Source organism: Actinopolymorpha sp. B11F2, assembly GCF_040195635.1.
Taxonomy (GTDB): domain Bacteria; phylum Actinomycetota; class Actinomycetes; order Propionibacteriales; family Actinopolymorphaceae; genus Thermasporomyces.
This window is the reverse complement of sequence record NZ_JBEFTX010000004.1, coordinates 229529-286155: the sequence shown is the minus strand read 5'-3', so window position 1 is coordinate 286155 and position 56627 is coordinate 229529. Positions and strand designations below refer to the sequence as shown.

55 protein-coding genes, 2 tRNA genes and 2 pseudogenes (2 of these 59 running past the window's edge) are annotated in these 56627 nt (G+C 67.8%); 38 read left to right on the top strand and 21 right to left on the bottom strand.

Features of this window, described 5'->3' with window-relative positions:
- Nucleotides 1-451: the 3' portion of an NUDIX domain-containing protein gene (locus ABN034_RS10215; protein WP_349690749.1), read on the top strand. Its footprint begins 74 nt before the window's first position; only the last 451 of its 525 coding nucleotides appear in the window; its start codon lies beyond the left edge, outside the window; its stop codon occupies nt 449-451.
- Nucleotides 452-483: 32 nt separating this feature from the next.
- Here the strand turns inward: ABN034_RS10215 and ABN034_RS10210 are convergent, their stop codons facing one another.
- Nucleotides 484-900 (bottom strand): NUDIX hydrolase, encoded by a 417-nt coding sequence (locus ABN034_RS10210; RefSeq protein ID WP_349690748.1) that lies wholly within the window; start codon nt 898-900, stop codon nt 484-486.
- Nucleotides 901-1145: 245 nt separating this feature from the next.
- On the opposite strand from ABN034_RS10210, the gene ABN034_RS10205 reads away from it, so the two are divergent.
- The 3 genes from ABN034_RS10205 to ABN034_RS34330 all read left to right on the top strand — a co-directional run bounded on the left by ABN034_RS10205 (nt 1146) and on the right by ABN034_RS34330 (nt 3607).
- Nucleotides 1146-2069, top strand: coding sequence for an aminoglycoside phosphotransferase family protein (locus tag ABN034_RS10205; RefSeq protein ID WP_349690747.1), 924 nt, complete (start codon nt 1146-1148; stop codon nt 2067-2069).
- Between the two features lie 588 nt (nt 2070-2657).
- Nucleotides 2658-3074, top strand: coding sequence for a TIGR03618 family F420-dependent PPOX class oxidoreductase (locus ABN034_RS10200; RefSeq protein ID WP_349690746.1), 417 nt, complete (start codon nt 2658-2660; stop codon nt 3072-3074).
- Nucleotides 3075-3397: 323 nt separating this feature from the next.
- A complete protein-coding gene (locus ABN034_RS34330; RefSeq protein ID WP_502879003.1) occupies nt 3398-3607 on the top strand; it encodes an excisionase family DNA-binding protein in 210 nt (69 codons plus the stop codon).
- A 679-nt stretch (nt 3608-4286) separates the two neighbouring features.
- On the opposite strand, the gene ABN034_RS10195 is transcribed toward ABN034_RS34330, so the two are convergent.
- Together ABN034_RS10195 and ABN034_RS10190 are read right to left on the bottom strand one after the other, a co-directional pair.
- Complete coding sequence (locus tag ABN034_RS10195; RefSeq protein WP_349690745.1) at nt 4287-4505, bottom strand: hypothetical protein; 219 nt, start codon at nt 4503-4505, stop codon at nt 4287-4289.
- 406 nt (nt 4506-4911) lie between these two features.
- The gene (locus ABN034_RS10190; protein WP_349690744.1) at nt 4912-5646 is read right to left on the bottom strand and encodes a helix-turn-helix transcriptional regulator; all 735 of its coding nucleotides are present in this window, start codon (nt 5644-5646) and stop codon (nt 4912-4914) included.
- Between the two features lie 51 nt (nt 5647-5697).
- On the opposite strand from ABN034_RS10190, the gene ABN034_RS10185 reads away from it, so the two are divergent.
- Nucleotides 5698-6144: a VOC family protein gene (locus ABN034_RS10185; protein WP_349690743.1), complete on the top strand. Its 447-nt coding sequence runs from the start codon at nt 5698-5700 to the stop codon at nt 6142-6144.
- A 54-nt stretch (nt 6145-6198) separates the two neighbouring features.
- Nucleotides 6199-6605, top strand: a pseudogene (locus tag ABN034_RS10180) (IS3-like element ISMyma3 family transposase); the annotation flags it as partial.
- On the opposite strand, the gene ABN034_RS10175 reads toward ABN034_RS10180, so the two are convergent.
- The 3 genes from ABN034_RS10175 to ABN034_RS10165 form a co-directional block, all read right to left on the bottom strand.
- On the bottom strand, nt 6589-6753 hold the full coding sequence (locus ABN034_RS10175) for a DUF2750 domain-containing protein (protein ID WP_349690742.1): 165 nt from the start codon (nt 6751-6753) through the stop codon (nt 6589-6591). The pseudogene ABN034_RS10180 and the gene ABN034_RS10175 sit on opposite strands and share 17 nt — an antisense overlap.
- Before the next feature lie 176 nt (nt 6754-6929).
- Nucleotides 6930-7931, bottom strand: a complete 1002-nt coding sequence (locus tag ABN034_RS34325; RefSeq protein WP_502879006.1) for an ISL3 family transposase — start codon at nt 7929-7931, stop codon at nt 6930-6932.
- 18 nt (nt 7932-7949) lie between these two features.
- The gene (locus ABN034_RS10165) at nt 7950-8462 is read right to left on the bottom strand and encodes a transposase family protein (RefSeq protein ID WP_349690881.1); all 513 of its coding nucleotides are present in this window, start codon (nt 8460-8462) and stop codon (nt 7950-7952) included.
- A gap of 541 nt (nt 8463-9003) precedes the next feature.
- Here ABN034_RS10165 and ABN034_RS10160 point away from each other — a divergent pair.
- From ABN034_RS10160 to ABN034_RS10090, 16 genes and pseudogenes are all read left to right on the top strand, one after another.
- Nucleotides 9004-9210 (top strand): hypothetical protein, encoded by a 207-nt coding sequence (locus ABN034_RS10160; RefSeq protein ID WP_349690740.1) that lies wholly within the window; start codon nt 9004-9006, stop codon nt 9208-9210.
- 225 nt (nt 9211-9435) lie between these two features.
- On the top strand, nt 9436-10338 hold the full coding sequence (locus tag ABN034_RS10155; RefSeq protein WP_502879002.1) for an aminoglycoside phosphotransferase family protein: 903 nt from the start codon (nt 9436-9438) through the stop codon (nt 10336-10338).
- A 1613-nt stretch (nt 10339-11951) separates the two neighbouring features.
- A complete protein-coding gene (locus ABN034_RS10150; RefSeq protein WP_349690738.1) occupies nt 11952-12992 on the top strand; it encodes an MASE1 domain-containing protein in 1041 nt (346 codons plus the stop codon).
- A 613-nt stretch (nt 12993-13605) separates the two neighbouring features.
- Nucleotides 13606-14523 carry a helix-turn-helix domain-containing protein gene (locus ABN034_RS10145; protein WP_349690737.1) on the top strand — a complete coding sequence of 306 codons (918 nt, stop codon included), beginning with the start codon at nt 13606-13608 and terminating at the stop codon, nt 14521-14523.
- Entirely contained in the window at nt 14504-14719 is a 216-nt protein-coding gene (locus ABN034_RS10140; RefSeq protein ID WP_349690736.1) for a DUF397 domain-containing protein, read from the top strand. Before ABN034_RS10145 ends, ABN034_RS10140 begins: the two co-directional genes overlap by 20 nt.
- A 40-nt stretch (nt 14720-14759) precedes the next feature.
- Nucleotides 14760-15968, top strand: a complete 1209-nt coding sequence (locus ABN034_RS10135) for an MFS transporter (protein ID WP_349690735.1) — start codon at nt 14760-14762, stop codon at nt 15966-15968.
- Nucleotides 15969-16078: 110 nt separating this feature from the next.
- Entirely contained in the window at nt 16079-16546 is a 468-nt protein-coding gene (locus ABN034_RS10130; RefSeq protein WP_349690734.1) for a hypothetical protein, read from the top strand.
- Nucleotides 16547-16627: 81 nt separating this feature from the next.
- Nucleotides 16628-16867, top strand: a complete 240-nt coding sequence (locus ABN034_RS10125; RefSeq protein WP_349690733.1) for a hypothetical protein — start codon at nt 16628-16630, stop codon at nt 16865-16867.
- A gap of 88 nt (nt 16868-16955) precedes the next feature.
- Nucleotides 16956-17240, top strand: a complete 285-nt coding sequence (locus ABN034_RS10120) for a hypothetical protein (RefSeq protein WP_349690732.1) — start codon at nt 16956-16958, stop codon at nt 17238-17240.
- Nucleotides 17233-18792, top strand: a complete 1560-nt coding sequence (locus tag ABN034_RS10115; RefSeq protein WP_349690731.1) for an FtsK/SpoIIIE domain-containing protein — start codon at nt 17233-17235, stop codon at nt 18790-18792. Before ABN034_RS10120 ends, ABN034_RS10115 begins: the two co-directional genes overlap by 8 nt.
- A complete protein-coding gene (locus ABN034_RS10110; RefSeq protein WP_349690730.1) occupies nt 18792-19367 on the top strand; it encodes a DUF2637 domain-containing protein in 576 nt (191 codons plus the stop codon). The genes ABN034_RS10115 and ABN034_RS10110 overlap by 1 nt, the downstream gene beginning before the upstream one ends.
- Complete coding sequence (locus ABN034_RS10105) at nt 19364-19621, top strand: hypothetical protein (protein WP_349690729.1); 258 nt, start codon at nt 19364-19366, stop codon at nt 19619-19621. Before ABN034_RS10110 ends, ABN034_RS10105 begins: the two co-directional genes overlap by 4 nt.
- Nucleotides 19621-21189, top strand: coding sequence for a replication initiator (locus ABN034_RS10100; protein WP_349690728.1), 1569 nt, complete (start codon nt 19621-19623; stop codon nt 21187-21189). Before ABN034_RS10105 ends, ABN034_RS10100 begins: the two co-directional genes overlap by 1 nt.
- Nucleotides 21190-21191: 2 nt before the next feature.
- The gene (locus tag ABN034_RS10095; RefSeq protein ID WP_349690727.1) at nt 21192-21404 is read left to right on the top strand and encodes an excisionase family DNA-binding protein; all 213 of its coding nucleotides are present in this window, start codon (nt 21192-21194) and stop codon (nt 21402-21404) included.
- Nucleotides 21404-21562 (top strand): annotated as a pseudogene (locus ABN034_RS34320) (hypothetical protein); the annotation flags it as partial. The gene ABN034_RS10095 and the pseudogene ABN034_RS34320, both read left to right, overlap by 1 nt.
- Before the next feature lie 234 nt (nt 21563-21796).
- A complete protein-coding gene (locus ABN034_RS10090; protein WP_349690726.1) occupies nt 21797-22567 on the top strand; it encodes a tyrosine-type recombinase/integrase in 771 nt (256 codons plus the stop codon).
- Between the two features lie 97 nt (nt 22568-22664).
- On the opposite strand, the gene ABN034_RS10085 is transcribed toward ABN034_RS10090, so the two are convergent.
- Nucleotides 22665-22738: transfer RNA gene (locus tag ABN034_RS10085), tRNA-Gly, on the bottom strand.
- A 278-nt stretch (nt 22739-23016) separates the two neighbouring features.
- Between ABN034_RS10085 and ABN034_RS10080 the strand changes: the two genes are divergently transcribed.
- A tRNA-Pro gene (locus ABN034_RS10080) sits at nt 23017-23090 on the top strand.
- 194 nt (nt 23091-23284) lie between these two features.
- Complete coding sequence (gene tig / locus ABN034_RS10075; protein ID WP_349690725.1) at nt 23285-24778, top strand: trigger factor; 1494 nt, start codon at nt 23285-23287, stop codon at nt 24776-24778.
- A gap of 28 nt (nt 24779-24806) precedes the next feature.
- On the opposite strand, the gene ABN034_RS10070 is transcribed toward tig, so the two are convergent.
- Entirely contained in the window at nt 24807-25529 is a 723-nt protein-coding gene (locus ABN034_RS10070; RefSeq protein ID WP_349690724.1) for a helix-turn-helix domain-containing protein, read from the bottom strand.
- Between the two features lie 229 nt (nt 25530-25758).
- Between ABN034_RS10070 and ABN034_RS10065 the strand changes: the two genes are divergently transcribed.
- The 3 genes from ABN034_RS10065 to clpX all read left to right on the top strand — a co-directional run bounded on the left by ABN034_RS10065 (nt 25759) and on the right by clpX (nt 28707).
- Entirely contained in the window at nt 25759-26373 is a 615-nt protein-coding gene (locus ABN034_RS10065; RefSeq protein WP_349326168.1) for an ATP-dependent Clp protease proteolytic subunit, read from the top strand.
- A 40-nt stretch (nt 26374-26413) separates the two neighbouring features.
- Nucleotides 26414-27094, top strand: coding sequence for an ATP-dependent Clp protease proteolytic subunit (locus ABN034_RS10060; protein ID WP_349326169.1), 681 nt, complete (start codon nt 26414-26416; stop codon nt 27092-27094).
- Nucleotides 27095-27405: 311 nt separating this feature from the next.
- Nucleotides 27406-28707 (top strand): ATP-dependent Clp protease ATP-binding subunit ClpX, encoded by a 1302-nt coding sequence (gene clpX, locus ABN034_RS10055; protein WP_349326170.1) that lies wholly within the window; start codon nt 27406-27408, stop codon nt 28705-28707.
- A 156-nt stretch (nt 28708-28863) separates the two neighbouring features.
- Here clpX and ABN034_RS10050 read toward each other — a convergent pair whose 3' ends face one another.
- From ABN034_RS10050 to ABN034_RS10035, 4 genes are all read right to left on the bottom strand, one after another.
- Complete coding sequence (locus ABN034_RS10050; protein WP_349326171.1) at nt 28864-29283, bottom strand: RbsD/FucU family protein; 420 nt, start codon at nt 29281-29283, stop codon at nt 28864-28866.
- 282 nt (nt 29284-29565) lie between these two features.
- Entirely contained in the window at nt 29566-31692 is a 2127-nt protein-coding gene (gene glgX, locus ABN034_RS10045; protein WP_502879001.1) for a glycogen debranching protein GlgX, read from the bottom strand.
- A 147-nt stretch (nt 31693-31839) separates the two neighbouring features.
- Complete coding sequence (locus ABN034_RS10040; RefSeq protein WP_349690722.1) at nt 31840-33948, bottom strand: sensor histidine kinase; 2109 nt, start codon at nt 33946-33948, stop codon at nt 31840-31842.
- Nucleotides 33949-34174: 226 nt separating this feature from the next.
- Nucleotides 34175-35941: a sensor histidine kinase gene (locus ABN034_RS10035; RefSeq protein ID WP_349690721.1), complete on the bottom strand. Its 1767-nt coding sequence runs from the start codon at nt 35939-35941 to the stop codon at nt 34175-34177.
- Nucleotides 35942-36110: 169 nt separating this feature from the next.
- On the opposite strand from ABN034_RS10035, the gene ABN034_RS10030 reads away from it, so the two are divergent.
- The 3 genes from ABN034_RS10030 (at nt 36111) to ABN034_RS10020 (ending at nt 40206) form a co-directional block, all read left to right on the top strand.
- Nucleotides 36111-36950: a universal stress protein gene (locus ABN034_RS10030; RefSeq protein WP_349690720.1), complete on the top strand. Its 840-nt coding sequence runs from the start codon at nt 36111-36113 to the stop codon at nt 36948-36950.
- A gap of 191 nt (nt 36951-37141) precedes the next feature.
- Nucleotides 37142-38773 (top strand): FAD-dependent oxidoreductase, encoded by a 1632-nt coding sequence (locus tag ABN034_RS10025; RefSeq protein WP_349690719.1) that lies wholly within the window; start codon nt 37142-37144, stop codon nt 38771-38773.
- Complete coding sequence (locus tag ABN034_RS10020) at nt 38773-40206, top strand: cytochrome P450 (protein ID WP_349690718.1); 1434 nt, start codon at nt 38773-38775, stop codon at nt 40204-40206. Before ABN034_RS10025 ends, ABN034_RS10020 begins: the two co-directional genes overlap by 1 nt.
- Nucleotides 40207-40317: 111 nt before the next feature.
- On the opposite strand, the gene panB is transcribed toward ABN034_RS10020, so the two are convergent.
- Genes panB through panC form a run of 3 tightly spaced genes read right to left on the bottom strand, consistent with a single transcriptional unit; the run spans nt 40318 to nt 43480 of the window.
- Nucleotides 40318-41208 carry a 3-methyl-2-oxobutanoate hydroxymethyltransferase gene (gene panB, locus ABN034_RS10015; protein ID WP_349690717.1) on the bottom strand — a complete coding sequence of 297 codons (891 nt, stop codon included), beginning with the start codon at nt 41206-41208 and terminating at the stop codon, nt 40318-40320.
- On the bottom strand, nt 41205-41609 hold the full coding sequence (gene panD / locus ABN034_RS10010) for an aspartate 1-decarboxylase (protein ID WP_349690716.1): 405 nt from the start codon (nt 41607-41609) through the stop codon (nt 41205-41207). Before panD ends, panB begins: the two co-directional genes overlap by 4 nt.
- 11 nt (nt 41610-41620) lie before the next feature.
- Entirely contained in the window at nt 41621-43480 is a 1860-nt protein-coding gene (gene panC / locus ABN034_RS10005; RefSeq protein ID WP_349690715.1) for a pantoate--beta-alanine ligase, read from the bottom strand.
- Between the two features lie 366 nt (nt 43481-43846).
- Here panC and ABN034_RS10000 point away from each other — a divergent pair, with 366 nt between their 5' ends.
- Nucleotides 43847-44770, top strand: a complete 924-nt coding sequence (locus ABN034_RS10000) for an SMP-30/gluconolactonase/LRE family protein (protein ID WP_349690714.1) — start codon at nt 43847-43849, stop codon at nt 44768-44770.
- 216 nt (nt 44771-44986) lie between these two features.
- Complete coding sequence (locus ABN034_RS09995) at nt 44987-45883, top strand: slipin family protein (RefSeq protein WP_349690713.1); 897 nt, start codon at nt 44987-44989, stop codon at nt 45881-45883.
- 91 nt (nt 45884-45974) lie between these two features.
- On the opposite strand, the gene ABN034_RS09990 is transcribed toward ABN034_RS09995, so the two are convergent.
- The 4 genes from ABN034_RS09990 to ABN034_RS09975 all read right to left on the bottom strand — a co-directional run bounded on the left by ABN034_RS09990 (nt 45975) and on the right by ABN034_RS09975 (nt 50695).
- On the bottom strand, nt 45975-46826 hold the full coding sequence (locus ABN034_RS09990; RefSeq protein ID WP_349690712.1) for a phytanoyl-CoA dioxygenase family protein: 852 nt from the start codon (nt 46824-46826) through the stop codon (nt 45975-45977).
- 396 nt (nt 46827-47222) lie between these two features.
- Complete coding sequence (locus ABN034_RS09985; protein ID WP_349326184.1) at nt 47223-47879, bottom strand: MBL fold metallo-hydrolase; 657 nt, start codon at nt 47877-47879, stop codon at nt 47223-47225.
- The gene (locus ABN034_RS09980; protein WP_349690711.1) at nt 47876-48961 is read right to left on the bottom strand and encodes an S-(hydroxymethyl)mycothiol dehydrogenase; all 1086 of its coding nucleotides are present in this window, start codon (nt 48959-48961) and stop codon (nt 47876-47878) included. Before ABN034_RS09980 ends, ABN034_RS09985 begins: the two co-directional genes overlap by 4 nt.
- Nucleotides 48962-48994: 33 nt before the next feature.
- Nucleotides 48995-50695 carry an MDR family MFS transporter gene (locus ABN034_RS09975; RefSeq protein ID WP_349690710.1) on the bottom strand — a complete coding sequence of 567 codons (1701 nt, stop codon included), beginning with the start codon at nt 50693-50695 and terminating at the stop codon, nt 48995-48997.
- Between the two features lie 209 nt (nt 50696-50904).
- Here ABN034_RS09975 and ABN034_RS09970 point away from each other — a divergent pair, with 209 nt between their 5' ends.
- The 4 genes from ABN034_RS09970 to ABN034_RS09955 all read left to right on the top strand — a co-directional run bounded on the left by ABN034_RS09970 (nt 50905) and on the right by ABN034_RS09955 (nt 54078).
- Nucleotides 50905-51708 (top strand): enoyl-CoA hydratase/isomerase family protein, encoded by an 804-nt coding sequence (locus ABN034_RS09970; RefSeq protein WP_349690709.1) that lies wholly within the window; start codon nt 50905-50907, stop codon nt 51706-51708.
- A gap of 10 nt (nt 51709-51718) precedes the next feature.
- A complete protein-coding gene (locus tag ABN034_RS09965; protein ID WP_349690708.1) occupies nt 51719-52702 on the top strand; it encodes a class I SAM-dependent methyltransferase in 984 nt (327 codons plus the stop codon).
- Between the two features lie 263 nt (nt 52703-52965).
- Complete coding sequence (locus ABN034_RS09960) at nt 52966-53166, top strand: cold-shock protein (protein WP_092656270.1); 201 nt, start codon at nt 52966-52968, stop codon at nt 53164-53166.
- 195 nt (nt 53167-53361) lie between these two features.
- Entirely contained in the window at nt 53362-54078 is a 717-nt protein-coding gene (locus ABN034_RS09955) for an acyltransferase (protein WP_349690707.1), read from the top strand.
- Nucleotides 54079-54107: 29 nt separating this feature from the next.
- Here the strand turns inward: ABN034_RS09955 and ABN034_RS09950 are convergent, their stop codons facing one another.
- The gene (locus ABN034_RS09950) at nt 54108-54578 is read right to left on the bottom strand and encodes a BlaI/MecI/CopY family transcriptional regulator (RefSeq protein WP_349690706.1); all 471 of its coding nucleotides are present in this window, start codon (nt 54576-54578) and stop codon (nt 54108-54110) included.
- 639 nt (nt 54579-55217) lie between these two features.
- On the opposite strand from ABN034_RS09950, the gene ABN034_RS09945 reads away from it, so the two are divergent.
- Together ABN034_RS09945 and ABN034_RS09940 are read left to right on the top strand one after the other, a co-directional pair.
- Nucleotides 55218-56024: a M23 family metallopeptidase gene (locus ABN034_RS09945; RefSeq protein ID WP_349690705.1), complete on the top strand. Its 807-nt coding sequence runs from the start codon at nt 55218-55220 to the stop codon at nt 56022-56024.
- A 108-nt stretch (nt 56025-56132) separates the two neighbouring features.
- Nucleotides 56133-56618, top strand: coding sequence for a hypothetical protein (locus tag ABN034_RS09940; RefSeq protein ID WP_349690704.1), 486 nt, complete (start codon nt 56133-56135; stop codon nt 56616-56618).
- A gap of 6 nt (nt 56619-56624) precedes the next feature.
- Here the strand turns inward: ABN034_RS09940 and ABN034_RS09935 are convergent, their stop codons facing one another.
- Nucleotides 56625-56627, bottom strand: the final stretch of a protein-coding gene (locus tag ABN034_RS09935; protein WP_349690703.1) for a class I SAM-dependent methyltransferase. The gene runs 780 nt beyond the window's last position; the window shows 3 of its 783 coding nt (coding positions 781-783); its start codon lies beyond the right edge, outside the window — the gene reads right to left on this strand; the stop codon is at nt 56625-56627.

Here is a 56627-nt window from a genome sequence, read left to right as displayed (position 1 = left end):
GCTCCTCGACGCTGAGGATCGAGTACTCCTCGTTGAGCCGACATACAAGGACTACTGGGAAGTCCCGGGCGGGGCTGTCGAGGCCGAGGAGTCTCCGTACGAGGCCGTGTGCAGGGAGTTGGAGGAGGAGCTTGGCGTCCGCCTGCCGGTAGGTGGTCTTCTGGCCGTCGACTGGGTTCCGCCCAAGGAGGGGCGGACGGAGGGCGTGATGCTCGTCTTCGACGGGGGGACGGTGCCGGCGGATGTGGCTGCGAAGATCACGGTGCCGGCGGATGAGCTTCGCGGCTGGGCGTTCTGCTCTCCTCAGGAGGCAGCGGAAAGGCTCTCCCCGCTCCTTGCCCGTCGGATCGCGGCCTGCCTGGAGGCGCGGGCAAATGGAACGGTGGTGTATCTGGAAGACGGCGAACGAGTCGTCTGGTCGGCCACGGCCGGTGCGGCGAGGAGATCGTGAACGCGTCAGCCGACCGCAGTGCTTGCCGCGGACTAGGCACGAGCACCAGAGCGCAGGTGGCTGTACCACGCCGAAATCGATCGCTTGTAGCCATCTGGCATGGCAAGGCCCGAGACCTCGGGCTCGGAGAACGTCCCGATCTGCTGATGCTCATGCGAGAGGACTGGCGCTGTGTCCCCTATCACGGCGCAGCCATAGGTGACGATCAGTACACCTGGCCCAGCTCCGATGTGGGACACCCATGAATCCAGGATCGCGACCACTCCCGTTTCCAAGCCGGTCTCTTCCTGGACCTCGCGGACGACGCAGGTCTCGGGCTGTTCACCGGGCTCCAACCGGCCGCCTGGAAGTTCCCACTCGTCCCGCTCGTTCATGAGCAGGACGACCCGGCCGTCCCGTACCACTACGCCTTTGACGCTGACGGAAAATCGAGTGGGTGTGTACGGCATCGGCACGGTCTCCTTCGCGTCGTGGTCGAACCTCTGCGGACCGTACCAATCTCGGCCCGGCGCGGTGGCCCCGTTCCTGGTCGGGCGGCGCGCCTGGCGCGTGCTGAGCATGGACCGGTACTGGCGAGCGCGAATCATTGACGGTTGGTGCCGGGCGCTCGGGGGCACTTCAGCGGCACCGTTCCTAGACGACTCCATCGTGAAACCTGTGGACGCCCTGCGCCGGGGTGATCGAATCTGTTTCCATGAGTCAAGCTGACCCTCGAGCCTTCACTGTCCCGGCGGCGTTTCGCGATGCGCTCGTCAAGGTCCAGGGCGATCGGGCTCGCGAATGGTTCGACTGTCTGCCCGGACTGGTCGCTCAACTGTTGGAGCGCTGGTCGTGCATCATCGCCGGGCCAGCCATGTCCGGATGGGCAGGCGTCGTGGTCCCGGTACGTCGACTGAATGGCAGCAGCGCCATGCTGAAGGTGTCGCCGCCTTATGAGACCCCTCAGTTTGAGGCGACCACGCTCGCCACCTGGGCCGGACGGGGAGCCGCGCTGTTGCTGGAGCGCGACGACGCCAACTCCGCGATCCTGCTCGAACAGCTCCACCCGGAGTCCTTGGCCACCGTGACCGATACCGACGAGGCCATGACCATCATCGGCCGCCTGGCCCGACGACTCGCAGTCCCCGCACCGCCCGGACCACCCAGGCTGGAGCCGGTGTTCGCGCAGTGGGCGGCCGAACTTCCCGCCATGTCGGCAGCCGCGGGAGATCCCCTCCCCGCACACGCCGTTGGCGCCGCCATCGCCACCTGCATGGAGCTTGGGCCAGACCAACCCAGCACGATGCTGCACGGTGACCTCAACCAAACCAATGTGCTCCGTGGAACACGCGAGGACTGGCTCGCCATCGACCCCCTCGGCTATGTCGGCGAGATCGCGTTCGAATGCCTTACCCACCTCCGCGACCGGTGGACCGAGCTGCGAGACCTGCCCGACCCCGACCGAGCCCTCCGCAGACGGATCCAGATCTTCGCCGACGCCGCTGAGGTCGACGTCGAGAGGGCCCTGCGCTGGACGCAAACCAGAGCCGTCCAGACGATCCTGCGAACGGGGCCACTTGAAGGCCCCATGAACGACGGCGGTATGCACGACTGGATGGCCACCACACTGACCGACTGACCACTTGCGGTCCTTCTCGCGGCCGTACTCAGTCCGGACAACCCGCATGGTCCCCACGCGACGGTCCACCGCGTCAGGCGAGGCTATGCGAGATCGCCTGGGGGCTCCTATCCCGTCGGTCGGGCAGCTTGTCAAAACGAGGGCGGCGGGATGATCCTGGCCTTCCGGTCCGTAGGCCGCCGAAGATCAGCCAGACCCGTCCGTCGACACCAAGATCACGGGGACGGATCGGCTTGGTGTCGTGTCGCCGTTTTTGGCGGTCGATCGGTACTGGAGCGACTCAGGCGGAGGCTGCGGCTGCTGCCGGCGGGTCGCATAAGCAGGGCAGGGAGTGGTTCGCCAGGGCTGGCACCATGAGCATCATCTGACGCAGCTCGACCCTCACCAGGCCGGCTCCACCCTCGGGGCGAACCGGCTGGGACGTGCCAACCCGGCATCAAAGTCGGACAGCCAAACTCTCGGCATCTACGCTGTGCCCGGTGTCGTCACAAGATCGTCGGTTATACAAAGTCATTGATGATTACGCGGCGGCCGTCTTTCACGCTCGCTACTACGCCCGGGAAGAGGCGTCTACACAGGGAGAGGCGAATGAATCCGACGCGGGCCCAGGAGTTCCTACGGATCAACCACCACGCCGTTCTCAGCACCTTCCGTGTCGACGGGTGCGTCCAACTCTCGCCCGTCATCGTCGCGCTCGACGGCGCCGGCCGGGTCGTGTTGAGTACGACCGAGGCCCGGGCCAAGACCCGTAACCTGCGTCGGGATCCGATTGTTTCGGCGTGTGTCTTCACCGAGCCGTTCTTCGGGCCATGGGTGCAGGTTGAAGGGGTGGCGGAAGTTCTTCCACCGAACGTAGGCCTCGACCCCGAAGGCCTCAAGAACCTGTATGAGGCACTCCGCGGCGAACGGCCGGACTGGGAAGCGTTCATGTCAAGCCTCCACGCTGATGGACGCGTGGCGATCCGGTTCGCCATCGACCGTGCAAGCGGCACCGCAGGGACGTAGGCAGGCGACTGATCGACCCGGAACTGCGCATTTGGGTACGACACCATGGACAGGCAGAGGCTGCGCCGGGTGTGGCGCCATCCAACTCAATCGGTAGCCGACGTTGACGGCGACGAACCCATGGGCGGCCATCAACGGACTGTGCCAGGGGGACATGCCGGCAGCATTTGTCGCCCCAATTGCCAGCCACCGCCGTGGACGTAGACCACCGCCGGAGTAGGTCGAGACGGACGGGGCTCCGGCAGCAGGACGTCCAGAGTGAGTGCTACCTCCCAGTCCCGTGACGACGCACGTGCTGTTCCGTACGGGATCGACTGCAGGCATTGAACCGCGTATGGCGCATCCGGAGTGGTGAGCAGCACCCGCCGACCATAGGCATCGACCAGGCCGCCGAGGTCCTCGGCACCACGTCGCGCCCCTCCCGACGGCTGGTCGCAGAGCGACGTATCAGGTTCGTGAAGGTCGGCAGGCACGTCCGAATCCCTGCCAGCGCACTCCAGGAGTACATCGACTCGGGAAAGTCGAGCCGGTGAGCGTTCGACGGTGGGGCAGCGGGAAGGCGGGTGGCCTGATGCAGGGAAAGAAGGACATTGGTCCTCCTGGCGACCTTCGCACGCTTGCGGTGGGCCGAGCTGTGGGGCCTTGCGCAGGTCTGACATCGATCTCGACGAGCTGACCGTCCGGGTGACCAAGGCGGTCGTGGAGCATCGAGGTCGGCTCTCCTTGGGGAGCGCCAAGTCACGCTGCCACGCGGATCGTGTCGACTCCGTCGGTGGTCATTCCTGACATCCGATCACATCTCCAGTGGTTCTCCGAGCCTGGTCCGAACGGGCGCATGTTCGTCGGACCGAAGGGGGGAACGCCGCGCCGGTCGACCTTCAACCGGATCTGGTAGAACGCCGTGAAGGCTGTCGATGTAGAGGGCCTCCGGCTGCACGATCTTCGCCACACCGGAAACACGCTGGCCGCCATGACCGGGGCGACGCTTCGAGAGCCGATGGAGCGAGCAGGGCGTTCGGGCAGCCGAGCCGCGCTCGGTTACCCCCACGCAGTGAAGGGTCGCGACCGCGCGATCGCCGATGGCTTAAGTGCCCTCGTTCGGATCGCCCTAGGCGTGGATCGGTGGCCTGCAGCGGCCTGGAGTAACCCTCGCTCGCCCGGGCTAATGGCCCGGGGATGGTCAGGGTCGGTGCCGCCGGCAGTCTCGGGTCGCTAGCAGGGTTGTCTGCCCTCGAGGATGTGGTAGACATCCTCGAGGTACGGCTCGACTGGGGCAACTCCCACCTTGAGCAAGATCGGGTAAAGCGCCTGGTAGTAGGTGCGAAGTTGCTGTTCGGAGTCCCAGACCTGGATGACCCGCAACTTACCAGGCTGGCCGTAGCAGACGTGGTAGCGCCGCCCTTCGGGAGCACTCCATCCTGCCTCTTCCAACAGCTTTATGATCTCGTCGTACTGCGACGCCGTAAAGCTGGGCCGCTCAAACTTGCACAAGACTGGCATCGAGCTTCTACCTGCAACCTTCCGTCTGCCCTTCCTTCTCCCTGCCATGGTCGCACCGGCCAGCTCCACGACTTGAGGACCCTGCACTGGCCGCCACTGCCCAAGCGTGAACAACGGCTGAGAAGGGCTCATCTCCCGGAGACCTCCCACAGCGGCGCCAAGCGTCAAGAGCGGACGTGTTGGGGTTGGAGCACCCCTGCCTTGCAAAGGCATATTCGGGTCCCACGCTCAATTGAGCGTCGACCGTTCCGGCGTCAGTGCCGCGCTGACTTGACCGCTATTGACCGTGACGGACCATGATCAACCGTCCCATCTGGCACGCCAGTGGCACGGCGTCCTATGCGTCCCCTGGGATTGGTTCGGGCCGCACAGAATGCGCGGTCGGCGGGAACTCGCCGATCACGGACAGTTCTCGCTGGTGCACCGCCTCCTTGGTGAGGCGCGCGTTTCGTACCCGATCCCATCGGAACCACCGCACCGCGTCCCGCTCCCGGCACCAGCCGATCAGGTACCAGTACCCATAGGTCAACGCGAGCATGATCGGCTCGACCCGGCGGCGCGTGCGCGCACCATGCGCATCGATGTAGTCCAGCACCACGACAAGTCCACGGTGCAAAGCCTCTTCGATCACCCGTGCACCCGCGGCGCGCCCGACTGTCGCCCCTGGTGGCAGGTTGGACGGATCGCCGTTCACCCAGATCCGCGCGCCGAGCGCCTCCGCGCGGCGACGCGAGTCTGCGTCGAGGATGTCGAACACCTTGGCCAGCGCGGTAGCGCCGTCGAGCGCGAACGGCGCGCGCTGCGCGGATGCCAATGCCACGGCCACAGCGATCGCCTGTGCGGGTGTGAAGTTCAGCGGGGGCAGGGAAGCGCTGGCGTCCAGCTTGTAACCGCCGCCGGACCCTCCTTGTGCCCAGATCGGCACGCCGGACTCCTGCAGCGCCAGGATGTCGCGCTTGATCGTGCGCCCGCTGACCTCGAACTTCATGGCCAGCTCCGCCGAGGTGCGCCCATTCGACCCGGCCCGGCGCAGCTCTTCGGTGAGCGCGTAGAGGCGATCGGTCCGGTTCACTCTCGGACGGTGACATACGGGTGTCACCCAAGGCAAGGAATGCTGGTCGCCATGGTCTACGACATTCACATCGTCTTTGACTGCAAGGACGTGGACAAGGTGTCGCGGTTCTGGCTGACCGCGCTGGAGGGATACAACTATCCGGGCAGCCCGCCGGATCAGCCGCCCGGTAGCCCGCCCGAGGGGTTCGCTAGCTGGGAGGCCTGGGCCGACGCCAACGCCATACCTGCGGACCGGCGCTACGCCGTGCGTACGATCATCGACACCGTAGGTAGCCGGCCGGACATCTTCTTCATCGCGGTACCTGAAGGCAAGGTTGTCAAGAACCGCGTGCATCTGGACATCAAGGCTTCCGACGGGTTGCCACCCGATCAGGTACGTGGGCGGCAGGAGGCTGAGGCCGAGCGGCTGACCGCGGCGGGAGCGGCCATGGTCGCGCGGGTCGAGGGGATCGTCGTCATGCAGGACGTCGAAGGGAACGAGTTCTGTATCACGTGAGCGCATGGCAAACCGAGCAGGTACCCCGAGGAGCTTCGGGATCGCGCGGTGCGAATGGTCGCGGAGATTGCTCCGCAGTACGGGTCGCAGTGGGCTGCGATCACCGCGGTGGCCGACAAGCTCGGCGTCGGTGCGCCTGAGACCGTGCGGACGTGGGTTCGCCGCGCTGAGGTCGACGCTGGCAAGCGGGCGGGTGTGACCACCGAAGAGGCCGAGGAGCTGAAGCGGCTCAAGCGCGAGAACGCCGAGCTGCGGCGGGCGAACGAGATCTTGAAGGCAGCAGCGATTTTCTTCGGGGCCGAGCTCGACCGGCCCGGGAGACGGTGATCCGGTTCATCGCCGAACACAAGGACCATCAGGTGACCGACCCCGCCACCGGCGGGGTCGGTCTCGTCTGGGGAGTCGAGCCCATGTGCACCGTGCTGTCCGAGCACGGCGTCAAGATCAGTCCTTCTCGGCACGGCTCCGCTTCGACCAGAAGGGCATAGCACGCGCGCCCTCAGGGTTGCGCGGAGCTGGGAAACCGGCGTCGTCTCTCACGGCGAAGACTTGGCCGTTGGTGAGGAACTCCTCGTAGAAGGCGCTTGCCTGTGCGGAGGCTACGGACATGTCGACGATGGTGCGGCTTCGGTCACGAAGCGTCAAGCATCCGTCAGTGTCGGTGTCTGCACAACGCTCCCGCGCTTCCCGGCGCGACCAGCCGAGCTACGCATTACGAGTGGGTTCTCTGGTTCTGTCTCAGATTTCGTGAGGGGTGGGGCGGTCGGTGACTGTTGGTGGTGGTGTCATGTGAGTAGTACTCGTTTCCGGAGGAGGTCGAAGTTTGCGCGGCCGAACATTTGACGTTTGAGGTATTTGATTTTGTTGACGATGCCTTCGACGGGGCCGGAGCTGTGGGGCAGGGTGAGGCCGTTGATGACGGCTTCCAGGTCTCGGCGTAGGCCGGTGGTGAAGGAGTGCAGGTGTGGCAGTTCTTCGGCGTCGACGGTGTTCATCCAGGCTATTAGGCGGTCGCCGTGCAGGCCGGTCATCATCTCGGCGAATGACGTGACGTGGGTGGCGGTGGCGGCCAGGTGTGGGCAGGCTGCGAGCGCGTGATTGAGCTTGTCCTGGTCGTCGTCTTCGAGGTTGTCGGGGTGGCAGAGCATCCAGGAGGTGACGTGGCGGACCTTTGGTATTGGAGGTGTGGGCGGTGGCGCGGCGCGGAGGGGACGGAACGGTGCAAGGTAGCGGGCGACGGTTGCCCGGCTGCCCCGATATCCCTGTTTGGTGATCTGTCGGTAGAGCGTGCTCGCGTTGGTGGCGCCGTCGTTCCATCGTTGGTTGAGGTAGGCCTTGTAGGGGTCCAGGACGCTGGGCCGGCCCGCACGGGGATGGGCCAGCAGTTCCTCGGCGGTGCCGGCGCGGTAGAAGCGCCGAACGGTTTCCGTGGACAGCCCGAGTTCACCCTTGATGGCCTTGATGCCCTTGCCTTGGGTCTTAAGGGCGTGGACTGCCTGGTGGCGGGCCTTGGTGCGTGCGACCAGTGTGGAGTTCTCCTTTCGCCTGACTTGGGCGGCCGTAGCTGCCTGAATGAGGTCGGCGGCAGGGCCTGATCCGCCGGGAAGCTCGGATGGGATGTCGTTGTGTTGGCGCAGGCAGCTGTGATGTGCGGCGACGGTCTTCTCGACGTGCTCGGCGAGGTTGTGCCAGAGGTGCCAGCGGTCGGCGACTTGGATCGCGTTCGGGGCTGCCTTGCGGGTGGCCTCGGCGTAGGTGGTGGCCCGGTCCCGGCAGACGACCTCGATGCCCGGATGCTCGCCTAACTATGCGGCGAACGTATCGGCGCTGCGATCAGCAAGCAGGTCGACCGGTGTGTGGGTGTTGATGTCAACCAGGACCGTGCCGTACATGTGCCCACGACGCAATGCGAAGTCGTCGACGCCGAGGACTTTGAGGGAGTCGATCTGCGGGTCGGGTAAGTCTCGCACCAGTTGTAGCAGGCTGGCGCGGCCGACGGCTATGCCCAGGTGTGTGGCCAGCCGGGAACCGGCGCGACCGGCCAGTGTCACGCCGATTCTCTCCAATAGCTTGCGCAGCAACGGTGTACGACGCGCATACCGGGATGTCAGTCCTGGCACCTGTTCGGCGAACGTCACCGCGGGACAGCTGGCAGCCGAACAGAACAGACGGCGTACCTCCAGCTTGATCAGAACCGGCCGACCACCCACCGCGGTGTCGGCGAGCCGGCGCCAGTAGCGGCTGTGCACCCGTCGCGAGACGGATCCACACCGCGGGCACGCGACATCTGTGCGTCGGGTGCGCGCAGATATCTCCACCACCGCGGATGTGAGTTCGACACCAGTAGCGATGACACCGGTCAGATGCGGTAACAGCTGCGGCAACGAAAGGTACACTCAAGGTCGCCCTTCTTGTGGAGCCGGGTTTCTTGGTCGAAACCGAACCTGCACAAGGAGGGCTTCTTTTATTCCGAACGACACGCGCCGACATAGTCAAGATTTGGCTATTACAAGAAATCGTCGAGGTCGCGCCACGCGCACCACCCGCGCCCACCGCCTCACGAAATTTGAGACAGACCCGGTTCTCTTGCGCAGATCGGCGCCTGTTCCTGGCGCCACTGACCGTGGGGTGCCGCCGGCGAGTGTTGATCCTTGATGGCCGTCGCGGGTTGTTCGGGGGCACGGCAGGGGCGCGTTCCTGTGGTCGCCCCTTGGCAATCACCTCATCTGACTCCGGTTCGCTACGGCCGGAGCCGGTCATGTCGCGGACGCTCGCAGCGATGCCCAGCCAGCATGTGCAGCTAGGTGCAGCATCGAATCTTCGTACAGCACTGTCTCCGAACGGCTAGACGGGGGTGTGATGAGAAAGGGCCTGGGATTTCTGATAGTCGGAGGCGTTGCAGCTCTCATCGCGCTGACAGCGGGCATTGTCGCCTCGGACGACGACCTCAAGCTCTCTCCCATCAACGATATCGCAAGGGTCGTCTACGCAGTCGCGTACCTCGTTGCCGCCCTCAGCCTCATAGTCTGGCTGGCCATCGTGGTTTATCGTCTGCAGTCTGATTGACCAACGGCTGCCGTACACCCCTGCATTGCAAAGGACCGTCGCGGTCTCCGGTTGCGCTGAGCGTAGATCGTCGCCGTGTCGGGGTCCGGTTGTCGTGACCGTCATTGACCGCTGCGCACCCTGATCGGCCCTGGCTTGGGGCACGCGGAGGGCACGGCGACCATGGCGGCCACGCCCAGTGCTCACTGCTTCGTCGGAGGCACGGAGAAAGGCGTCTATCCTGCCGTGGTGATCGAGATCCCGGAGGATTTTGCGCGCCAGCTTGTCGATCGTGAGGGCGATCCTGGACGAGCCTGGTTGGCATCTCTACCTGGCTTGGTAGATGAGTTGCTACGGCGGTGGCGCTGCACTCCGACCGCTCCGATCACTCGCGGCCATCTCGGGATCATCCTGCCCGTGCAGCGTGACGACGGCTCGCCAGCTGTCCTGAAGGTCTCCTTCACCCATCCAGTCAACATGTACGAAGCTCACGCCTACGCCGTCTGGTGTGGGCGTGGCGCCGTACTGCTGTACGAACGGGACGACGCCAATTTCGCCATGCTGTTGGAGCAGGGCGAGTGGCAGACGCTGGAGGACCTCGGCGACGTCGACCAGGCAACCGCCGTGGCAGGACAGCTCGCCCGCCGACTGGCCGTCTCGGCGCCGCCCGAGCTGCCTCGGCTATCTGATCGGGCCGAAGATTGGGAGCAGTCGCTCCACGAGAACTCCGAGTTGCTGGGCCATCCGCTGTCACAGCGTGCACTGGACGCTGCGCTCGCCACCATCCAGGACCTCGCCCGCAAGCAACCCGACACCGTGGTCCACGGTGATCTGCACTTCGGAAATGTCGTGCGCTCCCACCGCGAGCCATGGCTGGCGATCGACCCCTTCGGACCGGCCGGCGACCTCGCCTACGACGCACTCGAGGTGCTCAAGCGCGGTGCCGCGAGCCTGCTTCAAGCCGTCGACCTGGAGGCGGAGCTACGGCGTCGGTTGGCCATCTTCGCCGACGCCGCCGAGATCGAACGCGAACGGGCCATCCGTTGGGCACAGGTTCGGGCGGCGACCGGGGCACACAAGAGCCGGAAGGCCGGGAAGCCAGCCTGGATCATCCAGGGGCACGAGCAGATAGCCGAGCTTCTGGCTTGAGACCGCCTGCGGGTGGCCTGACCCCTGTGACCACTCTTCCCCGTCGTCCTCGCAACCAGCCAGATTGAAGGTCGGAGCGGAGGGGGTCAAGAGTCGGCGGAGCCGATCACGCAGTGACGCCGGAGGCGGTCTTGACGCGTGGAGTGGAGGCCGGAGACTGGCGTGCGAGGAGGGCGGGCCGGTTACCGTACCTGTGAGGCTTGCCGTCGACTCTGGAGATCTCCGCTGGCCCGCCCGGCGAGCCCGAGGACGGCCGCCCACGGCCGCCCGCAAGGGCGGCAGCCGGGCGGTGCGCCGCGTCAGCGGCGCCTTGACGCTGGCGCGGGGCCGGTGACGGTCGCCAAGGCGTACCGCCTACTCGGTGCCATCATGCGCACGGCGGTGGACGATGAACTCATTCGGCAGAGTCCATGCCGAATTAAGGGAGCGGGCGTCGAGTCGAGTCCCGAACGACCAGTAGCCACACTTGCGCAGGTCTACGAGATCGCAGGCCACAGCGGCCCGAGGTTCCGGGCGCTAGTCCTGCTCGCCACCTTCGGAAGTCTGCGCGGGGGAGAGCTGCCAGGGCTTCACCGCGCCGATATCGATCTGGACGCCCGGACGATTCGGGTCCGGCGCACCTATCAGGAGGTCGCGGGAAAGCTCGTCGTCGGTCCGCCCAAGACGGCAGCTGGCCGTCGTACGCTCGCGATCCCCGCGCTGATCATTCCCGAATTGCGTTGGCACCTCCAGCGCTTCGCAGAGGAGGGACAGCCCGGCCGAGTATTCGTCGGATCTACCAACATGCGACCGACAACCGGGATCGTGCGATCGCGGATGCGTTGGATGCTCTGGCAGCCGGACTTGGGGGAGTGGTGCTCAGTCATGACGACGATGACGGTCGAGCGGCTGACTCGGAATCGGGCACATAGCGGGCACGCACGGCCCATCTGGTGCCGACGCGGCGAGTGCCCAGTCGAGCGATTTACCGCTCTGACCTGGGGCGGTGCGTGTGGAGCGGGTGACGGGAATCGAACCCGCATGACCAGCTTGGAAGTTGTGCGCTCACCCTCAGCGTGGCTGAGTCGCGCTCGCGAAGCAGGCGAGATGACCGCTGTTGACCGCTGATCACCCAGACGTAGCCGCCATGTGTGGCACGTATGTGGCACGAGCGACCAGCGGATTAAGAGGACCGGGCGGAGTGATCTCGGCCGGGTTGATCACGCTCGCACATCACGATTCGGCGTGCTCGACATGGCCGATCGGTGGAGGTCGTTGGGGTCAGGCTGGGGTTAGGTCATAGGGCTTGAGAGCTTGGAAGATGTCGAAACGGGCTGCTTGAAACCGTGCTCTCGTCTGGCTCGGAGGCTCGGAGGCCCGGAGGCACCCTCCCGCACCTTCCGTAATGGCACGCGGATGGCACGGCAGGATCCCATGGTCACCTGTCCAGACGGCCGGGGCTCACGTCTCGATGACGATGTGTGGCTCGTTCGGTTCGAGCGGTTCCACCCTCGCCTTGAGCACATCGAAGGTGTTGCGCACCATGCTGATGCTGCCCGACGGATTAGTGTTGCGGCTCTCGAAGCGGCGCCATGCGGTCTCATCGTCACATCGGTGGCGTAGGTTCAGGTGGTATGGAGCGCCTCGGCGGGCTCCGGCGAGATGTGATCGTTGGCTTCCAGAACCTGGCTGTTGCGGCCGTCCTCTTCGGGTCGGCGCAACTGGGGCTGGTCATTGGTCTGAACGAGGGACGTACCAGCCCGTTTTGGCCACCCACCGGCATCGCGGTCACCGCCCTGCTCCTCCTCGGACTCCGCACCCTGCCCGGAATCCTCGCCGGCCTGGCGATGATCAACCTCACCACCACGCCGCCGGCGGCCATGATCCCCACCGCGATCGGCTCTACGCTGGCGTGCATGTGCGCGTTCTGGGCGCTGCGCAGGGTGGGCTTCGATATCCGGTTGGACCGGTTGAAGGACGCGCTCGCGCTGGTGTTTCTCGCCGCGTTCGGTGCGATGCTCATCAGTTCGACGAACGGGACCGCACTGCTCCTGGCTACCGGCGTGGTGACGCCCCACACCTTCCTCCCCGTCTGGCTGACCTGGTGGACCGGCGACGCGATGGGCGTGCTCGTGGTGGCGCCGTTCCTGCTCACTCTGGCCAAGATCCCGTGGCGCCGATACCGCCACATTGGCACGGCACGACTCACCGAGCTCACCGTCCTCCTGGCAGGTTCGTTCGGCCTGGTCCTGTTCACCCAACGAGCGCTGGGGATCGTCTTCCTGGCCTTCCCGCTGATCGTCTGGGCGGCTTGGCGCTACCAACTGCCGGGCGCTGCACCGGTCGCGGTTCTGACGTCGGCAGTGGCCATCCACGCGGCAGTGCACGGATACGGGACCTTCGCCGGCCGCGACCTGCTGGAGACGATGCTGATCCTTCAACTGTTCAACGGCTCGATCGCCCTTACCGGAATCCTCCTGTCGGTGGCCATCACCGAACGCCAACACACAAGAGAAGAACTCGAAGACACCTGCAGACAACTCGGGCAGGCCATCGGCCACCTCGACCGGGCCATGCGGCCAGACGACAAATCGCACCTCCGAGGCTGGGCAGAACAGCAGCAAGACGCAGCATCGAGTTCCCGGCGTCGATCTGACCGTGGCCAGGCCAACTGACCCCGACGAACACGCGACCCCGGGCTTGACGTCACAGAGGCGGCCGGATCGCTCATCACACGGGCACGCGACTATCACGCATCACTCGACACAGGACACAGGGCCTGTCAGCTCTGCTCTGCCCTAGACGGCTTTCGAAAGTCGAGGCCGGCCGTCTACGGGAGGTGCGGCAACCACTCTCCCCGTCATCCTCGCAACCAGCCAGATTGAAGGTCGCAGCGGAGCGGGTCCAGGGTCGAAGATCGCGAAGCGACGCCGCAAGGCGCCCTTGACGCGCGCAGCGGAGGCCGGAGACTGGCGTGCGAGGAAGACGGGGCGTCAGGTTACCTGCGAGTCGAGCCATCGACTCTGGAGATACTTCGCTGGTCCGCGCCCGGCGAGCCCGAGGACGGCGCCCCGGCGCCGCCCGCAGGGCCGGCAGCCGGGCGGTGCGCCGCGTTAGCGGCGCCTTGATCTCATAGAGGTCAACTCAGCAATGCAGAGCTGCCGTCCGTGTCCTGTCTCGGGTGATGCTTGACAGTCGTGTGCCACCTGATGCGCGACACTCCTGGGCTGCTGTCGGACGTCAGGGTGGGGGGTGCTGGCGTTGCTCGGGACCGGCATGTAAGGTCCTATGCACTGGTGCATTACCACAGGAGGTCGTGTCGTGGCGTCGTCGGCGCATCGCCAGCGTGTCGGGGCTGAAGTGCGCCGAATCCGCGAAGACCTGGGCCTGTCAGGGGTCCAGGTGGCAGAGGCACTTGGCTGGTCACAGTCGAAGGTGTCACGTATCGAGACGGCCCGGTTCGCGGTGAGCGTCTGGGAGCTAGCCGCGTTGCTGGACTACTACGCCGTCCCGGAGGAAGTCCGCGCTGAGCTGCTCGCTGTGACGGCTGATGACTCGGGCGTCGACGGTGCCTGGATCGTACGAGCGGCCGGGCCGCCTCGGCGCCAGAGAGAGGTCGCGGCGGTGGAGTCCCGCGTCGTACGCATTCGCCAGTACCAGGCGATGCTCATTCCCGGGCAGCTCCAGACCTTCGACTATGCGCGTGCGATTGCACGGGCGGGCGGTTTCGCGAACCCCGATGAGATCGCGGTCCGTCGTCGGCGGCGACAGGAGCTGCTGGAGGCGCCGGATGCGCCGAGCTACGTCGCCGTTCTCGACGAGCGTGCGCTCACCCGTTGGCCGGGCGCGCAGGATGTGCTGCTGGGGCAGGTCGATCACTTGGTTCAGCGTTCGAAGCTCCCCGCTGTGACGCTCCGAGTGCTTCCCCAGGGCGGGGACGCGGCGGCCATGGTGATGGCGCCGTTCACGACGTACGAGTTCAGGGAGGGTACGAGCCCCACCGTAGTCTTCCTGGAGACGCAGACCGCAGACCTGTACCTGTCCGCCGCGCACGACGTGGCGGCCTATGACGGCCTGTTCGAGCGGCTGCTGAGCGAGTCGCTCGATCCGGCGGAGTCGGTGAAGTACCTCAAGTCGCTGGCTCGGAAAACACGAGGGAAGGTCAACCGCAAAGGGAAGGACGGGAATGGCTCCGGACTGGAGTAAGGCGCGTTGGCGGAAGAGCAGTGGCAGTGACAGCGGCGGCTGCGTCGAGGTGGCGTACGTCGACGGTGTGATCGGAGTACGGGACACCAAGGACAAGGGCAGCGGCCCGGTCCTGATGTTCAACGAACACGAGTGGAACGCCTTTGTCGGCGGCGTCGAGCGCCGGGAGTTCCACCTCGACACGCTCGCTCAGTAGGGGACAGTCGCTAGTGACATCCACGCAGGAGACCCAGCCCATGCCTACGACCCGGCGTGGGTTGGGTCTCCTGTTGGCGTCGACCGGGGTGGCGATCACCGGTCAGGGGATGGTCACGGCTGCCGCCCCGCTGTTGGCGGCCTCGCTCACCAGGGACCCGTTTGCGGTGTCGGCCGTGACGGCTGCGTCGTACGCCGCATGGCTCATCGTCGGGCTTCCAGCCGGCGCTCTCGTGGATCGATGGCCACGACGAGCTGTCCTGGTGTCGACCGATCTGGCTCGTGCAGTCGTCCTCGGCGTCCTGGCGCTCCTGATCGCCACCGGGTACGCGTCGGTCCCCGCGCTGATCGTCGCCGTTTTCCTCGTCGGAGTCGGAAGCTGCTTCTTCGACCCCGCCGCTCAGGCCGCGATTCCGGCGGTCGTGGGTCGCGACAAGACGGCCCTGACACACGCCAACGGGAAGATGTGGGCGCTCGACACCTTCGGACGATCGTTGGCTGGTCCGCCCCTTGGTGCGGCGACTTTCGGTGTCGCGGCGGCCTTGCCGTTCGGGTTGGATGCGGGCGCATTCTTGGCGTCGGCGGTGCTGCTGCTGGGCCTTCCTCGGTTGAACAGCTCCCCACCGACGAACGGCTGTCACCAGGCGATCCTTCCGGCGATCCGCGCGGGACTGGTCTTCCTCTTCACGCACGCTGAGCTGCGGTTGCTCGCGTTTGGGATGGCGGCCTACAACCTGGCGTACAACATCGCGTTTGCGACCCTGGTTCTCTTCGTTCAGGACCGGCTGCACCTTGGCGACCTGGGCTTCGGACTCCTCCTCGCCGTGATGGCTGTTGGTGGCATTGCGGGTGGCTGGGTCGCTCCACGCATCGCCACGCACGTCCCTGCAAGGGTGGTCTACGCCGGCGCCTTGGCCGCACAAGGCCTCGCATGGGCAGCCGTACTACTCAGCGCCAACGTGTGGGTCTCGTGCGCTGCGCTTGCCCTCGTCGGCCTCGCATCGACGACCGTCAGCGTCGTCGGCGGTGCAGCGCGACAACTCCTCACGCCTGACGAGATGCTCGGTCGCATGGTCTCGGCAACCCGGCTACTCGGTATCGGGGCCGCTGCCCTTGGTGCGCTGATCGGTGGCGCTGTGGCGTCCCTGTGGGGGATCGCGGCGCCATTCGTAGGCGCGGCAGCACTCCTCACGGTCTTCTGTGCCCTCTTCATCGCGAGCGTGGCGACCAGGCCGTCGTCCGCCGAGTAGCCGCAACGCTTCCAGCTCTTTCTGGATCTTCCGCGCGTCTCCACTTGCACCGGAATATTCACTGATGCATAGTGGTTATGCACGAGTGAATCGAGAGGAAGGTGCAGACGATGGCGGTGCCGAACAGGTTCGACATCAGGAACCAGGATGCGTTCCCGCATGGGACCTTCGCGTTCTTGGCGACGGAGGTGAAGCCGGCGCGGGACTTTGAGGCGTCGACGCCTGGCAATGAGGTGCAGGCGAGGGATGAGAAGGGCACGGGGCTGCCTTTGTGGACCTTCGATGTGCTGGACGCGGACCCGGCTGCGCAGGGCAAGAACGCGGCGATCACGGTCCGGATCGCCTCGGAGTACATGCCGACGTTGCCGGAGGCGCCTGCTGGGTCGCCGGTTCGTCCGGTGGAGTTCGAGGGTCTGACGGCGACGCCGTATGTGGACTCCCAGCGCTGTAACGGCAACAGCCAGCGCTGCCGGTCGCGGCTGGCGTGGTCGTTCCGTGCGACGGGGATCCGTGCGCCTGAGCCGAAGAGTGCGGCGCGTGGTCCGGCGTCGAAGGCCGCTCGTGAGCAGGCGGCCTGATGAGCCTGGCGTGGGGGCGGTGCTGGCTGGACACCCGCCGCTCCCACGCCTTCCAACCCCGAACCGATCGGAGGTCCCTCGATGAGCAACGGGTACACGGCGGGCGCGGTTCGCGCGCTTGAGGAGGCCGTGGAGTGCGAGCACGACTTTGCCGGCTGGCTGGCCTCCGTCCTGGCGACGGTGGCAGCTGGGAAGGGCTCAACCTACGCCGTGGTCGCTGGTCGCCCGGGTAGCTGGGAGGCCGACCTGGTGCTGCGCCTGGTTCAGGGCACGGTCGGCCCCGACGACGAATACCTGACGCACTTCCGACAACACACCTGATGAGCCGGCGCGGGAGCGGTGCTGGCTGGACACCCGCCGCTCCCGCGCCTTCCAACCCCGAAACCCCTTTGGCAAGGAGTGGAGTGGCATGTCCCACCGTAGCGACCCCGCACAGTCGGGGCTGTTCGAACTACTCAAGCGTGACCCTGAGGCTGGCGTGGCCCGGTGGACGTATCCGTGCGGGCTGTGCAACGGCTTCGAAGTCGAGGAGGCCGGCGGGCTGTGCGAGACGTGCGCACCGATCCCGTTCCGTAAGCCGGTCCGTCGGCAGACCGGCGCGAAGACCCCGAAGGCGGCGATGAAGACCGCCGCCCGGCCCCGCAAGTCCCGTCGTGCGACTCGGTCCGCTGGTGGGGGTGGTCGACGTGGCTGAGGCACCGAAGGTCCGCAACGAGACCATCAAGATCGGGTTCGCCACCGTGGTTGCGATGTGGCTCGGCACCCGCCTGCTTGCGGTGTTGTGGTGGCTGGCGTCCAAGCCGGTGCTGTGGGTCGCCGGCATCACCGGCTACGGCATCTGGCGCGTCTACGACGGCTCCGGCCCATGGGCCCTTGCCGCCGGCGGCACCATCCTCACCCTCGGTCTGATCGGCTGGCGGCTCGCGCACCCTGCGTCGTTCCGTCCGATGGTCGCCTGGCCGTTCCGTGCCTGGTGGCGACGGATCTTCGTCTACTCCCGTGAGTGGCAGCCGCTCATGGCCACCCTCAAACTGTCGGCGAGGTCCTCTGGTGACGAGCTGCTCGTCCCTGCACTTGGGCGGGTGCGGTGTACGGGGACGGTGGACAAGGTGCGGGTCCGGATGCTCCCCGGCCAGGTCCTCGCTGACTTTGCGAAGAACGCGGACCGGTTCGCCGCCACCTTCCAGGCCATCGACTGCCGCGTCCGGTCGGTCCACCGGCACCAGCCGATGCGGCAGGCCGGGTTCCGGATCAACCGGGCGTTGGGTCGGATGGTCGAGGCGCCCAAGCCTCGCCCGTCCCGTGTCCTCGAGCTGTGGCTGCTCGTGGAGGACCCGCTGGAGGCCATGACCCCGCTGTACGCCGTGCCCACCAAGCCGAACCTCAAAGCCCTGCCACTGGCACTCGGGGAGGACGGGCTGACCTGGCGGCTCCGCCTGCTCGCGAACCACCTGCTCGTCATTGGTGCGACCGGCGCCGGTAAAGGCTCCGTCCTCTGGTCGATCATCCGGTCGGTCGGGCACGGCATCCGCACCGGCCTGGTGGAGCTGTGGGTGATCGACCCCAAGGGCGGGATGGAGTTCGCCGCCGGCCAGCCGCTGTATGCCCGGTACTGCTACGGCGACGACGACACCGCAGATGTGGACCGCAAGCGGGCGTATGAGATCACCTACGCCGAGTTCCTGGAAACCCTCGTCGACAAACTCCGCGACCGACAGCGCGCCCTGCGGGGGATCGTCCGGATGCACACACCCTCGGTCGGCAACCCGCTGATCGTCGTGTTCATCGACGAGTTCGCATCCCTGACCGCCTACGTCGTCGACCGGGAAGCGAAGAAGCGCATCGAAGCCGCCCTCAATCTCCTCCTGTCCCAGGGCCGGGCGGTCGGTGTGGTCGTGGTGGGGGCTGGTCAGGACGCCCGCAAAGAAGTCGTCGCCATGCGGGGGCTGTTCCCGACTCGGGTGGCGTTGCGGTTGAACGAGGCCGAAGAGACCGACATGGTGCTCGGCTCCGGCACCCGCGACCGGGGCGCCCGCTGCGAAGAGATCCCCACCGACCTGCCCGGTGTCGGCTACGTCCGCGTCGAAACCCACCCCGAACCCATCCGGGTCCGGTTCGGCTACGTCGACGACGACGAGATCGCCACCATGTGCTCCCTGTACGCACCCGGCACCGAAACCGCCCGGCTCCGGCTCGTCCCCGGCACCGGCGACGACAGCGGGGAGCCCGAGGGGGTGACCGCCTGATGGCCACCCTCACCCGACCCACCACACCACCCCGCGACGATGACCGGCAGGTCAGCAACGGACACACGCCCAACGTCGGCCAGATCGTCGACCCGCCTGCCCTGGTCTCAACCCATGAGGGTCCTTCCGCCGGCGAGGCAGTGTCGCCGTCCGGTCAACCGGCCGGTCAGGCGTCAGGTCAGCCGTCCGGGGCCCGGATGGTCGCCTGGTCCGCATTCCTACTCGGTGTCGCGGCATCGGTGGCAGCGAACGTCGCCCACGCGCAACCCCAAGCAGGGCCAAGGATCGCGGCCGCGTTCGTCCCCCTCGCCCTGCTGTTGGCTGTGGAGTGCATGAGCCGACCCCGCTGGCACCGCACCGGGACCTGGTGGGGACTGGCCCGCTACGGCGGCACCGGCCTCGTCGCCCTGGTCGCCGCCGTCATGTCCTACCGCCACATGCGCTCCCTGCTCATCTCCTACGGCGAAGACACCCTCAATGCCGCCATCGGGCCACTCGCCGTCGACGGGCTGATGGTCGTCGCCGGCTTCGCCCTCCTCGCCATGAACCACCCCACCCCGAAGGAGACCTCATGACCATCCGAACCCGCGTCCGTGACGACTACTGGACCGGCCTCACCATCGACGAACGCCAAGCCGTCCTCGACGGCTACGGCTGCGGCATCTGCCTCGACTTCGGCACCTTGTATGGGGTCGGGCCGTGCCCACGCTGCAACCCCGATGGCCACACCGAACACCTGCTCGCCACGGCGCAAGCCCAACTTGACACCACCTGGAACGAAGAACACGACGACACCGACGAGCTCGGCTGGCTGGGGGTGGTCGCCTGATGACGGCCCCCTACGTCCGGGCAGACGCGGTGCGGGCGGGCGCCATCCAAGCCGGGGTGTGCGTCCGCCCCCTCGTCCGTCAGCTCGTCGACACCGAGACTGGCGATACCTCGATCGTGCCGATTCCGTGCGGCTCCACCCTCGCCTCAGTGTGCGAACCGTGTGCGGACAAGGCACGCCGGCTGCGGATGCACCAATGCCGCGAAGGCTGGCACCTCGACACCGAACCCGAACGCCCGTCCAAGGATCGGTCGCTGTGGTGGCTGCGGCACTCCGAGACGTTCGGCCTCGTCGCCCTGGTCGCGGTGCTCAAGACAGCGGCCCGGCATCGTCGCAAGCGCTCCACCCGCCGGCGTGACGACGCCCCGGATCTGCCTCGCCTGCCGGTGTCAGACCGGACGATCGGTCAGACGTTCACCGGCAAGGACGGCAAGGTGTGGCGGCCCTCGATGTTCGTCACGTTCACCATGCCGTCTTACGGCCGTGTCCGGCCCGACGGCAGCCCGGTCGACCCGGCGACCTATGACTACCGGCGTGCCGCGCTGGATGCGCTGCACATGCCGAAACTGTGGGACCGGCTCGTGCAGAACCTTCGCCGGGCAGTCGGCTATGACGTGCAGTACTTCGCCGCCGTCGAACCCCAGAAACGCCTTGCACCGCACATCCACGCCGCGCTCCGTGGTGCGATCCCGCGCGAGATCCTCCGCCAGGTGATCGCCGCCACCTACGCCTCCGTCTGGTGGCCGCCCCACGACCAGCTCGTCTACGGCCCGGACGACAAACACCCAGTCTGGGACAGCACGGACCAGGGGTACGTCGACCCCAACAGCGGCCGTCCACTCCAGACCTGGCACGAGGCACTCGACGACCTCGACGACCAGGGCGACGATGCCGAACCCGCACACGTGATCCGGTTCGGCAAGCAGTCCGACATGCAAGGCATCGTCGGCGGCACCCCGCAAGCCGACCGCCGCGTTGGATACCTGACCAAGTACCTCACCAAGGCCATCACCGACCCGCTCGACGACGAGGACGACGAGCTGTCGCCGGCCCGTCGGGCGCACATCGACCGGCTGCACGAAGAGGTCCGGTGGCTCCCATGCAGTCCGAGGTGCTGGAACTGGCTCGCGTATGGCATCCAGCCCAAAGACGCCGCCGACGGAGCGGCACCAGGCCACTGCCCGAACAAAGCACATGACCAGGAACACCTCGGCTGCGGGGGCCGACGTGTCCTCGTCTCCCGCAAGTGGACCGGCAAAACCCTCTCCACCCACCGAGCCGACCGACGGTCCGTCGTACGCAAGGTCCTCGAAGCCGCAGGCGTCGACCCCGGCGAAGCCGACCGCTGTTCAGCAACACAGGTCCGCGACGACGGACAACCCCGCTACCAGTGGCGGCCCGTCGACCGCGACGACCTGCCCGACTACATCGAGATCATCGCCGCATCCATCGGCGAACGACACCGCTGGCGTGCCCAGTACGAGCAGGCGAAGGAACGCGCCGGACCCAAGCCCGGCAGCAATTCGGCAACGCAGCAGGCAGTCATGGCGAACGAGAGGGGACAGTAGTCATGGAACGGCTCTTGAGCATCGACCAGGCGGCTGAGGTGCTGGGCACGACGTCCCGGTTTCCTCGCCGGCTGGTAGCTGAGCGCCGCATCAGGTTCGTGAAGGTCGGCCGACACGTGCGCATCCCGGCCGCTGCACTTCAGGAGTTCATCGACTCGGGAACAGTCGAGCCGGTGAGTGTTCGACGGTGGGGCAGCGGAAGGCGCGTGGCCTGATGCCTGGGAAGAAGGAACGACGGTTCGGGACCGTTCGGCAACTTGCCTCGGGCCGCTACCAGGCTCGCTACCGGGGCCCGGATGGGGTGCTTCGCTCGGCACCTGGGACGTTCGTTCGGAAACGGGATGCCGAGATCTGGCTCACCCGTGCCGAGGCCGATATGCATCGCGGCCTGTGGGCTGATCCGAAGGCTGGGGACGTCCCGTTCCTCGAGTATGCAGAGGCGTGGATCACCGAGCGGCCGAAGCTGCGTCCGCGAACTGTGACCTTGTACCGCTCGCTCTTGGTCCTGCACCTTGGCCCGACCTTCGGCTCCGCCCCGCTAGCGGGCATCACGTATGCGAACGTCAGGGAGTGGCGCTCAGGAAGGTTGGCAGCAGGTGTCGGAGAGGTGACACTTGCGAAGGCGTATCGGCTCCTCCAGGCGATCATGAACACGGCCGTCGAGGATGAGCTGATACGCCGGAACCCCTGCCGGATCAAGGGCGCGGGTGTTGAGCGGAGCCCGGAGCGGCCGGTGGCGTCGATCGATCAGGTGTACGCGATCGCGGATGAGATCCAGCCGCGTTATCGGGCGTTGGTTCTCCTGGCGACGTTCGCAAGCTTGCGGTGGGGCGAGCTGCTCGCGTTGCGCAAGTCCGACGTGGATCTCGACGAGTTGACCGTCCGGGTGACCAAGGCAGTTGTTGAGGACCGAGGTCGGCTCACCCTGGGCAGCACCAAGTCTTTCGCCGGCACGCGGGTCGTGTCGATCCCGTCGGTCGTCATCCCTGACATCCGGTCACACATCAAGTGGTTCGCTGAGGCTGGTCCGAGTGGCCGCATGTTCGTCGGTCCGAAGGGCGCAACCCCACGTCGGTCGAACTTCAACCGGATCTGGCAGAAGGCCACGAAGGCTGCCGGGGTCGAGGGTCTCCGTTTGCATGATCTTCGCCACACCGGGAACACCCTGGCCGCTATGACCGGCGCCACGCTTCGGGAGCTGATGGAGCGGGCTGGGCATTCGAGCAGTCGAGCCGCGCTCGGTTACCTCCACGCAGTGAAGGATCGCGACCGCGCGATCGCGGATGGCCTCAGCGCCCTTGTTCGGAGCGGTCGGTCGGGTCAGGGGTCGACAAAGAAGCCCGTCCCAAGGCGGGGCAAGAGGCGTGGCACCGGCTGACGGTGTGGCACGTATGTGGCACGGGCCACGTCGAGGGATCGAGATGTCAAAGACCCCAGGTCGGGGGAGTGGGCCTCTGACCTGGGGTCCTGTCGTGTGGAGCGGGTGACGGGAATCGAACCCGCATGGCCAGCTTGGAAGGCTGGAGCTCTGCCATTGAGCTACACCCGCGTGGTGCCGGTCCATGGTCCCATGAGTATCCCTCCGACGTCGCATGAGATCACTCTCAGGCGATCCTCGGAGAAGGCGTACCGTCGCACGACCGTAGTCCGACCAACCGGCGGTGCGTGCCCGTGTCGAGCCGGTGGACTAAACTCCGGGCGGCACCGCGAGGCCAGCGTAGTGCCCGCCGGCTCCGACCCGTTCGGGGTGGGTGGATTGTCACATCCCACGACCCAACCGGCCTCGGCCGGCGGGACTGGCCGACGCCTGGGCGTGGGAGGTGACACCGGGGAGTGGCGCAGCTTGGCAGCGCGTCGGCTTTGGGAGCCGAAGGCCAGGGGTTCAAATCCCCTCTCCCCGACAAGGCGGCCGGCCTCCACCTCGGCCACTCAGCGGGTGCGCGAGGAAGAGGCGCCGCCGTGGGGCGTACACTGCGTCGCGCACCGGGATCGGCCCGAGCGGGCCACGTCCCGTGACGCGCCCGCGATCGTCTGCATGAGGCATGCGGGTGTCCCAGGCCACGTGCTCACGCCCATTCCGAGGAGATCCACGATCGTGAAGAGCGCCGTCGAGACCCTGAGCCCGACCCGGGTCCGGCTGACCGTCGAGGTGCCCTTCGAGGAGCTCAAGTCGAGCCTCGACAACGCCTACCGGGAGATCGCCCGACAGGTGACGATCCCCGGGTTCCGGAAGGGCAAGATCCCACCCCGGATCATCGACCAGCGGGTGGGACGCGGACTGGTCCTGGAGCAGGCGGTCCAGGACGCGATCCCGCGGCTCTACGTTGACGCCCTCCAGGAGAACAAGGTCGAGCCACTCGGCCGCCCGGAGGTCGACGTACCGGAGATCGCTGACGGTGCCGACCTGAAGTTCACCGCCGAGGTCGACGTCAAGCCGGAGATCACGCTCCCCGAATATCACGGGCTGGAGCTGAGCGTCGACGACGCCGAGGTGACCGACGAGGACGTCGAGGAACAGGTCAACTCGCTGCGTGAGCGGTTCGGTTCTCTCACGACGGTCGAACGCGCCGCCGGTGACGATGACTACGTGACGATCGACCTGTCCGCCACCAAGGACGGCGAGGAGCTCGAGGACGAGGAGTCGAGCGGAGTCAGCTACCAGATCGGTAGCGGTGCGCGGCTCGAGGGACTGGACGACGCCGTGAAGGGCCTGCAGGCTGGCGAGTCCGCGACCTTCAGCACTCAGCTGGTCGCAGGCGACCACGCGGGCGAGGACGTCGAGGTGACCGTGACGGTGACCGCCGTCAAGGAGCAGCAGCTCCCCGACCTCGACGACGACTTCGCCCAGCTCGCGAGCGAGTTCGACACCCTGGACGAGCTGCGGGCAGATCTCAGCGACCGCATCGAGCGTTCGAAGCGGATCCAGCAGGCGCAGGCCGCGCGTGACGGCATCCTCGAGAAGCTGCTCGGGCTCGTCGACATCCCGCTCCCGGACGCCGCGGTCGCGACCGAGGTCGAGTCCCGCCGCGAGGCGATCGGTCAGCAGTTGGGCCAGATCGGTCTGTCGGAGGAGCAGTACCTCCAGAGCGAAGGCCAGTCCGCCGAGGAATTCGGTCAGGAGCTGGACAAGCGGGCCCGCGACTCGATGAAGGCGGAGTTCGTCCTCGACGAGGTGGCCGAGAAGGAAGAACTCTCGGTCAGCGAGGACGAGGTCAAGATCGCCATCGCGCAGCGCGCCCAGCAGTCCGGTATGAGCCCGGCGGACTACTTCAACCAGGTCATCCAGGCCAACTACTTCCAGACGTTGGTGCAGGAGGTCAGGCGGGGCAAGGCTCTGGCCCTGGTGGTCGACAACGCGGTCGTGACGGATGAGTCCGGGCGCCCGGTCGAGCTGAAGCGCCTGCAGCCGGACGGCACGCTCGCCCCGGAGGGCGAGGATGCGGCGGACGGCTCCGAGGATGCCGACGCCGCTGGCGACGCGGAGACTCCCACCGACGCTGCAGAGGACTCGACGGCGGGCAAGGGTGAGGGTGACGCCGGGACCGGAACAGACGGCGACCCGGAAGGTCAGCCAGGCTCCGGCGCCTGATCGGCGGCAGCCGCCGCGTTGGGGACGGTCACGCGTCGCCGTCCTGGTCGGGCCCTGCGGTGTTGCCGGCCCCGAGGTCGTCGTCGGTCGGTGCGCCGGGACGCAGGAACGCCTGGAGCTGGACAACCACCGGCTCGGCATCAGCTGGCGCCGAATCACCGCCTGCGGCGTCATCGTGGCGGTATCTGCCGATGAGTTCGGTGACCTGGGTGAGCACCTTCTCCAGCTCGTCGGGGGTGACACGGAGCCTGAAGTCGCTGAGGTTCGGCCGCCAGCGCTCCGGGCGGGTCGCCAGGTCGTCGAGTGCGTCCTGGATCCGTTCGGCGTACTGCAGGCCGACCGCACGGAGGTACGCGTCGCCGAGCGCGCGGTCGTCGTCGGCCGCTGGCGGGGCGTGCCGCGTGTGCCGGTGCGCAGGCCGCCACCAGCGCTCGCGGGCGGTGCCACGCTCCGCGTCCTCCACGACGAAGCCATGCGCGGCGAGCTGGCGTAGGTGGTAGCTCGTGGCGCCGGTGTTGAGCCCGAGCTGGTGCGCCAGGGTGGTCGCGGTGGCCGCCCCCGCCTCGCGCAGCAGGCCGAGCATCCGGACTCTGACCGGGTGGGCCAGGCCGCGCAGCGACCTCGCGTTGAGGAGCACCTCGCTCCTCGGGGCAAGCCCGGGCGGAAGGTCCCGCGTGGCCTCGGGCTGGACGGCCCGGACGGACTCATCGGACTGGACGGACTCATCGGGCTGGTCGGACTCGTCGGACATGCGAGGGCACCGTACGCTCGCGGAGACATGTTTGCAAACGATTCTTTGCACGTGAAGCGGCGTCCGGACCTGACGACTCTGCGCCGTGAGCGAACAGGACCCTCTCCGCGTCCGCTGCGGGGAAGCGGTTGGCTAGGGTCGAGGTCAAGTTCGAACGGTGCGACTACCGCCCACGTGCGGGCCCGATGTGTGCCACCAGACACCCACGAGACAGACCTAGGCGGAGGACGTGAACGAATACGCGGAGCGGGCGCAGGGCCACAACGGCCAGGGCGGCCTCGACGATCACATCTACCAGCGGCTCCTCAAGGAGCGGATCATCTTCCTCGGCTCGGAGGTCCGCGACCAGAACGCCAACGCGATCTGCGCGCAGATGCTCGTGCTCAACGCCGAGGACCCGGCCAAGGACATCTGGCTCTACATCAACTCGCCCGGCGGATCGGTCGACTCCGGCCTCGCGATCTACGACACGATGCAGTTCATCTCCAACGACGTCGCCACCGTGGCGATGGGCCTGGCCGCGTCGATGGGACAGTTCCTGCTGGCGGCCGGTACGAAGGGCAAGCGTTTCGCCCTGCCGCACTCGCGCATCATGATGCACCAGGTCTCGGGTGGGCTCGGTGGCACGGCGTCCGACATCAAGATCCAGGCACAGCAGAGCCTGCACCTGAAGAAGCAACTGTTCGAGCTGACCGCTCTCCACACCGGCCAGACGGTCGACCAGATCGAGGCGGACGCGGACCGCGACCGGTGGTTCACCGCCGAGCAGTCGCGGGAGTATGGCTTCATCGACCATGTGGTGAAGTACGCCGGCGAAGTCAGCTCCGTCGGACCTGTCTCCTGACACCCCGGCACGGCACCATCCCCCTGGAGGACGAACCACGATGACCAGCATCCAACCGGCCGGCGGTATCCAGCTCCCCGGACTCGCGACAGAGCCCTCGAGGCTGCCGCGGGGCGACTACTTCATCCCGCGGTGGGAGGAGCGCACCCCCTACGGTTACCGACAGATCGATCCGTACGCGAAGCTCTTCGAGGAGCGGATCATCTTCCTCGGCACGCCGATCTCCGACGACATCGCCAACGCCGTTATGGCGCAGCTAATGTGTCTGGAGTCGATGGACCCCGACCGTGAGGTGCAGATCTACATCAACTCACCCGGTGGTTCCATCACGGCGCTGACGGCGATCTACGACACGATGCGCTACATCACTCCCGACGTCCACACGGTCTGCCTCGGCCAGGCGGCTTCGGCTGCCGCCGTGCTGCTGGCCGCCGGCGCGCCAGGCAAGCGGTCGGCGCTTCCGCACAGCCGGATCGTCATCCACCAGCCCTACACCGAGGGTGGTTACGGTCAGGCGAGCGATATCGAGATCCAGGCGAACGAGATCCTGCGGATGCGCGAGATGTTGGAGACGATGATCGCCGACAACACCGGACGTCCGATCGAGGAGGTCGGACGCGACATCGAGCGCGACAAGTACCTCAGCGCCGAGCAGGCCGTCGAGTACGGCCTCATCGACGAGGTGCTGGTCAGCCGCAAGAAGAGCCTGGTCGAGGTCTGAGGACCAAGCCAGGCTCCAGCGCCGGCTTTGTGGGGTACTGACAAGGGAGTCAACCGACGTGCCGAATGTCACGGCGGTCCAGAAGTGCCGGGACCACCCGGATTCGCCGCGTGCGTCCAGCGACGCGCGGTTGAACTCGACCGTTCGCGCCCAGAACGGAGTACCGTCGGTCTCTGTACGCTCAGAGCATGCGCGGCAACGGCTCACAAGGTCGCCGCGACACACCCTGAGGGCTGACCAGCCCGAGTCCTATGCAGGTTCGACCCCCACGCCCATGACAGTGGCGTAGCAACCGAAGGAGACGTTCCGGAGTGGCACGCATCGGTGACGGCGGCGACCTGCTCAAGTGCTCCTTCTGTGGAAAGAGCCAGAAGCAGGTCAAGAAGCTCATTGCAGGTCCGGGCGTCTACATCTGCGACGAGTGCATCGACCTGTGCAACGAGATCATCGAGGAGGAGCTCAGCGAGTCCTCGGAGGTCGGTCTGCACGAGCTTCCCAAGCCGCGGGAGATCTACGAGTTCCTCGACTCCTATGTCGTCGGGCAGGACGCTGCCAAGAAGGCGCTCTCGGTGGCTGTCTACAACCACTACAAGCGGGTGCAGTCGGGGCTGTCGGCTGCCGGGCGACACGCCCGTGACGAGCCAGTCGAGTTGGCGAAGTCCAACATCCTGCTCATCGGGCCCACCGGCTGCGGCAAGACCTATCTGGCGCAGACCCTGGCCAAGATGCTCAACGTCCCGTTCGCGATCGCCGACGCGACCGCGCTGACCGAGGCGGGCTACGTCGGTGAAGACGTCGAGAACATCCTCCTCAAGCTGATCCAGGCCGCTGATTATGATGTCAAAAAGGCTGAAACCGGCATCATCTACATCGACGAGGTTGACAAGATCGCCCGTAAGAGCGAGAACCCGTCGATCACCCGCGACGTCTCCGGCGAAGGCGTCCAGCAGGCACTGCTGAAGATCCTGGAGGGGACCACCGCGAGCGTGCCGCCGCAGGGTGGCCGCAAGCACCCGCACCAGGAGTTCATCCAGATCGACACGACCAACGTCCTGTTCATCGTGGGCGGGGCGTTCGCCGGTCTCGAGCGGATCATCGAGCAGCGGGTCGGCAAGAAGGGCGTCGGATTCTCGGCCACCATCCGGACGAAGGAGGAACGCGAGAAGGACGACGCGTTCTCCGAGGTGATGCCGGAGGACCTGTTGAAGTTCGGGCTGATCCCGGAGTTCGTCGGCCGGCTCCCGGTCGTCGCGACGGTGCAGCCGCTGGACCGGACCGCGCTGATGCGGATCCTCACCGAGCCGCGCAACGCGCTGGTCAAGCAGTACCAGAAGCTCTTCGAGCTCGACGGCGTCGAACTCGAGTTCTCTGACGAAGCGATCGAGGCGATCTCCGAGCAGGCGCTGCTTCGCGGCACCGGGGCGCGCGCGACCCGGGCGATCATCGAAGAGGTCCTGCTCAACGTGATGTACGAAGTGCCCAGCCGCGACGACGTGGCCCGGGTCATCGTCACCCGCGAGGTCGTCCTCGACAACGTGAACCCGACACTTGTCCCGCGAGAGCAGACCGGCCGCAAGCGCAGCAGCAGCGAACGCCGCGAGAAGACGGCCTGACGAGTTCGGGCTCCGTCCGGGCACGTCTGCGGGCGTGCGGTGCCCGCGTTCGGAATCTTCGTTCCTGCGTCACGACATTGGCGTAGCCCAGCGTTGGGACGGCTGTGAAGCTGGTCCGCGGGTCGACAGGAACGGGGCGCCGGAAGGTGTCCTTGCTCAGGCCGCGACGCCGATGGTGAGCAGGATGTTGGCGTACGTGCGCTGCTCGCCGGTGGCGATGACCAGCGCGACGTCCTCCGACTTCGCGGCGTCGTAGAACCCGAACCGGTCGAGCCGCTCCATCGGAGTGCCGTCGGGCAGCAGCGCCCCGAACTCGGCGAAGACCTCAGGCGTCGGGAGCTCGGGAGGTGGCTGCATGACCGAGGCGGACTCGATCGGCGTGGCGTCCACCACAGCCGCCAGAACCTCGGTGGCGTTGAGCCGACCGGGCGTGAGGTTGAGGAAGACGTGAGTCGCGTTGGGCCCGGCAGCGGTGACGAAGGGGTAGTGCCCGTCCGCGATCAGCACTCGCGAGCCATGGCCCGCCGAGGCCAGGGCGGCCAGGATCTCTGGATGGATGAGGTTGTACCGCAGCATGGCCTCGCCTCTCGATGAGTGCGGGCCCTTCTCCGCCGACCCGCACGTCCTCCGGCCTGGGACTATAACGAGCCGGAGATGTCGGTGGTTCTTGGCCCTCTCGCTCCCCTGCATGAGGGGACCCTCCCTGCGAAGCCGCGTTGGGTGAGGGTGCCCTTCGTACGAACCTGTTGGAGGGGAGTCCCCTCATGTGAGGCCGCGTTGGCGGAGGGGTCCTCTCACATGAGGGCGCATTGGCGGAGGGGCACCCGAATCCGAACCCGAACCCGGGTCGCCGGCGGGTCACTCAGCGCGGAGGAGGACGGCGCAGTGGGGTGGCAGCTCCAGCTCTTCGTAGCCGGCCAGGTGCCGCGGCACCACCGAGTCGCTGGAGTCGACGATGACGGAGTAGGCCAGCGCCCATGGCGGTCCCGGCAAGCTGACCTTGACGGCCTCCTCGCCGGCGTGGAGCCACAGCAGGAACGAGTCGTCGTGGACCGGCTCGCCTGCCGCCGTACGCCGTCCGGTGCGTTCGCCGGCCAGGAACATCCCGAGCGTCCGCAGTGACGAGTCGTGCCAGGCGGCGTCGTCCATCTCCTCACCCCATGGGCCGAACCAGCCCACGTCGCGGCGCCCGCCGGCGGGGTCGAGCGCGCCGGAGAAGAACGTCGAACGTCGGAAGACCGGGTGCTCGCGCCGGATCCGCAGCAGCGTCCGTACGACGCGGCGAAGGTCCGTCCAGCCGCCCTCGTCAGCCCAGGAGACCCAGGAGATCTCGTTGTCCTGGCAGTAGGCGTTGTTGTTGCCGCCCTGCGTACGCCCGCGCTCGTCGCCGCCGAGCACCATCGGCACACCGGCTGCGAGGACCAGGGTCGTGAGCAGGTTGCGGACCTGCCTCAGCCGCCGCGCGACCACCGCCGGGTCGTCCGTCTCGCCCTCGACACCGGAGTTGGACGACCGGTTGTCGTCGTTCCCGTCGGCGTTGTCCTCGCCGTTGGCCTCGTTGTGCTTTCGTTCGTAGCTCACGAGGTCACGCGCCGTGAAGCCGTCGTGGGACGTGACGTAGTTGATGGACGCGAAGGGGCGGCGGCCGCTGCGCCGGTAGAGGTCGCTCGACCCCGACATCCGCGACGCAAGGTCCCTGACGCCATCGGGGGAGCCGGACCAGAACTCGCGGACGGCGTCCCGGAACCGGTCGTTCCACTCCGACCACGGCGGCGGGAACGCGCCGACCTGGTAGCCGCCCGCCCCAAGGTCCCAGGGCTCGGCGATCAGCTTGACGCGACGCAGGACCGGGTCCTGGTTGACGGCCGCGACGAACGGTCCCGCCATGTCGACTCCGCCGTCGTCCCGGGTGAGCGCCGACGCCAGGTCGAACCGGAACCCGTCGACGTGCATCTCCTCCACCCAGTACCGCAGCGAGTCCAGGACCAGCCGCACGACCTCGGGATGGCGCAGGTTGAGGGAGTTGCCCGTACCGCTGAGGTCGAGGTAGTGCCGCCCCCCGTCGTCCAGCCGGTAGTAGGCGGCGTTGTGGATGCCACGGAACGACAGCGTGGGTCCGCGCTCGTCCTGCTCGCAGGTGTGGTTGTAGACCACGTCGAGCACAACTTCGAGCCCGGCTTCGTGGGCCGCCTTCACCAGCTGCTTGAACTCGGTGACCTGCTGCCCTTCGGTGCCGGCCGCGGCATATCCCCCGTGGGGCGCGAAGAACCCGAGCGTGTTGTAGCCCCAGTAGTTGGCGAGCCCACGCCCGCTCAGCATCGACTCGCTGACGAACTGGTGGACCGGCAGGAGCTCGAGGGTGGTGACGCCCAGGTCGACGAGGTAGGAGAGGACCGCCGGATGGGCCAGGCCGGCGTAGGTACCGCGAAGCTCGGGCGGGACCTCGGGGTGCAGCTTGGTGAAACCACGCACGTGAAGCTCGTAGAGAACCGTGTCACTCCACGGTACGCGGGGTCGTCGGTCATCGCCCCAGTCGAAGGACGCGTCGACGACGACTGACCGCGGCACATAGGGCGCGGAGTCCCGGTCGTCGCGGATCAGGTCGCCCTCGGCCTTGGTCGCGTGGCCGAAGATCGCTGCGTGGTCGACGAGCTCACCGTTGATCGCCCGGGCGTACGGATCGACCAGCAGTTTCGCCGGGTTGAACCGGTGGCCCGCCTGCGGATCCCACGGCCCGTAGACGCGGTAACCGTAACGCTGCCCGGGCCCGACACCGGCGATGCGGCCGTACCACGTCCCGAAGATCTGGTCGGACAAGGGAACCCGCCGTTCGGAACCGTCGGGAGCGGTGAGGCAGACCTCCACGCGTTCGGCCATGGGCGCCCAGAGGGCGAACGTCACGCCCGAGCCGTCGTACGTCGCGCCGGGTGGTGGGCAGCCGTCGGGCCACCAGAGGCCCGCTCCATTCCTCGTCACGGGCTCCATCCTTGCGGATCGGTGGGACGGAACCGATGTGGTGCCGGCGATTCGGGACACTGATACCCGCGATCGCCGGGCCGATCCGGGTGTGAAAGGGGCTGACAGGGGCGTGCGATCTCGTTCCTCGCACCCCACGGGCGCGCTCAAACCCGATCAACTTGCGAGAGGGACATGCCACTCGAGGAGGTTGCCACGCTCGCCGGACCGGACGTCGAACGAACCACCCAGATGGAGGGCGCGGGTCTTCAGCTCGGCGACGCGCGCTTCGGGCGGCGAGCCGCCGATATCGGCGCCGTCGTCGGTGACGGTGAGGACAAGCTCATCTCCGGTGACCCTGACCGTGACCTCGACCTCGGTCGGCGACAGGTGGGCGGCGGCGTTGGCGAGCGCGTCGCGCACTGCTGGAACCAGCTCGCTGCGCAGCCGCGGTGACACGCCTCGGTCGACCGGTCCACGCACGACCAGGCGTGGCGTGAAACCGAGCACGGCCCGCGCCGAGTCGATCTCGTAGAGCAGCTGTGAGCGGATGGACGCTTCGTCGCCCTCCTCGTGGTGTAAGGAAAAGATCGTCGAACGCACCTCCCTGGTCATGTCGTCGAGGTCGTCGATCGCCGCGTCGATGCGCTGCCGCACCTGCGGGTCGGTGCTCAGCCCCGCCGCGCTGTGCAGGCGCATCTCGACCGCGAACAGGCGCTGGATGACCACGTCGTGCAGGTCCGATGCGATCCGGTCGCGGTCCTCGAGCACCCGCATCCGGGCGCGGGCCTCCTGTGACTGGACGTGTTGCAGGGCGAGCGCGGCCTGGCCGGCGAACGCTTCCACCATGTCGATCTCTCGACGACCGACCCGCTCCTGTGGCGAATCACGCCGCCATCCCGCGTAGAGGATGCCGAAGACGTCGCCCGACACCACCAGCGGGATGAGCATGCCCAGGCCGATCACCGAAATGGCTTCCGCCCACTCGGGCGGGGGGTCGTACTCCGGCTCGTGGGTGAGATCGTCGCTGACGACGCGCTGGCGGGTCTCGATGACACGGGCGGCGAGGCCACGCCGGCCGATCCTGGTGCCCGCGGTCGCCTCCAGGTCGAGTCCTTCGACCACGGCGAGAACCGCGGTGTCGGGGTCGGCGGGGTCCACGGTGATCAGCCCCGCGTAGTCGGCGGCGGAAACCGCCCGGAACCGCCGGATCACCATCGGCAACGCCTCGTCGCGGTCGACGTCGTTGAGGAGCAGACGGGTCAGCCCGAACCCGGCTTCGAGCCACCGCCCGCGCCGCTCCCGGTCGTACTGGAGCCGCTGCTGGTGCAGGGCTAGTGCGGCCTGGTCGGCGAACGACTGCATGAGTTCGGCGTCCTCGATCGCGACGGCTTCGTCGGGTGAGCCTCGCCGCCAGGTGAGAGCGAGCACTCCCATCGTCTCGCCCTCGGCGGTCAGGGGCATGAACATCGCGAGGCCGACGTCTTCGGACAGGGCGGCCCAGATGGGGGTGGGGTTGTACCGCGGGTCGTCCTGCAGGTCGGTGGTGAGGATCGGCGCTCCGGTGTCGATCACGGACGCGAGGATGCTGGGGCGGCGGAGTTGGATGCTGACCGTCTCGTCGTGATCGGTCTCGATGCCGTCCATCGCCTCGAAGACGATGCGTTCCTCCGAGGCCGTGCGTTCGACGAGGGCGATCACGCCTGTGAACGCCCTGGAGACCTCCCGGATGCGACGCAGCACCAGTGGCAGCGCCTCGTCGCGACTTGCCGGGTTGAGGAGCAGGCGGGTCACCTCGGCGCCCATCTCGATCCAACGCTCGCGTCGGCGTTCCTGCTGGAACAGCCGCGAGTTCTCGATCGCTATGCCTGCCGCCTCGGCGAGTGCGGTCACGGCGGCCTCGTCCGCGGCCGAGAACTCGCGCGCGGACCTCTTGTTGGCGAGGTAGAGCAGCCCTTCGGTGTCGCCGTGCAGCTTGATGGGTACGGCGAGCAGACTGGTGATGACGGGATGGTGCTCGGGAATGCCGTATCGTGCCGGATGTGTCCTGACATCGGCGATCCGCAGGGGTCTGCCGGTCTTGCGGACAATTTTGAGAATTCCCCTGAACTGTGGTCGCTCGCCGATTTTCGCAACACGTTCCTCGGTGACACCAAAGGGGACGAATTCGAGAATCCGCTTCTCCCGCGTGACGATGACCAGAACGGCATACTTCGCGACGGTGAGCTGCGCCGCGGTTTCCACAATGCGCTGAAGGACCTGCGTCCGCTCGCTATTGTTACCCACCGTTTGTCCGCTCCATCAATGGCCATAAGCCTTGCGGCAAATAGGTCACACATCCCCTTGCGGCGAGTCCGGAACCCCGCTTTCGAAAAGCGTAGGACACATTGCGCCGCGCCGCTGCTTCGCGGGGCATGATCGCACCCTGCGAGGACAGTGCCGGCCCGCTGGAGAAGGGATCAGGCTGGCAGAGAAAGGGTCTTCCTGGCAGACAAAGGCTCGGCCCCGGGAGTCAGTCGAACGGTGCGCACCACTTGATCGTCGTGCGGCCGTCGTCGTCTGCGAATGTCTCGCACCTGCCCCCGAGGCGGCTCGCCTGCGCCGACAGTTCCGCGATCCGGGCGGCGCGGAAGCGTTCGGTCTGCGAATCGCCGGCAACGCCGTCATCTGTCACCGTGAGGCTGACTCCGCCGACGAGGTTGATCACGACCTCCACGTGGACCACCGCACGACGCTTGCCGGCAACGGTGAGGGCGTGACGGACCGCGAATATCAGCTCGTCGTGGAAAGCCTCGGGCAGGGAATCGACCAGCCCGTTCAACACGACACGTGGGGTGAAACCGAACAGATCCCGCGCCATGTCGAGCTCCGCCAGGAGTTGGTTCTGCAGGGGAGTGGGCGACTCGCGGCGCGGCTCATGGAGCTGGAAGATCGTCGACCGGATGTCGTTCGTCGTCTCGTCGAGCTCCTCGATGGCTCTCGCGATCCTGCGCTGGACCTCGGGCCGGGTACTGAGACCGTTGGCGCTGTGCAGACGGGTACCGACGGCGAAGAGGCGCTGGATCACGGCGTCGTGCAGATCGCGGGCGATCCGGTCGCGGTCCTCCAGGATCAGCAGGCGGGAGTTGTTGCGCTGGGCCTGGACCCGCTGGAGCGCAAGTGCGGCATGGCTGGCCCACATCTCCACCAGGGGGACCTCCTGGGCGGCCAGACGTTCGTTCGGCGAGTTGCGTTCCCAGCCGACATACAGCACGCCGAGGATCTCGTCGTTGGCGACGAGGGGCAGGACCATGCCGAGACCCACCACCGACAAGGGCTTACGCCAGTCAGGCGGGGGGTTGAACGCCTTTTCGGCCGGAAGGTCACGAGTGACAAGAGCTTTTCCTGACTCCATCACCATGGCCGGAATTCCGCGGATGTCAGTGCGGGTGCCGGTGGTGAACTCCAGCCCGAGACCGTCGGCCGCCTCGAGCACCATCGTTCCCGGGACAGCCGGGTCGAGCAGGATCAGGCTCCCGTAGCATGCGCCGGAGATCTCCCGCAGCTGCCTGGTCACCATGCGCAGGGCCTGGTCGCGGTTGACTTCGCCCAGCAGGAGATGGGTCATCTCCGATGCAGCCTGCAACCACTGTTGGCGCCGACGTTCACGCTCGAAGAGCCGGGCGTTCTGGATCGCGATTCCGGCGGCCGTGGCGAGGGCGAGAAGCGCTTCCTCGTCGTCGGGGGTCAACGACGTCGTGTCGTCGTCGCCGTCATGCCCACAGTCGCCGAGGTAGAGATGGCCGAATGTCTCGTCGCGCATGGCGATGGGAACGCCCAGAAGATCAGGGACCGCCGGATGGGGGCGAGGCAGCCCGGCGGCCGTGAAATGCTCCGGAACCTCGGCGATCCGGATCTCCCTTCCAGGCTTGAAGTCCCACCCCGGTACCTCGCGGAGTTCCGGCAGTTGAGAGATTTTCGCCCGATCCTCCGCAGTGGTACCGAAGGTAATGGTGTCGGTGATTTCCCGTTCAGGCGTAGCGAGAATGAGGACGCCGTATCGAGCACCGGCAAGCACGCACGCGGAATGCACGACACGTTCGAGAACCTGTGAAAGGTCCAGATCGGTTCCGACGGTGAGGATAGCGTCGATCAGTGTCTGGACCCGACGCTGGGGAGCCGGCATCCTCGGGTAGGCAGGATCATCGGGAGGGATCCTTTCCTGATCCACCCGGTCGTCGCGCAGAGCGCCCGGTTGCCCTGGAGTGGACATACCGGCCGCCTCCCCGGCCAGGGCCATGGAACCGATGGTAGGCGCCGAGGACGCCAAGACATAGCCGGCCACCGTCTCGCTCGCAGATTGTGCGGGATCGCGGAGAGTCGATGGACGTCCGTCGGCGGGACATTGGCCTCTGGGGGCGATCGTCGAGATCGGGAATCCTGGCGCAGAGCCGGGCGAGGAGGTTCTGATGACCGATCCATCGCGCCGTCGGGTTGTCGTGGGAGTCGACGGCAGTACGGAGAGCCGCACGGCATTGCGCCTCGCAGTCGACGAGGCGAGGTACCGGAACTGTCTGCTCCAGATCGTGCGTTCGGTCGAGATGTACGAAGAGAACCCCGAAAGCGAAGAACTCGACTCGGCGGTGGCTTTCGTCCGTGACGACCTGGGTTTCACGGAGGTGTCCGGCCTGGTCACCAGCGGGTTCCCGGCGATGGCCCTGCTGGAACAGGCGGCCGATGCCGAACTCGTGGTCGTGGGATCGCGGCCGCGGTCGGCAATCGCGTCCGTGGTACTCGGCTCGGTGGGATCGGCGGTGGCGACCCATGCGCCCTGCCCGGTCATCGTGGCCCGGACGTCGGGAGAGCGCGCCACGCCGGGAGCGCGGGTCGTGGTCGGAGTCGACGGCTCGGACGTGTCCGAACGGGCGGTGGACTTCGCATTCGGCGAAGCCTCCCACCGCGGGACCGGGCTGGTCGCCGTGCACTGCTGGCAGGTTGACCATCCGGCCGCAGCCCGGTGGGACGCGGAGGCGTTCGCGACACGGCGCAACGAGCACCTGAGGTGGATGTCGGAATCGCTTGCGGGCTTTCAGGACAAGTACCCGGAGGTGCAGGTGACGACGAGCCTGTTGGAGGGCCGGCCTGCGGTGCTGCTCACCGAACTCTCGCGCGGCGCCGGCCTCGTCGTGGTCGGCTCACGGGGCCGCGGCGGGCTGGTCGGGATGCTGCTCGGTTCGGTCAGCCAGAGCCTGCTCCACCATGCGTACTGCTCCATCGCCGTCGTACGCCCGGTGGTTCCCTCGTCCTGAAGTACCCCCGCCCCGCCCCTGCGTTCGGGGGAACGGTCTGGCAATCCTGAGGCGCTGGGCCGGAGGGACCGGTGACTCCGCCCGTGTTCACCCCCACCAGGTGATGGTTCGACCTGCCCGGCCGCAAAGTGTGGTCGCAGGGCCGGACGGCGAGTCCGGGCCGGGGAAGGCTCTCGGGAGAGGACAGCGCCATGCGGCTCGTCGTCGACCTCACCCGCTGTCAGGGGTACGCCCAGTGTGCGTTCCTCGCGCCGGACGTCTTCTCGATGCGTGGCAACGAGTCGTTGACCTACGACGCGGAACCCGACGATCGGCAGCGGGACCGAATCCTGCGTGCGGCGGCCGCGTGTCCGGTGCAGGCGATCGTGCTGGACCGGTTGGACGGTGGTGCCGCACCGGGCGGCACAGCTGCCGCGCCAACCCGGGCGCGGAGCACCTCGACGCGGCCGCGGGCCGAACGCATCGTCATCGTCGGCGCGTCTCTTGCCGGGTTGCGGGCCGCGGTGACGCTCCGCGCGGAGGGCTTCACCGGCACGCTGACGATGATTGGTGACGAGCGCCACGCACCCTACGATCGTCCGCCACTGTCGAAGCACGTCCTGACCGGCCGGGTCCCCGCGCAGCGGACCGGCCTGCCGCGGACCGAGGGGATCGACGCGCGGTGGATGCTCGGCAGCCCGGCCGCGCGCCTGGACATCGGGGCGAAGGAGGTCGTCCTCGCGGACGGTCGGCGGGTGGGCTACGACCGGGTACTGATCGCGACCGGCGTCCGCGCCCGGCCCTGGCCGAACCCGACAGAGGCGGCACTCGACGGTGTCTTCGTCCTGCGTACCCGCGACGACGCGACCGTGCTCCGGCGGCGCCTCGGCGCGGAACCTCGTCGGGTCCTCGTGATCGGCGCCGGCTTCACCGGCTCCGAGATCGCGTCGGACTGCTGTGATCTCGGCATTCCCGTCACCGTCGCCGAACGCGGACCGACCCCGCTGGTCGGCGCGCTCGGCGGCGTGATCGGCGCAACAGCGGCCAGGATGCAGCGCAAGCACGGCGTCGACCTGCGGTGTGGCGTCACCGTCACGGCCCTCGATGGCGATGCCGACGGCCGGCTGTGCAGGGCGAGGCTCTCCGACGGCAGTGTGCTCGACGTCGACGTGGCGGTAGCGGCACTCGGCGCCATCCGTAACGTGGAGTGGCTTCACGACTCAGGTCTCGCCGCCGGAGCGTGGGGCGTGGCCTGCGACGCCGGCTGCCGGGCGTTCGACGTCAACGGGCTGGTGACCGACGACGTGTTCGTCGCAGGTGACGTGGCACGCTTCCCGCACCCCGTCTACGACTACCAGCTGCTCGCCCTGGAGCACTGGGGCAACGCGGTCACCCAGGCCGAGGTCGCCGCGCACAACATGCACAGCGCCGAGACCGAACGCTGGCCGCACCTGTCGCTGCCGGTGTTCTGGTCCACGCAGTTCGGGATCGAGATCAAGTCGGTCGGCGTACCGACCTACGCCGACGAGCTGGTCATCACGCAGGGAGTGCTTGACGGCGGCGGCTTCGTCGCGGCGTACGGCTACCAGGGCCGCATCACCGCGGCGGTCAGTTTCGACCAGGCGAAGTGGCTGGACTTCTATGCGCGGCTGATCGAGCGGCGGGCGGCGTTCCCGCCGGACTTCCACGCGGTCGACCAGCCGGACACGCTGGCGCCTGTCTCCGCCGAGATCCCGGACCAGACGCTGCCCAGCCACGTCGCCACCGTGGTCGTCACCGGCCACCAGCCGAGCGACCGGCGGGCGACGCTGGTGCACGGCGGCGAACCGTCAGGGGGCGTGTGATGGAGCGGAGCGTCTTCGACCGGATCCTCGATCCCGCCAACCGGCCCGATCCCTACCGGTTGTACGCGGAGCTTCGCGAAATCCCGGTGCGCCGGGAGGCCGAGGGGACCTACGTCGTCAGTACGTACCGGGAGATCGTCGACCTGCTCCACGATCCTCGCGTCAGCTCGGACGAGCACGCCTCCCGCGGTGCGCCGGGATCGGCACGGGAGGACGAGCAGGTTCCGGGCGACGAACTGGCACCGGACGACGAGCTGACGGAACCGGAAGCCGGGACCGCCTCGGGACAGGACGACGAGCACCTGGCGAGCTTCATCCGCCACGATCCGCCCGAGCACGACCGGCTCCGCGGCCTGATGGCGCGGCACTTCGGCCCTCCCCACACTCCCCGGCGGATCGACGACATGGAGCCGGAACTCGTCGAGATCGTGACCGGCCTGGTCGACGACTTCCCGGCCGCGAGCGACGGCTCCGCCAGCAACCAGGTGGACCTGGTGGACGCGTTCGCCTATCCGTTCCCGGTCACGGTGATCTGCCGGTTGCTCGGCGTACCCACCGAGGACGAACCGAAGTTCCGCGTGTGGACCGCCGCGCTGCTGGAGTCCATCGGCCCGCGCGGTGGGGAGAGGGAGGCGCCCGACCTGCGGCGCAAACGGATCGAGGCGGTCGCGGAGCTGGAACGCTACCTCGGCGGGCTCGCCGACGTACGCCGCGACCGGCCGGGCGACGACCTCCTGTCCACGCTCGTCGTCGAGGAGGTCGAACGGGGCCGGATGACCCGCGCCGAGCTGCTCAGCAACGCCGCGCTGCTGCTCTTCGCCGGACACGAGACCACCGTGAACCTGATCGCGAACGGGATGCTCACGCTGCTCCGGCACCCCGACCTACTCCGGCGCCTGCGCAACGAACCCGACCTCGGGATCTGGGTCGTCGAGGAGCTGCTGCGCTACGAACCGCCCGTGCACTTCCTGCCCGAACGGGTCGCCCTCGCCGACATCGACGTCGGCGGTACGACGATCCCGGAAGGGGCGGCCATCACGTTGGCCCTCGCCGCAGGTAGCCGTGATCCCGCACACGTGCGGGACCCGGACCGCTTCGACCCGGACCGCTTCCATCCGGACCGGTACGGCGAGGACCGCGCAGGCACCGAACATCTCGGGTTCGGCGGCGGGATCCACTACTGCTTCGGTGCTCCGCTCGCCCGACTGGAAGCGCGGGTCGCGTTGACCGCGCTCGCCCGCCGGCTCGAGAACCCCCGCCTGGTCGCGGATCCGCCGCCGTACCGTCCGAACGCGGTCCTGCGTGGCCCGCGCCACCTCGAGGTGGCGTACGACCGGTTGCTCGCCGCGCAGCCGGCGGAACCGCGGCCAGGTGTTCCCCAAGCCCGCCGACCGGTCGAGGAGGCCGCCGACCAGGCGGCGCGTCCCCGTTGAGGGTGTCAGCCCTCCGCATGAGGGGGCCCTTCATGCGAGGCGGCTCCGCGTGAGGGGCGCCCTCATGCACAACGACGGCGCGCCTGCGAGCGCAGGGACCTCGCCACCAGGTCAGCCCGGGGCGGACCGGGCCCACGGCAGTGGCGGCCGCCCGTCGAGCAGGCGGCGGAGCTCGGCACTCTCGTCCGGATCGATCGGGTACCCGTGCTCGGGACCGGGGAACACCCGCCCCCGGACGTCGGCGGCATAGGCGGCCACGCCCGTGGTCATCGCCTCACGCACCTCGGCGTACCGCTTCACGAACTTCGGCGTGTGCCCGGTCGAGATCCCCAGCAGGTCGTGGAAGACCAGCACCTGGCCGTCGGTGGCTGGCCCCGCGCCGATCCCGATGACAGGGACGTCCACCTGCTCCATCAGGATCTCCGTCACCGCCGACGGGATCGCCTCGAAGACCAGGGCGAAACACCCGGCGTCGGCCAGCGCCCGAGCCTCCGCCGCGATCCGCGCCGCACTCGCCGCCGTCCGCCCCTGCGCCTTGAACCCGCCGAGCAGCCCGACCGTCTGAGGCGTGAGGCCGACGTGGCCCATCACCGGAATCCCGGCACGGACGATCGCGCGGGCCCGGTCGACCGACGTACCACCGCGTTCGATCTTCACCGCGTCGCAGCCGGCCTCCTTGACGAGCCGCTGAGCATTCTCGATCGCCTGCTCGTCGGAGCGTTCGTACGAACCGAACGGCAGGTCGCCGACCAGCAACGGAACCGTGAGCCCCCGCCGCACGGCCGCCGCGAGGACGAGCATCTCCGTCATCCCCACCGGCACGGTCGAGTCGTGGCCGAGCACCACCATCGCGGCCGAGTCGCCGACGAGCACCACGTCGACGCCGGCCTTCTCCACGACCTGCGCCGACGGATGGTCGTACGCCGTCACCATGACGATCGGCTCGCCGGCCGCCTTCATCTCGGCGAGCCGGGGAATGGTCACGCGAGTTCGGGCGGTCATCGCGGATCACCTGCCTGCGAGGCAAGGGGCGAGCCCAGGAGCGCCCCGGGATCGGAGTCCACCCGGGCGATCGTGTTGGCGGCATCGACGTGGACCACGACGGGCTCGTGAGCCCAGACCTCGTCGGAGGAGAAGCTCCCGAACGACGCCACGATCACCCGGTGCCCGATCTCCACGAGACTCGCGGCGGCGCCGTTGACCTGCACCGTGCCAGAGCCCGCGGGACCGGCGATCACGTACGTGACGAACCGGGCGGCGTTGTCGACGTCCCAGACGTGGACCTGTTCGTGGGGGAGCAGGTCCGCCGCCGCCATCAGATCGGCGTCGATGGTGATGCTGCCCACGTAGTCGACGTCGCATCCGGTGACAGTCGCCCGGTGGATCTTGGACTTCAACAGCATGCGGTGCATCGTCAGTCCTCCGCTTCGTTCGGGCCGGTATCGGTGGTGCTTGACGTGGTGGTGGTCTCGGAGAGGGTGATCACGGTGTTGTCGATGAGCCGCGCCCGTCCGACCCGGGCGGCGACCGCGACGAGCACCGGTCGTACGCCGAACTTCGCTGCCGCCGTGAGGTCCTCGGCGTCGCGGGCCTCGAGGTACTCCGGCTCGACGCCCGCGTCGGCGAGGATCTTCCGGCCAAGGGCGAGCGCCGGTTCGGTCGCCCTCTCACCCGCCAACGCCAGGTCGCGGATCGCCGTGAGGGCCCGGTTCAACGCGAGCGCCCGGGTCCGCTCGGCGGGGTCGAGATAGACGTTGCGCGAGCTCATCGCGAGGCCGTCGGGCTCCCGTACGGTCGGTACGACGACGATCTGCACGCCGAACTCCAGGTCGCGCACCATCCGGCGGATGACCACCGCCTGCTGGGCGTCCTTCTGGCCGAAGAACGCGACGTCCGGCCCGACCGCGTTGAGCAGCTTGGCGACGACGGTCGTCACACCTCGGAAGTGCCCAGGACCGCGCCGGCCCGGAGCGCCGCACAGCACCTCGGTGAGGCCACCACCGACCTCGACCGTCGTGGCGTACCCGTCCGGATAGACGTGCGCGGCATCCGGCGCGTAGACGACATCGGCACCCGCCTCGCCGGCCAGGCGTACGTCCCGTTCCTCGTTCCGCGGATAGCCGGCGAGGTCCTCGCCCGCAGCGAACTGCGTCGGGTTGACGAACAAACTCATCACCACCACGTCACACCGCGCTCGGGCGGTCCGCAGCAGGGTGAGATGACCTTCGTGCAGGGCGCCCATCGTCGGCACGAGCCCGATCGTGTGGCCCTCCCGGCGCGCCGACGCCAGCGCGGTGCGGAGTTCCTCGCGGGTACGGATGATGCGGGGGGTGCTCATCTGGGTACCTCCAGCGGAGTCAGGTCGAAGGCCGCCCAGGCGACCTGCGGTCGGTGCCGGCGCGCGGTCGGCGAGGGCCCGGGTGTGCGTGGTGAGCAGGTCGTAGAGCGGCCGGAGGTCTGGTGCGTGGGCCTGGAGTGCCTCGACGTGCCGCGCCACAGTGGTGTTGTCGCCGCGGGCGACGGGCCCGGTGAGGGCAGCGCCGCCGGACTCCGACCAGTTGGCGGCCGTCTGTCGTACGAGCGGTGCGAGAGTCGCCCGCGCGTCCGCCACGCCGGCACGGGCCAGCAGGTCCGCCGCCGCCTCCTCGAGGGTGACGAGGAAGTTCGACGCCATGACGGCCGCGGCGTGGTAGAGGGCACGATGCTCCTCGGCGACCGCGAACGGCCGCATCCCGAGCCGGCGGGCCAGGTCCTCGGCCACCGCCGCCGCGGCCTCGGTCGCGCCGGCGACCGCGCACGGAACGCCGGTGAGGTCGGCCTCCGCCCGCGGGATCGTCTGCAGGGGGTGGAGCGAGAACGCCTGTACGCCCCCGACCGCGGCGAGGACATCGAGGCCGGACGCACCACTGACATGCCCGACGTACGCCGGTCGGCGGGGCGCGGGCTGGGCGGTGGACGCGGGCTGGGCGCACGTTGGCGGACCGGCGCCTGGTTGGGAGGCCTCCGTTTGGGTGGAACCTGCCTGGATGGCGGCTGCGAGCGCGCGGGCGAGGTCTGGAATCGCCCGATCCGGCACGCAGATCAGGACGATCTCCGCTGCCGCCGCCTCGTGGAGGCGATCGCGTCCTGCGACGCCGACCTCGAGCCCGGCGGACCGGGCGGCATGAACGACAGAACCGCCGACCCGGCCGTTGCCGATCACGACAATCCGGCCAAACTCGGACGAGGCGCGGGCCAGCGCCCGCGCGTCTCGGTCCCGTTCCAGTTCTCGCATCGGAGATACCAGACGGCTTTCGGTATGGGGCCCCGTCAGGGCCATACGGTGTGGCTACCCTCACGGCGGCGAGGGCATGCCGGTGTGCCGCCTGCGCGGCACCGTCCGCGCCTGGTTCGCCAGGTCGCGGCGCACCGAAATTATAGGCGTCCGGCGGACCACCTCCCGAGTTTCGTCCCTGACACCCGCTGGAGGTGATCAGCCCGACCTCCGGAGGGCCGGTCACCACCGAGCGCCGAGTTCTCGCGCCCGGCGAGCCTGGATCGGCCGTCGTACCCTCTCGCGCCGGAAAGGTAGGGCCCGCTAGCGTCCGTGACGGTGCCTTTTGTCCCGCGTGGGTGCCCCGTCCGAGCTGGAGGTTTTTGCATGTCCGACGCGTCCCCGACCTTCGAGATCCTCGATGAACGTTTCGCCTCATGCGTCAAGACCAGTGCCCGACTCGAGAAGCTCTACGAAGGGTGCCGGTGGGCGGAGGGACCGGCCTACTTCGCGGCGGGACGCTACCTCGTCTGGAGCGACATTCCGAACGACCGCCAACTCCGGTGGGACGAGACCAGCGGCAAGGTCGGCGTCTTCCGCGCGCCGGCGGGGTTCTCCAACGGCAACACGGTCGACCGTCAAGGCCGCCTTGTCAGCTGCGAACACGGCAACCGGCGCGTCACCCGGACCGAGCACGACGGATCGGTCACCGTCCTGGCGGACACGTTCGAGGGCAAGCGGTTCAACAGCCCCAACGACGTCGTGGTCCGTTCCGATGACTCGGTGTGGTTCACCGATCCGGCGTACGGCCTCGACAGCGACTACGAGGGCCACCGGGCGGAGAGCGAGATCGGCGCCTGCCATGTCTACCGGTGGGATCCCGCGACGGGGGAGGTGCGGATCGTCGCCGACGACTTCGTACGCCCGAACGGGCTGGCCTTCTCGGTGGACGAGCGGCGCCTCTACATCTCCGACACCGGTGCCACGCACGCGGCCGACGGGCCGCGACACATGCGCGCGTTCGACGTCTCCGACGATGGTGCGTCGCTGTCGGGAGGTGACGTCTTCGCGGTGTGTACGGAGGGCCTCTTCGACGGGTTCCGGCTCGACGACGGCGGCCGCATCTGGGCGAGCGCGGGTGACGGGGTGCACTGCTACGACCCGGACGGCACCCTGATCGGCAAGGTGCTGGTGCCCGAGACCGTCGCCAACGTGGAGTTCGGCGGCCCACGGTGCAACCGGCTCTTCATCTGCGCCACGACGTCGCTCTACGCCGTCCTCCTCCCGGTCAACGGCGCCCCACGCCTCTAGCCTCGTCTCCCCAGGAGCTGAGTTCGCCGACGCCGCCGGCCACTGCAGGAGCGCCAGCGGTTTTCCCGTGAGCGTCCGGGCGGAGTCCGGCTGCTTCTCCGCACGCAATGCGGTGATTGCCGCGAAAGTACCTGCGGCAGAGCGCCAGAGCGCCGGCGCTTTCGAACCCGGGCATAGGCTGGGGGGTGGAGGCAGGTTGCTGACGAGGAGGTCAGCATGGCGCTCGCGATCGTCCTCACGGTCTTGGCGCTCGTCGTGGTCGGGCTCGCGGCCAGCGTCCGCGTCGTACGCCAGATCGAGCGAGGCGTGGTGTTTCGTCTCGGCCGGGTCCAGGACCACCTGCGAACCCCTGGGGTGACGGCGATCATTCCGGTGGTGGACCGGCTGCACAAGATCAACATCCAGGTCGTGACGATGCCAGTGCCGGCCCAGGAAGGCATCACTCGCGACAACGTGACCGTGCGAGTCGACGCGGTGGTCTACTTCCGCGTCGTGGACCCGATCCGGGCCTGCGTCGAGGTGCAGGACTACACGTTTGCGGTGGCTCAGGTCGCGCAGACCTCGCTGCGTTCGATCATCGGCAAGAGCGAGCTCGACGACCTGCTGTGCAACCGTGAGCGGCTCAACGAAGGGCTCGCGCTGATGATCGACAGCCCGGCCGTCGGGTGGGGCGTCTCGATCGACCGGGTGGAGATCAAGGACGTCGCCCTGCCGGAGACGATGAAGCGGTCGATGTCACGCCAGGCAGAGGCCGAGCGCGAGCGGCGGTCGCGGATCATCACCGCCGATGGGGAGTTCCAGGCTTCGAAGAAGCTTTCGGCGGCCGCGGGCGCGATGTCGGACACGCCGGCCGCGCTCCAACTACGACTGCTCCAGACGATCGTGGAAGTCGCAGCGGAGAAGAACTCCACCGTGGTCCTGCCGTTCCCGGTGGAACTCCTGCGTTTCCTCGACAAGGGAGCGGGCGGTCTCGTCGAGCAACGGTCCAAGGGGGCTGACGCCACGACGCACGCGCTCGAGAAGGGCGTCCGTGTGCCCCGACCGTCGCAGGAGCGAGCACCGACGACGGACGCCGTGACGGAGCCGGCGCCACCCTCTCGAGGGATTGGTTGAGGGTGCCCTCTTACGAGCGCCCGTTGGTTGAGGGGCACCAAGGGGCACCCTCAACCAGAACGCCGGGACACCGGTACTCCCGACCGCACTCCTACCAGGGATCGGCGCCGAGCAGCCTGCGTCCGAGTGACGTGAGCGGTGCGGGTTGCGTACGTGTCTCCTCGATCCGGCGCGGGTCGCCGGGGAACGGTGACCCGCCTTCGGTCGGTGCCCGGTTCTCCCGCCACACGGTGACACGGTGGTCGCGGTAGTCCTCCTTCTCGCCGTCCGCGGGTGCGGGACCCATCGAGATGTACTGTGCGAGCCGCGGTCGGTCGGACGTGTTGTGCCCGTTTCCGTGCGGTAGCAGGTTGGTCCAGATCACCATGTCCCCGGCACTCAACGGGATCTTGGTGACCTCGTAGCCGGAGAGGTCCGGCACCCGCGAGCCGTCCTTCGGTGGATGGCGTTCGAGGTAGCCGGCGAGATCCTGGTAGATCTCCGGTACGCACTGGAAGCCACCCATCGACTCGTCCGTGTCGACGAGCGCCAGCACGCCCTGCACCCGGAACGGCACGTCGGGGTACGCCGCGATGTCGGCATCCCAGTGGATGAATCCCTTGTGGTCGTAGTCGGGATGGTCCGGATGCACTGGCGGCTTGAGGTTGGCCCGGTCGAGACTCACCCACAGCCGCTCGGTGCCGAAGATCTCTGCGAAGACCGCGTGGACCCGTTCGTGCTGGCGCGTGTTCCACATCGAGGCGTAGTGGTACATCTCGATCATGCCGGTGGGGGCGACGATGCCCTTTGCGTACCACGACTCCGGGTCGTCGGGCCGTGCCCCTGTGTGCCGCCAGATGTCGGCGACGACTGCCTCCGTCGCCGCGCGCGGTACGACGCCTTGGACGACGACATAGCCCTGCGACTCGATCGTGGTCCGCAGGTCGGTGCTGAGCTGGCTCATGCGCACTCCTCGGCTGGCGCGTTCCCTCTGCGCCTTCCGAGTCTGGCAATGCCCGTACGTCGTCGCCATCGGCCGGCGCACGGGCGGCCGCCTTCGGCCGCGCAAGGGAAAGCTGAGGCGCTTCTGCAACTGAGGCGCTTCTGGCACCTGTGGAAGTCCGGGGGAGTAGCGCGCCTATCGCAAAGACAGCCCACCCGGGATAGCTGCCGCGGTGGGCGCCTGCAGACAATGACCACGTTGGGTATGCCTGTGGTACCTGGAACATGCATAGACGCCCGGCACAGGTCCACAGGCATACCCAACGTGGTCATTTGCGGCGCAGGCCGGCAGCAGCGCGCGTTGGTCTCAGCCCGGCGGGGCCGGCCCGCCTGTCACCAGCCGCGGCCGGCCCGCCTGTCACCAGCCGCGGGCGATCCACTCCTGCAGGTGCGGGATCTCCGACCCGACCGTCGTCGTGTCACCGTGCCCGGTGTAGACGACCGTCTCCAGCGGCAGCGTGAAGAGTCGGTCGCGGATCGACGCGATGATCGTCTCGAAGTCGGAGTACGAACGACCGGTCGCACCGGGTCCGCCGGCGAACAGCGTGTCACCGGTGAACACCGCGTCGAGGTCACGTGCCCGCAGGCTGACACTGCCGGGGGAGTGGCCGGGGGTGTGGAGGGCGCGGATCTCGACACCGGCGACGGTGAACCGCTGGTCGTCGGAGAGCTCGCCGCCGGGTGCCATGTCGGGATAGACGGTGTCCCACAGCATCCGGTCGCCCGGGTGCAGCCAGATCGGCGCCTTCGTGGCGTCCCAGAGATCCCCGGCGGCGCTGATGTGGTCGTTGTGTCCGTGCGTACACACGATGGCGGTCACGTCGCGGTCGCCGACCGCGGCGAGGATGGCCGGAGCGTCGTGGGCGGGGTCGACGACCAGCACCTCGCTGTCGTCGCCGACCAGCCAGACGTTGTTGTCGACCTCCCAGGTGCCGCCGTCGAGGCTGAAGGTCCCCGACGTGACCACCCGATCGATGCGCGCCCCGCCGGCGCCGGAGATGCTGGGCGTGCTCACTTGATCACCACCACGGAACGCAGGACCTCTCCGGCGTGCATCTTGTCGAAGGCCGCTTCCACCGCGTCGATACCGATCTCCTCGCTCACGAAGGCGTCCAGGGGGAGCCGTCCCTGACGGTACAGGTCGATGAGCATGGGGAAGTCGCGGGAGGGCAGGCAGTCGCCGTACCACGACGACTTGAGCGCGCCGCCCCGGCCGAAGACGTCGAGGAAGGGGAGTTCGATCGTCATTTCCGGGGTCGGTACGCCGACCAGGACGACGGTGCCGGCCAGGTCCCGGGCGTAGAACGCCTGCTTGTAGGTCTCGGGCAGGCCGATCGCCTCGATGGCGAGGTCGACGCCGTTTCCGCCGGTGAGCTCGCGGATCCGCTCGACCGCATCCTCCTGCCGACCGTTGACGGTGTGCGTGGCGCCGAGCCCCTTGGCCCACGCGAGCTTGCGGTCGTCGACGTCGACCGCGATCACCGTGGTAGCTCCACCGAGGACAGCACCGGCGATCGCCGCGTCGCCCACGCCTCCGCAGCCGAAGACGGCCACCGAGTCGCCGCGCTGGACGCCGCCGGTGTTGAGGGCGGCGCCGAGGCCGGCCATGACCCCGCAGCCGAGCAGCCCCGCGACGGTAGCCGGCGTCTGCGGGTCGACCTTGGTGCACTGGCCGGCGGCCACCAGCGTCTTCTCGGCGAAGGCGCCGATGCCGAGGGCCGGCGAGAGCGGGGTACCGTCGGCGAGGGTCATCTTCTGGGTGGCGTTGTGGGTGGCGAAGCAGTACCACGGCCGGCCGCGGCGGCAGGCCCGGCACTGGCCGCAGACGGCCCGCCAGTTCAGGATCACGAAGTCGCCAGGGGCGACGTCGGCCACGTCGTCACCGACCGACTCGACGATCCCGGCCGCCTCGTGCCCGAGCAGGTAGGGGTAGTCGTCGCCGATGCCGCCCTGCTTGTAGTGCAGGTCGGTGTGGCAGACCCCGCACGCCTGGATGCGAACCAGCGCCTCGCCTGGGCCCGGGTCAGGCACGTGGATGGTCTCCAGGGTGACAGGGGCGTCCTTCGCTCGGGAGATGACAGCGGTGACCTCGGGCATGGGGGCACTCCTTCGGGCCTCGGGCCGGCGACGTTACTCGTGCTCGGGTGGGATCCTTCCAGCATTGGGCCGCGCGTGGGAAGGGTGGTGTCGACACTCCGAGATCGCTCCGCCACCGGGGGTCTCCACGCCACCGGAAAGGTCCACCGCTGCGGGCACTCTTCCCCGCAGCGGCACCTCCTTCACCGCGAGGAGGGCGAAGAACGCCAGCAGCACAAGGGGTACGGCGAGCAGATAGATCCGGTCCAACCCGAGCGTGAACCCCTCCCGGATCGCCGTACGCAGCGGTTCGGGCAGGGCACCGATCTCGGCAGGTGTACCCAGGTGCGAGGACAGGGAGTCCTCGGAGGGCGCCCGGGCACCACGCCTGGCCAGGACCTCGGGAATCGACGCGGTGACGCCCGAGGTCAGGATCGCGCCGAACAACGCCACTCCGACGGCACCTCCCATGGAGCGGAAGAACGTCGACGACGACGTGGCGATGCCCAGGTCGCGGACCTCGGAGGTGTTCTGGACGGCGAGAACGAGCACCTGCATCGTCAGGCCGAGCCCACAACCGAAGACGGCCATGTAGGCGCAGACGGCCACCAGGTCGGTGTCCGCGCGCAGGGTCGACAGCAGGGCCGACCCGGTGGCGACGAGGAGCAGCCCGACCAGCGGGAAGACCTTCCAGCGCCCCCACCGGGTGATCGCGCGGCCGCACACCATCGACACCGACAGCATGCAGATCACCAGCGGAATGGTGAGCAGGCCCGAGACGGTGGGGCTCTTCCCGCGTACGACCTGGAGGTACTGCGGAAGGTAGATCATCGCGCCGAACATGGCGACCCCCACGAAGAACGCCGCGATCCCGGTGAGGCAGAACGTCGGACTGCGGAACAGCCGCGGCGGCAGGATCGGCTCGGTCGCCCGTCGCTCGACGAGCACCGCAAGGACCAGGCTCACCAGGCTCACCAGCACCAGCGCGGCGGACCATGGCGAGACCCAGGCGAACTCCTGTCCGGCAAGGGAGAGCAGCAACAGCAGTGCCGACGCCGACGCCGTGATGAACGTCGCGCCGAGCCAGTCGATCCGGGTTTTCCTTCGTACGAACGAAAGATGCAGGGTCTTCTGCAGCACCATGGAGGCGACGACGGCGATCGGGATACCGACGTAGAAGCACCAGCGCCAGCCCGGACCGTCGACGAGGAACCCGCCGATGAGTGGACCGGCCACGGTGGCGACGCCGAACGACGCTCCGAGATACCCGGCGTAGCGGCCGCGTTCTCGAGGGCTCACGATGTCGGCCATGATCGTCTGCGACAGGGCGATCACGCCGCCCATGCCCACGCCCTGTGCGGCGCGGGCGGCGATGAGTTCGCCCATCGTCTGCGAGAGGCCGGCGAAGAGCGAGGTCACGACGAAGACCGCGATCGCGATCTGCATCAGCGGCTTGCGACCGTAGAGGTCGGAAACCTTGCCCCACAAGGGGGTTGAGACAGTCGTGGTGAGAAGTGTGGCGCTCGCGACCCAGGCGAGTTGGTCCTGGCCGCCGAGATCGCCGACGATCGTGGGGAGGGCGGTGCCGACGACGGTCGCTGAAAGCGAGGTGACGAAGAGGCACAGCAGAAGGGCCCAGACGATCTCGATGATCTGCTTGTGGCTGAACGAAGGCCGTTCAGTGCTTTGTGGAGTTGTGCCAGATGTAGTTGTGGTCGGCGGTTCTGACGCAGGTTGTGAGCCGGTCGCGCTCATCCGGTGGTCAACGCTCCTGTCGTGAGGCGAAAGCGATCTGGCCCACCCAAGAATATACTTGCCACATACAACTGTCTCGTCTCGTACCGTTGCTGGCCTCGCGCAGGAACACGGCTCGGCGGATGGTCCGCGAAATGGACAATGCGTCCGCCGCGGGAGCTAGGCTCGCCGCGATGCCGGATCCGGACAACGAGAGGAAGGCTTCGCGCGTGGACGCATTTGTACGCCTGCAGGTCGACAACGGCATCGGCACGATCAGGTTGGATCGACCGCCGATGAACGCGCTCGACACGGCGATGCAGGAACAGATCCGGGCGGCCGCTGTCGAAGCCACCGGGCGTGCCGACGTCGCCGCGGTCGTCCTCTATGGAGGTGAGAAGGTGTTCGCCGCGGGGGCGGACATCAAAGAGATGATCGACATGTCCTACTCCGACATGGCGATCCGGTCCCACGGGCTCACGTCGTCGTTCGACGCGGTGGCGCGGATTCCGAAGCCGGTCGTGGCAGCGATCAACGGCTACGCACTCGGCGGTGGCTGTGAGCTTGCTCTCACCGCGGACCGCCGGGTGGCGGCGAGCACGGCCAAGCTCGGCCAGCCTGAGATCAAGCTCGGCATCATTCCGGGCGCGGGCGGCACCCAGCGACTTGCCCGCCTGGTGGGACCGGCGAAAGCGAAGGACCTGATCTTCACCGGGCGTCTCATCGACGCTCAGCACGCTCACGCGATCGGGTTGGTCGACGAGGTGGTCGAGACCGATCCAGCTGCCGAACCCGATACGGCGGGCGCGTCCGTCTACGCCGCCGCGCGGGCATGGGCAGCCCAGTTCGTCGGCGGGCCGGCGCAGGCGTTGCGGGCGGCCAAGGCCGCGATCGACCATGGCCTCGACGTCGACCTCGCCACCGGCCTCGAGATCGAACGTCAGAACTTCGCCGCGCTCTTCGCGACCGAGGACCGCCGGATCGGCATGTCGGCGTTCGTGGAGAAGTCCACACCGACCTTCACCGGACGCTGAGGAGGACCCGATGGCACGCTCCGAGCACTCGAGGTCCACGGGCGGTCCCACGCCCAATCCCCACCCCAACGCCAGCGCCGAAGAGGTCGAGGCCGCCTGGGGCGATCCCAAGCTGGCCAACGTCCTCTATCACGACTGGGAGGCGCAGACCTACGACGACAAGTGGTCGATCTCGTTCGACGAACGCTGCATCAGCTATGCCCGCGACCGGTTCGTCGCCGTGGCGGGTGCGGCCGGCTGGCCCTACGCGACGTCGCTCGAGGTCGGCTGCGGCACCGGGTTCTTCACGCTGAACCTCAAGCAGGCAGGCGTTCTGGACGCTGCCCACGTCACGGACCTCTCGCCGGGCATGGTCGAGGCGACCAAGCGCAACGCCCGCCGGCTTGGCTTCGAGGTCGAGGGCCGGGTCGCCGACGCCGAGGGTCTGCCCTACCCCGACGAGACGTTCGACCTCGTGATCGGGCACGCGGTCATCCACCACATCCCCGACGTCGAGGAGGCGTTCCGCGAGATGCTGCGGGTCCTCAAGCCGGAGGGCCGGTTCGTGATCTGCGGAGAGCCGACCCGGTACGGCGACCGCATCGCCCGCAAGCTGTCCCAGGCCACCTGGTGGGCGGCGACACGGGTGACCCGGCTGCCGGCCCTGCGCGAGACGTGGGCGCGGCCCCAGGAGGAACTCGACGAGTCCTCCCGGGCCGCCGCGTTGGAGGCGGTCGTCGATCTGCACACCTTCGATCCCGACACCCTCGCGCGGATGGCCGCGCGGGCGGGCGCGGTGGACGTGCATACCGTCACCGACGAGCTGACCGCGGCATGGTTCGGCTGGCCGGTCCGCACCTTCGAGCACGCGGTCAAACCGGGGCGCCTGGGGTGGGGCTGGGCCAGGTTCGCGTACCGCGGCTGGCAACGTCTCTGCGCCGTCGACAGGTGGTTGAAGCCGGTCGTGCCGGACGAGCTGTACTACAACGTCTCGATCACCGGCGTACGACCTTAACGGAAGATTCCAGCTGTTAGCGGACAAACAGGGACCATGGTCACAGGGCGCTCACCCGTGGTACCGTCCTCGGCGGTCGTTCGTCGTTTCGACAAGACGTACGTCGAAGTGTGCAATGTGCGCCGGTGACAGCCTCCTGTGGCCGGCCGCGTCAAACTCTTCGTCCGCGGGATTCGACACGCGGGGATAGGACCCCCGTGGCGACTCGGTGCTCGTGAGGTTCGGGCACTGCACCAACGTCTCCGCGAGGGGAAATCAGGAACATGGCGCAAGGGACCGTCAAGTGGTTCAACGCTGACAAGGGCTTCGGCTTCATCTCCGTCGACGGCGGTCAGGACGTCTTCGTCCACTTTTCCGCGATCGTTGCCGACGGCTACCGCAGCCTGGACGAGGACCAGCGGGTGGAGTTCGACGTCGTGCAGGGCCCGAAGGGTCCGCAGGCCGAGAACGTCCGCACTGTCTGACCACGTTCGCGTGATCTGAGTTAGGCCACCAGAGGAGCAACTGCTCTTGAGCAAGGGCCCGCGGGATTCCTTCCCGCGGGCCCTTGCTCATCTCGGCTGCTCGTCTCGGCACCCGTCGAAGCCGAACCTGCTTTTGGCACGACGCACTCGTGTCGGGTGCACGTGTGGCGTACCGGCGTCGTAGGGTCGGATGCCGTGCGACGCCGCGTCCGAGATCCGCGCCAGGCCAGGTTCCTCACCCTCGCCAGCCTGCGTTGGATCATCCGCCATCGCGCCTTCACGCCGTACCACCTTGTGCGCTACTGGCGCTTTCTGCTGCTGCGGATCAGGCATCGCGATGTCATCACCGAAGGGTTCGTTTTCCTCGGTCGGCGGGTGGATCTGCAGGTACGCAAGGGATACGGACGTCTGGTGCTCGGGCGCTTCGTCCACCTGGGCGACGGCACCAGATTGCACGCCCACGAGGGAACGCTCCGGGTCGCAGACAAGTGCGTGTTCGGCCGCGACGTGACGGTCAACTGTTATCTGGACATCGAGATCGGCGCCGCGAGCCTGATCGCGGACTGGTGTTACGTCGTCGACTTCGACCATGTGACGAGTGACCTCGCCGCTCCCATCAAGGACCAGGGCCTCATCAAGTCGCCCGTACGCATCGGGCCGAACTGCTGGCTGGGAACCAAGGCCACGGTTCTCCGCGGAAGCTTTGTCGGGACCGGTGTCGTGGTCGGCGCACACGCGGTGGTGCGCGGTGAGATACCCGACTACGCGATCGTCGCTGGTGTGCCGGCGCGCTTCGTGAAGGACCGACGTGCCGTCCACGCGGCGGAGGCGAGTCACCGGGAGTATCTCGAAGGTCTGGCTCGGGGTGCCGAAGAGGCAGCGGCGAAGGCCCGCGGGGTCGGCGGCCCGTAGGTCGTTCGTCGTGGGCTGGGCACCGCTGGTCAGGGCCGGGTGGCGCCGTGGTCCGCAGGTCCGCTGACGGTGGGGTCGCGGAGGGTCGGGTCGTTGACGAAGGTCTCGTGGACGGTGGTGTCGGAGTCCGTGCTCCCGTTCGGTGCGGGCAGGACGACCCGCAGCGCGTCACGAAGCGCGTCTATCTGGTCCGCGTTCATCGCCTCGATGAAGTAGACGAGGGCGGCCGCCGGATTCTCCGCCGCCGACCACGCCTCGTGCATGAGCGCGGCGGTGTAGGACTCCCGGGACATGACCGGCGAATAGCGATAGGCCCGACCATTGGTCTCGCGGCGTAACCACCCTTTGCGGAAAAGCTTGTCGAGAACGGTCATCACGGTGGTGTGGGCAAGACTCCGGTCAGGCAGCAACGCTTCCCGAACCTCGCGCACCTGAACCGGGTGGTCGGCCGCCCATACGCGCAGCATGACCTGTTCTTCGAGCTGTCCAAATCGGGGCATCCCGCCATCCTTTCCCGCAGGTTGGGCGGAAATGTGTCGAAGACACCTCGGATCATCAGGTAGAGATCCGACGTGTCGTTGATGGATAACGTCCGAGGGCTGTGATCCGTGTCACGCCACAAATATTCCTCCTACGGATCATCGTACGGATGCTCGCGGCTTCGACGCCGATTCGTACTTCGCGGATAAATCCCGTTATCGACGCATCACCGCCAACCAGGCATGGACGAACTACCGAGCCCGGCCAGGCGTGACATTGCACCTGTGTGAATTGGCGGCCGCGGCTTTTCGGTGCCGCGGGGCTCGACTTTAACGCACGTATTTCCACTCCGACTACGAGCGGGAATCGTAGGTGCGCACCTGCGCAGGGCTGGCATGGCGAAAAGTCCTCTGTTAGGACTGTCCGCGGCCGGTGAGCGGAATTCGGCAGCAACGTCGGTGTCGACGTGCGTGCATCTTCCTTCTCTCACCCGGCCAGAGAAACAGAGTCCGCCTGGGCGCCTGCACACCGGGGGCGCGGTCGAAGACCGCCGATTCATTGGCGACCCCACGCCCACCGTTGGGCACGGCACATTTCGTCTCGACAGGGCGAACAGGTGTGCCGTCTACGTTTTCGAGGTAACCGTTGTGGAGTCCTTCTTGCGGCGTATTCGCACTCTGTGGACATTTCGGTGGCGCAAGATTCCGTTGACGATGGTGGCGACGGCACTGGCGGTGTGCGGTGCCGGTGTGGGAACGGCTGTGGCCGTTGGTGGAACGTCCGCGACACCGCAGCCGGCCGCCGCCTCGGGCACGGGGGAACGTGCCGCGGGGGCGGATGTCCACCTCGCCCGCGATGCTGCTCGCGCCCGGGCCGCTCGCGAGCGGGCCGGGCGTTTGCGGGCCGACGCGAAGTTGGCGGCAGCGAAGAAGGCCGCGGCGAAGAAGGCGGCAACGAAGAAGGCGGCAGCGAAGAAGGCCGCGGCGAAGAAGGCGGCAGCGAGGAAGGCCGCGGCGAAGAAGGCGGCCGCGAAGCGTGGAGCAGTGGAAGCAGCCAGGAGGCCTGACTGGGTTCTTCCGCTGGAGTCGTACCACCTCACCGGCCGCTTCGGGGCCAGCGGAAACCGTTGGGCGTCGTCGCACCACGGACTGGACTTCGCGGCGCCGAGCGGCACACCCATTCGCGCGGTGGGCTCGGGAGAGATCATCGCCTCCGGGTGGGACGGCGCCTACGGCAACAGGATCAAGGTGCTGCACGCCAACGGCACCGTCACGCTCTACGGCCACATGTCCCGCTTCGAGCGGTCGTCCGGCAGCGTCGAGGCCGGTACCGTGATCGGCTACATCGGCGCGACCGGCAACGTGACCGGACCACACCTGCACCTCGAGGTACGCCCGGACAACGGTGGTCTCTACGACACGATCGACCCCGAGGACTGGCTGGAGGACAAAGGCCTCGACCCGTAGGCCACACGGAGTCCCCAGAGGCGGTCGGATTCCGACATCTGACGGCGTCGCGAGGGTGCGTGAGCCGGTTGGTGGCCTACCCTCGAGGTGTCGTCGAGGGGAGCGGCCGTGCCGGACAACGCGCGCAGCACCACAGCAGACAGCAACGTGTCAGCAGATCCCACCACCGCCGAACCAGCGACCGCGCCAGACGAGGCGGCGCGGGAGGCTTCGGCGGCCCCGCCGCCGTCAGCACCGCCGCCGTCAGCGCCGTCATCGGGGCGTGCGGACGGCCGGCGTACGCCGGGGGACCGGAAGCGCCCAACCGGCTCTCTGGTCGGGAAGGCGCGCGAGGTGGTGGCGACCGTGGTCTTCGCGGTCGCCGTGCTGGCGGCCCTCGTCATGGCGCTCGGCGCGATCCTCACGGCGTTGGGAGCCAATCAGGACAACGAGATCGTGGCCGGCGTCCTGGGCTTGGCGAGCTGGCTGGACGGGCCGTTCGCCGACGTCTTCACCTTCGCCGATGCGATGAAGCAGACCCTCGTCAACTGGGGGATCGCCGCGGCGGTCTACCTCGTGGCCGGACGCGTCGTCGAGCGCGTCGTCCGTCCCTGACCGGCCTCA

What these genes read in the sequence shown, in the direction of transcription:
- ABN034_RS10210 (WP_349690748.1), bottom strand. Translation starts at nt 900, where the DNA reads ATGCCGTACACACCCACTCGATTTTCCGTCAGCGTCAAAGGCGTAGTG.
- ABN034_RS10205 (WP_349690747.1), top strand. Translation starts at nt 1,146, where the DNA reads ATGAGTCAAGCTGACCCTCGAGCCTTCACTGTCCCGGCGGCGTTTCGC.
- ABN034_RS10200 (WP_349690746.1), top strand. Translation starts at nt 2,658, where the DNA reads ATGAATCCGACGCGGGCCCAGGAGTTCCTACGGATCAACCACCACGCC.
- ABN034_RS10185 (WP_349690743.1), top strand. Translation starts at nt 5,698, where the DNA reads ATGGTCTACGACATTCACATCGTCTTTGACTGCAAGGACGTGGACAAG.
- ABN034_RS10175 (WP_349690742.1), bottom strand. Translation starts at nt 6,753, where the DNA reads ATGTCCGTAGCCTCCGCACAGGCAAGCGCCTTCTACGAGGAGTTCCTC.
- ABN034_RS10160 (WP_349690740.1), top strand. Translation starts at nt 9,004, where the DNA reads ATGAGAAAGGGCCTGGGATTTCTGATAGTCGGAGGCGTTGCAGCTCTC.
- ABN034_RS10150 (WP_349690738.1), top strand. Translation starts at nt 11,952, where the DNA reads ATGGAGCGCCTCGGCGGGCTCCGGCGAGATGTGATCGTTGGCTTCCAG.
- ABN034_RS10145 (WP_349690737.1), top strand. Translation starts at nt 13,606, where the DNA reads ATGCACTGGTGCATTACCACAGGAGGTCGTGTCGTGGCGTCGTCGGCG.
- ABN034_RS10140 (WP_349690736.1), top strand. Translation starts at nt 14,504, where the DNA reads ATGGCTCCGGACTGGAGTAAGGCGCGTTGGCGGAAGAGCAGTGGCAGT.
- ABN034_RS10135 (WP_349690735.1), top strand. Translation starts at nt 14,760, where the DNA reads ATGCCTACGACCCGGCGTGGGTTGGGTCTCCTGTTGGCGTCGACCGGG.
- ABN034_RS10130 (WP_349690734.1), top strand. Translation starts at nt 16,079, where the DNA reads ATGGCGGTGCCGAACAGGTTCGACATCAGGAACCAGGATGCGTTCCCG.
- ABN034_RS10125 (WP_349690733.1), top strand. Translation starts at nt 16,628, where the DNA reads ATGAGCAACGGGTACACGGCGGGCGCGGTTCGCGCGCTTGAGGAGGCC.
- ABN034_RS10120 (WP_349690732.1), top strand. Translation starts at nt 16,956, where the DNA reads ATGTCCCACCGTAGCGACCCCGCACAGTCGGGGCTGTTCGAACTACTC.
- ABN034_RS10110 (WP_349690730.1), top strand. Translation starts at nt 18,792, where the DNA reads ATGGCCACCCTCACCCGACCCACCACACCACCCCGCGACGATGACCGG.
- ABN034_RS10105 (WP_349690729.1), top strand. Translation starts at nt 19,364, where the DNA reads ATGACCATCCGAACCCGCGTCCGTGACGACTACTGGACCGGCCTCACC.
- ABN034_RS10100 (WP_349690728.1), top strand. Translation starts at nt 19,621, where the DNA reads ATGACGGCCCCCTACGTCCGGGCAGACGCGGTGCGGGCGGGCGCCATC.
- ABN034_RS10095 (WP_349690727.1), top strand. Translation starts at nt 21,192, where the DNA reads ATGGAACGGCTCTTGAGCATCGACCAGGCGGCTGAGGTGCTGGGCACG.
- ABN034_RS10070 (WP_349690724.1), bottom strand. Translation starts at nt 25,529, where the DNA reads ATGTCCGACGAGTCCGACCAGCCCGATGAGTCCGTCCAGTCCGATGAG.
- ABN034_RS10060 (WP_349326169.1), top strand. Translation starts at nt 26,414, where the DNA reads ATGACCAGCATCCAACCGGCCGGCGGTATCCAGCTCCCCGGACTCGCG.
- ABN034_RS10050 (WP_349326171.1), bottom strand. Translation starts at nt 29,283, where the DNA reads ATGCTGCGGTACAACCTCATCCATCCAGAGATCCTGGCCGCCCTGGCC.
- glgX (WP_502879001.1), bottom strand. Translation starts at nt 31,692, where the DNA reads ATGGAGCCCGTGACGAGGAATGGAGCGGGCCTCTGGTGGCCCGACGGC.
- ABN034_RS10035 (WP_349690721.1), bottom strand. Translation starts at nt 35,941, where the DNA reads ATGGCCCTGGCCGGGGAGGCGGCCGGTATGTCCACTCCAGGGCAACCG.
- ABN034_RS10030 (WP_349690720.1), top strand. Translation starts at nt 36,111, where the DNA reads ATGACCGATCCATCGCGCCGTCGGGTTGTCGTGGGAGTCGACGGCAGT.
- ABN034_RS10025 (WP_349690719.1), top strand. Translation starts at nt 37,142, where the DNA reads ATGCGGCTCGTCGTCGACCTCACCCGCTGTCAGGGGTACGCCCAGTGT.
- ABN034_RS10020 (WP_349690718.1), top strand. Translation starts at nt 38,773, where the DNA reads ATGGAGCGGAGCGTCTTCGACCGGATCCTCGATCCCGCCAACCGGCCC.
- panB (WP_349690717.1), bottom strand. Translation starts at nt 41,208, where the DNA reads ATGACCGCCCGAACTCGCGTGACCATTCCCCGGCTCGCCGAGATGAAG.
- panD (WP_349690716.1), bottom strand. Translation starts at nt 41,609, where the DNA reads ATGCTGTTGAAGTCCAAGATCCACCGGGCGACTGTCACCGGATGCGAC.
- panC (WP_349690715.1), bottom strand. Translation starts at nt 43,480, where the DNA reads ATGCGAGAACTGGAACGGGACCGAGACGCGCGGGCGCTGGCCCGCGCC.
- ABN034_RS10000 (WP_349690714.1), top strand. Translation starts at nt 43,847, where the DNA reads ATGTCCGACGCGTCCCCGACCTTCGAGATCCTCGATGAACGTTTCGCC.
- ABN034_RS09995 (WP_349690713.1), top strand. Translation starts at nt 44,987, where the DNA reads ATGGCGCTCGCGATCGTCCTCACGGTCTTGGCGCTCGTCGTGGTCGGG.
- ABN034_RS09990 (WP_349690712.1), bottom strand. Translation starts at nt 46,826, where the DNA reads ATGAGCCAGCTCAGCACCGACCTGCGGACCACGATCGAGTCGCAGGGC.
- ABN034_RS09980 (WP_349690711.1), bottom strand. Translation starts at nt 48,961, where the DNA reads ATGCCCGAGGTCACCGCTGTCATCTCCCGAGCGAAGGACGCCCCTGTC.
- ABN034_RS09975 (WP_349690710.1), bottom strand. Translation starts at nt 50,695, where the DNA reads ATGAGCGCGACCGGCTCACAACCTGCGTCAGAACCGCCGACCACAACT.
- ABN034_RS09965 (WP_349690708.1), top strand. Translation starts at nt 51,719, where the DNA reads ATGGCACGCTCCGAGCACTCGAGGTCCACGGGCGGTCCCACGCCCAAT.
- ABN034_RS09960 (WP_092656270.1), top strand. Translation starts at nt 52,966, where the DNA reads ATGGCGCAAGGGACCGTCAAGTGGTTCAACGCTGACAAGGGCTTCGGC.
- ABN034_RS09950 (WP_349690706.1), bottom strand. Translation starts at nt 54,578, where the DNA reads ATGCCCCGATTTGGACAGCTCGAAGAACAGGTCATGCTGCGCGTATGG.